Genomic DNA, 57,671 nt, shown 5'->3' with positions numbered 1-57,671 from the left:
GATTTCCCTCCTCCCGGTGGAAGCACCACAGTTAACGGTGATCATTCTCTCCGGGTTGGTAATGTTAATTTTCTTTATTTGGGCAATACCTATTTTAATTGCTGGTCTTAAAGTACAACTACAAAACCCTGAAACTAGTTTCATCACTCAGGTGTTTGCTGGGGTGATATTAGGAGCGATCGCTTTATTTTTCTGCTTTACTTACTTCCTGGGTATAGATATCACACGGGGCGCTCGTTATAGTTTTGTTTACTTTCCCGCTGTGATGATCCTCCTGGGTGCGACTCTAGCAAGTTGTTATCAAAATCCCAACATTGGTCAATGGGGTATCACCGGTAAACAAGCTGTCATCCTGATTTGGGTGATGGGATTACTTAGCGCCATTACAGTTACCTTTAATCTGGGTTATCGCAAATATTACCGCCCTGATTTATTGGTTCCCGTGATTGAAGAAAATTCTTCACAACCAGTGTTGATAGCCACAACCCATAAAACTTTAGTACAAACCGGAGAGATGATCAGTATAGCCAGGGAATTAAAATTCTCAGGTTCACAGACTAATACCCAATTTATCCTAGCCCATCAAGACCAGGACCCTAATACCTCTACTATAGCCTTAGGCACAACTGTTAAACAATTACCCCGCCCCTTTGATTTATGGTTAGTTAATTTTCATGCTCCTATAGGGGAGACAGTACAACAACAATGTTCACTTGATTTTCAGAACTTACCGGGAGTGACCGGATATGAATATCAGGTCTATCACTGTGATAAATTACCGATCGCCCGTAAATTTTGACAACGAATTAACTCATTAAAATCTAAACTACCATTTTTTTGCATACCAGCGATCGCCTCAATGGCAGATAATAAATGCTCCGCTGCTTGAGTTTCTGAGTAACCCCGACGTTGAGCGATCGCTATAGCTGCTAAATCGGCGTTTAAGTCTAATTCCGAAGATTTGTTACCCCGCCAAATCCGCAGCAGCGCCATGGCGCTTAATCCCGTAGCAACTCCCACACCCAGAACATCCCCCTGTGCTGACTCCATCACTCCCGCTACCAAACCAGCGATCGCCACACCTTGATAAATCTGGGGTTGAAACCACTTCACCTGTGTTAACCAGCTTACCTTCTGCAATATTAATAAATCCCGTTGGGGTTCCGGTAAAGAAGACCAGAAATTAAAATTGATAGATATGACTCGCTCCCGTTTCCAAGGTAGAGGAAAAGTAGCATCAATTACCTTGGGCTGCTTGGGCTTGCTGACAATTTTTACTGTCATCCGACTAGAAGCAGGTATGACATTTAGTAACCGGCGAATCTCAGCCTTTGACTCCATAACAATAATTGTTGATGACATAATTACAGTTGTTCACAGTCTCTGCTCTGGTTACCAAAATACTCTATTAGGTGACTGAGGTGATATTACTGTATTCTATGATTATGACTGTTGTACTTACAGAATACTTAACCAGCTTAACCTTCTGAATTACCAACTACCAATTAAATGGATGCTTTTGCTCCCATCGCCCCTGAATGGACAAATCAAGCGGTTCATGCTCACGAGTTCTGCTGTCCTAGTTGTCACGCTAGTAGCCTCGAAGCGGTAAAAGTTTGGATTAATAGGCGATCGCCTGTCATCACACCAGACAATCGTCGCAAATGGCAAGAATTTTACCATTGTCAGTGTAGTTCTGTGTGGTGGGGTTGGAGTAGCGATCGACCTCCTGCGGATATACAGCACTATTCAAGTAAATAAAGTACACATCTTAATATCATAAATCTTGTGGGGTGGGCATCGGTGCCCTCCCTTGTCTACCTCACCCAGATAAAATGCGCCCTATAAGCGAAAACCAAAAAACCCGCACCAAGGCGGGCTTTTTAATTAACTGTTCACGACAGCTTTAGAATCTGAAGGTGGTACGCAGTGTACCTACATAGATAGTTTCGTTATTATCGTTGTTTTCAGGGTTGAGAATAACCAATACGCCGGGAGTGACGGTAATGTTGTCGCTGAAGCGCATTTTGTAGAGACCTTCTAAATGATAGGAGGTGTCGGACTCCTCTAGAGAAGTACCTGTTGCTGAAGAACCACCTGTAATCTTGGGGGGTTGACCAAAGATCAGACCCAATACGTTACCTTCTCTACCAAAGTCTTTAACAGCTAAACTGCTAGTCCAGTAGAACATATCCGCGTCAGCATTGCTAACTTCAGATTTAGCATTGCTGAAACCAGCCCAACCGCCTAGGGTCAGTGACGAGCTAGGTTTTAAACTAGCTTGGAAACCATAGTGGTCAGCAGAAGTTGCAACATCACCAAATGGGTTGTTAGCTATCCTACTTCCTGTACTACCAAAAAGGTTTACACCAGACTCACTATTTTGATAAGCACGTGCGTAGCTAAAACCAACATTTAAAGCATTGCTGGGTCTGAAAGCCACTTGACCGAAGATTGTACTACCACCATCGAAAATACCATTTTTCTCGTTAGGGTTGTTAGCATTGGATGCTACATAAGCGGCGCTTAAAGTTAAAGGACCACTGGGATTCAAGTTGACAGTTAAAGCACTACCACCACCTGTGCGGTAAATGGGGCTGAAACGACCGTAACGAGAAATAGCACCGCCACCAGAACTAGCAAAGTCAGGATGGAAGTTAGGGACGTTATCATCTAAGTCAGCACCCACCGCATCGATTTTGACTCGTACGGAGTCACTCAGGTTGAAGGTGTAGTTAACTTTATCGATGTTAAGATCATCACTAGCCTCAAAACCAAGACGGGTCATGTTAGTCCCTGTGGTGGGTCTTACAAAGTTCCCGTAATTCAACCGAGTTTGCAACCTATCCTTACCAGTAAAGCTAGTATTGAGAGTTAAGCGTACTCTGTTAGCAAAAGCGGTATTGCTTTGTAGATCGGGATTGTTATCAGGGTTTGTGTCCCTATCCGCTTGCTTCTCACCAAAAGCCTGATACAAGCCAAAAATAGCTTCCCCAGATAACTTGGTGGTGGTAGAAAACTGATTAGCTTCTAACTCAGCAGTGCGAGCTTCCAGAGCATCTACACGACCGCGCAGGGTTGCCAATTCAGCAGAAAATTCTTCTTGTAACCGCTGTAATGAAGCTAAATCTTGTCTTGTAATGACATCAGCGGTTGCAGTGGCGATTAGTTCGTTAACTCTGTCTAAACAAGCGTTTAAAGCCGCTGCAAATTCAAAACGAGTTAAGGTGCGGTTACCGCGGAAAGTATTGTCGGGAAAACCGGAGATACAACCGTAGCGCTCTACTAAAGATTGTAATGCGCGGTATGCCCAGTCTGTGGGGCGGACATCAGAAAATTGAGAAACAGATGTTACCTGACCGATGCTGTTAGCCTCTTGGGACAATTGAGCAACGGTTGTTTTTTGATTTAGTTCACCAGCCAGGGCTGTATTAGCAAAGAATAGAGCCGCAATTGCTGGGCTAACTTTGAGGGCGTTCCAAAGTAGTTTTGTCATGTTCTTAAGTTTCACTCACACCAAATAAGTTGAGATAACAGCAAAGCTTTAGGCTTTTTCTGCTGATCTTTTCATAGCTTCAGTTTTGAATATACCAAAATTTTTATAATTAACACAAGCCCATGATCATTTTTTTTGATACTCTATTTTTTATCTGATTATTTTGTGATAGAAGAATAATTCGCCGCTTGTAGCGTAGGAGTAGTTCTTGTTCCTCAAATTCCTGTAGAGTCCGGGTTATAGTCACACGAGTAGTATTTAAGACTTCTGATATTTCCTGGTGGGTAATATTTAGGTCAATTAATCTCCCCTGTTCTACATCGCGCCCAAATTTTTGACTTAACCACAGTAGGAACCTTCCCAAACGTAAGGACATCGGTTTGAGATGTACAATACTTAATATTTCCTCTGAATCTTGAATGTGTGATAGGAAAGCACCAGTATACTGGTGCCAAAGCTCCGGGGGTACAATACTAACTTCTACGCTTGTCAAACATTCAATTTGGTAGGGTTGGATTTTAGTTAAAGAATGTCCCACCAGATCACCAGTTCCCCAATAACCCAGAGCAATAAATATGCCATCTTCGTTCCAGGTTAAGGTACGAACTGCGCCGCGATCAATACGCCACAGAACATCCTTGTCAGGGGGAATTAATTCGCGGCGAGTAAATAATCTTTGTGGTAATTTTCCACCGGGGATAGAGTCATGAGATACATCAGATAACTTTGGGGTCAGACTGGTGGGATACATGATGTAAGTACTTAATATTGGGGCAACTAGAGTTAGCCTAATTAAGTAAGTTTAAGAAAAGGTAATATTTTGGTAAATTGTATGTTACTTAACAAAAGTTAAGGGTATTGTGGGTATCGTGGTTTCGACTTCGCTCAACCACCCAAATCAATATGTTTCCGTAAGCGCAGTGGAAGGGAACAATCACCCCCTAACAACTTTGTCCCGTAACAATGTATGCTACCCGGCGACCAATGTTAGTAGCATGGTCTGCCATCCGTTCTAAACAACGAATTGCCAGCGCCAGGAGTACAATCGGCTCCACTACCCCCGGTACATCTCTTTGCTGGGCTAAAGTTTGATAAACTCGATCATAAGCATGATCTACAGTATCATCTAAGCGCTTTAAATCTCGTCCCCCAACTTCATCCAAATCAGCTAAGGCTTTTAAGCTACTTGCTAGCATGGCTTGTGCGTGGTGAGACATCTCCTCAATCTCTGGCAAAGAGCTATGTGGTGGGTAAGGAAAAATTTTTACGGCAATGTTAGCTAAATCCTCGGCATAATCCCCAATACGTTCTAAGTCTCGCACTAACTGCATAAAGGCACTTAAACAGCGTAAGTTTTGATCTGTAGGTGCTTGGAGTGTGATAATTGTCGTACAATCTGATTCTATTTGTCTATAAAAGCGATCAATTTTTTTATCTAATCGGGGGAGTTCCCGAGATGCTGTTAAATCTCGGGAAAATAGGGCTTGGTGGCTGAGGCGGAAGGATTGTTCTACCAAAGCTCCCATGCGTAATATATCCCGTTCCAAGCGCCTGATGGCACGTGCTAATTGGGGATTTTGCGGTTGAGAGTTGCGATCATACAAGGCAGCTTGCACACTGATTAATCTCAAAAGTGAAGATATTCTTAACTATAGTCTTGGCTTGGGTAGTTTGCCATAACTTCAGGAAGTTGAAGTTTTAACCAAGCTCCACCGGTTTCTGGATGATTCATCGCTTTAATAGAACCGCCATGGGCGACAATAATTTGTCGCACAATAGCTAAACCTAAACCATTACCCACAATTGCACCCAGAGAATTATTTTCTGGTAGTGAGGAATGAGTCCGAGCTTTATCTCCCCGGTAAAATCGCTCAAATATATGTGGTAAATCTGCTTCGGAAAAACCCAGTCCGGAATCAATGAGATTTATTTCCAAAATAGGAACTAGGCGACTGTCAGTGTCTGGTATTGATAGGATTTGGGCTTGAATTTGAATAGTGCTACCAGGAAGACTATATTTAATGCTGTTGTCCAGCAAGTTGAGAAAAACCTGATAAATACGCCCAGGGTCGGCTTTGATCCACAGATTTTCTGGGCCGCAGTAGGATATAGACAGGTGTTGCTTTTGGGTTAATGGTTCTAAGCTTTCCCACACAGATATGATCAGCGATCGCAATTCCACAACTTCCAAATGCAATTGCATAGCGGGGTTGGCTTCCATTTGAGTCAGTTCTAACCAGCTTTGCACTAAGTTAATCAGCCGATCTACCTCTTGCATTAGCCGATCAACCCAACGATTCAAGGGAGGGTCTAAGCGGTTTTGTAAAGTTTCCACCACCAAACGAATGGAAGTCAAGGGGGTTCTGAGTTCGTGAGCTAGGTCAGAAAAAGAGCGATCGCGTTCCTGATTCATATCTAGTACAGGTTGGCGATTTTCCAGAAATACCCCCACCTGTCCATTGGGTAGTGGTAAACTGGAAGCGCGCAACGCCAGGGGTTTTATCCTCGATACCCCTGATACCCCATTACTTTTAGTACCGCTAGTACCGCGAAAAGCGCAATCAGAAGAGGGGTGAAATATCCACTCTTTTACCTGTAATGCTTGGCGATCGCGAGTTTTTTCCACTAAATGGTCAAGTTCATAAGACCGCACCAACTCTAGTAACAGCCGCACCTGTCCAGGTTGCCATGTTTGTAGATATAATATTTGTCGCGCTTGCTGATTGCACCACAGCAATTGATTTTCTTCATCTACCTGCAAATATCCTATGGGAGCAAAATCCAGCAAGTCTTGGTAGGTTTTTAGGGACTGCTGCAAATTTTGCTGCTGCTGCTTGATGGTGGTTATTTTGCGATGCAAAGGAGGTATTAGTCCCAGCACCACCTGAGAATGAGCAGAGCTTGAGGGTTCTATTAGTCCCCTTAAGTAGCGTTTTAGTTGAACCTGTTGCCAAATCCACAACCCAGTACCTACCGCTAAACCCAGAAAAAATCCCAATAAGAGCATGAGACTATAAGTTGTTAGTTACTTGATCATTAATAAAAACTAACAACTATCTCCACAGATATCAGAAAAATGCTCAAAACCCTAAATTAACAAGTACTTGCATCTTCGGTAGGAGTTTTCAACCAAAACGGTAGCCAAAGCCTCTGACAGTCACAATGTATTCTGGATGACTAGGGTCATCTTCTAGTTTTTCCCGCAACCAGCGGATATGAACATCCACAGTTTTACTGTCACCCACAAATTCAGGACCCCAAATCTGATCTAGCAATTGCTCACGAGACCAGACACGGCGAGGATAATTCATAAACAGTTCCAGCAAGCGAAACTCTTTAGGAGATAAATTCACCTCTTGACCACGGACAAGCACACGACATTCTTGGGGATTTAAACTCACAGTCTTGTGTGTTAATACTTGTATTTGTGGCGAGGTAATTAAGCGTTGGCGACGGAGTAAAGCCCGACAGCGAGCCACTAATTCCCTCATACTAAAGGGTTTAGTCAGGTAATCATCCGCTCCTACTTCTAAGCCCAAAACCCGGTCAGTTTCGCTACCTTTAGCACTGAGAATCAAGATTGGTACTGGGTTTCCTTGATGACGCAGCAACCGACATATATCTAGACCATTAACATAAGGAAGCATGACATCAAGAATTATTAAGTCAAAAGCGGGTTCCCCTGACTTGGCTTCACAACTTTGGAAATACTCTACAGCTGATTGCCCATCCGCAGCACTTATGACGCTAAAACCTTCTTCTTCCAAGGCTAAAGCTAGCATCTCTTGGATTAACTCCTCATCTTCTACTACTAAAATACGGCTGGTTGAGCCAATTTTGCCTCTGGTAGAAGACTGGATGGATTCACTGGTATACATTGATAGCAGGAAAATCTATTTTTTTGTATGAATTAACATTTTGCAATTAACCACCGTGGTTTGATTTCTCTACAGCAGTAATTTTTTTTGCAAAAAGTAATACAAATCACAATACATCATCAATAACTGTAATTGCAAGCTACCATCAGTATTTTTAGCAATTGACTTGATGAAATTATTTTCTTAATTATGATGATTTATTGACAATCCACCAAACAAAACAATAAACCTTGAAAATATAATCATGCCTCTCTCACTGCCTCTAAGGTAGATACTTTTGTACTACAATCCAACCGGTCAAGGACACCCAAATAAAACCACCAAAGAGAATAATATTCACACCAATATGTAAAGGTCTAGCCCAAGAACGCCTAGTGTTAATTTGTGTGGCGCTCCAAGCAGACAGCAAAACTAATATTACTACTATTAACCCAGCCATCAAGTGTGATGAGTGTCCCAATGAGCCAAAGTGTCCTATAGTGCCAATAATGCCAATGGCTAGCAGTAGTAACACTAGACTAACCATAGTGATACCAATTGTATAATGCAGCGATCGCACTTCTCTACGTCCCCCCAGGAACCAGCGGAACCTGGGGAAATGCGCCAAAGTTCTTTCCCGAAACATCCAAATACCCGTAACTGCTAGGAGCAGATACCCTACCAGCGATAACCCCATCGACCAAGCGGCTATTTTCCACAACCAAATAAAAGAAGGTAAATTCATGACATTGATTGTAAATGGAAATGGAGCCAGATGGGGACCCGGAGAGTCAATCAAAAAGGTTGCTGAATTTGGCAACCCCGAAATTGGATAAAATTGTTTTTTTAATCCAGACTCAGCCAGCAATTGTTAAAGGTTTTGTTGTATTTTCAAGTTGGTTATTAATTGACTGCACCGTTGGTTGTGTCTTCATGGTGTCCATATCTATTGAGTCTGTATGAAACTCATTACTAGTAGGCTCACTCATAGCCAAGCGATCGCACGCAATTGTATCAGATAAAATTGCACTGGCCATCATTCCCGTATGAATTTCCATTTGAGCTTCTAATGGAGCTTCAAACACAAGGCGCTGTCCTGGAAAAACAACTCTTTCAAAGTACCAATTAGAAATATTGCAGATGCGAGCCACCTGGATTTTGTTTGTAGCATTAACGTAGCAACAAAGGATATGCTCAGATTGCTCAGGTGGTAGAGGATCTAATATTTGAGGCATAACTGCGGAGGAGCTTTACGCTACAATTTTACATTACACTATTTAAACTAACATTGCCTGATCCCAAGATGCTGTAACTCCGACTACCAACCGAAATTTTCTACGCTATTTCTATCTAAATATATGTTCAAGTTATGAAACCTTAATCAACTATCATAACTTTAGTAAAAAAAATATACTCCCCCAGAGTGATTTTAAATTTTACTGGACTCGGATCACTGATTCTGACTCCCACAGGGCGGTTTGCTCCCTGAATAGCCAAACTCAATGTTATGGTAAAGATATATAACAATCTTGCTCATCAAATATATTCATGTATTTATGTCCTTTGACTCCGAGCAAATCCAACTATTCCCACAATTGTCCGCACTGTTCATCGCAGTAGCAATTGTCAACTACAAAGCCAACTAAAATAAACAAACAGTTTTCAACTGCATATCTGTCTATCGTTTTCATAAACAACTGCAAGGTGAAAGCCCAAAAACCCATGATGGAAAATCGCATCCTCTACGTTCGCCTTCCCTGTAACCCCATATTTCCCATTGGGGTAGTATATCTTTCAGATCACATTCACAAACTATTCCCCAACATTGAACAACGGATCTTTGATTTGGGAACAGTACCACCTTTAGATTACGCATCCAGCCTAGATACCTGTATCGATGAATTTAAACCCACACTCCTAGTATTTTCTTGGCGTGATATTCAAATTTATGCTCCAGTGGGTGGACGTGGGGGTAACCCACTACAAAACGCCTTTGAGTTTTATTATGCTCAGAATCCCCTGATCAAATTACGTGGAGCTTTAGGCGGTTTGCGAATCTTTATCGCTTACTATGTGGAGTTGTGGCGCAACCAAGGATTAATCAAACGTGGTTTAACACGCGCCCAAAAATATCACCCTGATGCTCGTGCCATTGTCGGCGGTGGTGCAGTCAGTGTATTTTACGAACAATTGGGTAAAACCTTACCGCCAGGGACAATTATTTCCGTAGGTGAAGGTGAAACACTCATCGCAAAACTTTTAAGTGGTAGAGAAATTCAAGATGAACGTTGCTATGTAGTGGGAGAAACTCAACCACGACCACGCCTAATTCATGAACAACCCACCCCCTTAGAAAAAACCGCCTGTAACTACGACTATATAGAAAGTATCTGGCCAGAATTTAACTATTACCTGCAAGAACAAGACTTTTATATTGGCGTACAAACCAAGCGCGGTTGTCCCCACAATTGTTGTTACTGCGTTTACACCGTCGTAGAAGGTAAACAAGTCCGCATCAACCCAGCAGCAGAAGTAGTTACCGAGATTCGCCAATTATATAATCGCGGTATTCGCAACTTCTGGTTTACTGATGCTCAATTTATCCCGGCACGTAAATTTATTGATGATGCTGTAGAACTATTACAGAAAATTGTCGATTCTGGTATGACAGATATCCACTGGGCAGCATACATCAGAGCCGACAACTTAACACCCCAGTTGTGTGACTTAATGGTCAAAACCGGGATGAACTACTTTGAAATTGGGATTACCAGTGGTTCTCAGGAACTAGTTCGCAAAATGCGTATGGGTTACAATTTACGCACCGTCTTACAAAACTGTCGCGACTTAAAAGCAGCTGGCTTTAACGAATTAGTTTCCGTCAACTATTCCTTTAACGTCATTGACGAACGTCCCGAAACCATCCGCCAAACCATCGCCTACCACCGGGAACTAGAACGAATTTTTGGCGCTGATAAAGTTGAACCAGCTATCTTTTTTATTGGACTCCAACCCCATACCCATTTAGAAGAATATGCCTTAAAAGAAGGTATCCTTAAACCAGGATATAACCCCATGAGCTTGATGCCATGGACAGCTAAAAAACTCCTCTGGAATCCTGAACCCCTTGGTTCTTTCTTTGGGGAAGTCTGCTTACAAGCTTGGAAACAAAACCCTAATGACTTCGGGCGCGAAGTTATGAACATCCTAGAGGAAAAATTGGGTTGTGCCAATTTGGAAGAAGCACTTTCTGCACCTATAGACAAGAAAGAAAAACAGCCTCTAAGTGTATCATAGATATTTGACATCCTCTCGCCGCCGTAGTCACAATATCACAACGTCCCTAGGGGGGTTCTATAGAACCCTTCTAATATGGTAACTTGTATTTAGATGATTTCCTCAGCGGGCAGGATGTCTACCCTACAAGAGTTTTAAGATTTATTATATATTACCCATCAAGCTGCAATCTGCTGTAAATTCATAGTTTAATTCAGCAACGCCCAATTCAAAATTCAGATCAAAATTCAGAATTACTTACCAATTATGACAGCCTATGTTAGAAGGTTCAATACTACAAAAGCTGGAAAAAGCACACCGCAATACTACTAGACCCCTTGCACTTGGGGTCTACTACAAAAATACTTTAGTTTCTCTGTGCCATGCTTTAGAAGACCACATCTTAAGTGAAGATAGTTCACCTTTAGTTATTACAGCCTTTCAACAAGGTAAATGGTATCTCCAAGAAGCCGAAAGATACGCAGATATGGCTCAGTGTAGCCGGCAAATTGTGATTATGGCGACACCGGATACAGGCTTTGTAGAACATCCCACTAGCCAACTTAGTAATGTCGATCTAGTGCCATTAAATCCACTTGACCCAGTAGCCCAGGAGTGGCACTTAATTATCCTGTCCGCAGAATACACAGCCATGGTACTTTGTCAAGAGCTATCAGAGTCTGATTATGGGGCAGATGGTAGACCATGTTCTGATAGAGAGCGCAAATTCTATGGATTATGGACATTTGAACCAGAGTTAGTGCAAGAAACAGCCAACTTGGCGATCGCCCACATTCAAGAATACAATCCAGAACTAGCAGAAAAACTAATCAACCATCAAAAAAATATACATTGTAGTCCAGTTACGCCAAAACATTTAAGTGCAGTTGTCTCCCGCGTAGTAGATTATCTCGAGACAGGACAGAACCCACAACCACTGAGCACTGCTCCCAGTCAACAGGCCTTAGACCGTAACCTAGTTTCCAATGAAATCCAGGCATTTTTACGGATGGCGCAATTAATCGACATGGCAGATGTCCAAAATCCCATGGCCTGCGCCGAAGTGGTAGCACTTGCCGAGATCATGGGGCAGCTTTTAGAACTACCCGCATGGCAGATTAAACGATTGCGACTAGCAGGTTTTTTACACCGTATAGACCCACTACAAAAAGCGGAAAGCCTTCTCACTCCCGGTACATCTACCCGCTACCAAGAACAAGCGCCCCATTGTCCCTTAACTTGTCCCCTAGTACCAGGAGCCCAGGTATTGCGAACCATGCCCAGACTCCAGGCCATTGCCCAAATTATCACCCACCAAAGCGAATGGTGGAACGGTACAGGGGAACCAGCAAATTTAGCCGGAGATGAAATTCCCTTAGAATCGAGAATTTTAGCCCTAGTCTCCGATTTCCAGTGCCGCGTCAACAACATCAAATCATCCCCAAACACTCCCCAAGAAATATTTACCCAAGCCTTAGAGGCATGCAGACAACAACAATCAACCCGCTTTGACCCTAAACTTGTAGATGCTCTAGCTTTATTAGTTATGGGTTTACAGCAGGGTCTAGACTTACCCGTGATATCACTCAAAGTCAGCACCGGCCTATGGCTCCTTGACTCCCAATGGGATAAGTATCAACAAACCAGTACAGTACAACCTCACTGATCAAACCTCTGAGCTTCCTAATTACCAGTCATCCCCATGAATATTGAAGCCATTAAATCAGGAAAACTCAAACAAGTTCCAGGAGCTAACTTAGAAGATGAGGAACTCTCCCAACTTGACCTGAGCCGGATCAATCTCGCAGGCGCTAACTTAGTCGGTACTAATTTCATCGGTTCTAAACTTGAAGGCGGTCATTTCCAGGGAGCCAACTTGATGGGCGCAAACCTGCAAAAAACTGACCTGCGGGCGAACCTCATGGGAGCGAACTTAATGCAAGCCGACTTAACCAGTGCTGACTTGCGTGGTAGTAATTTACGCGGAGCCAACTTAATGGGGGCCACACTGGCTGATGTCTCCCTGGCTGGTGCTTTCTTGAGTGGTGCTAATTTAATGAATGTCAACCTACAGGGTGTTGACTTACGCAGTGCTGACTTACGGGGTACAAACCTCACCGGCGCTAATCTCAAAGGTGCTGACTTAAGTCGTGCTGATTTGCAAGGAAGTTTATTAAGTGGAGCTAACTTAGAAGAAGCTGACCTACGGGGCGCAAATTTAGCCGGGGCGAACCTCACCGGCGCCAATCTCCTCTGTGCAGAATTGGAAGGGGCAAATTTGACCGGGGTCAAGTTAGATCAGGCTTGCTTACTGGGGACAGTCATCGCCACAGGTTGTTAAAAAAGTATTAAGCTAGGACTCGCCAACGCATCCACACCGCCAGTATTCCCATGAACACCACCCCCATCACTCCTTGTAGAGGATTATTATTTACACCCGTCACCCAATCAGGAACTTGACCAGTATATTCAATTAAATTGCCCACATTAATTATGTAATAGCCCCAAACTAAACCACCATGTAAACCAATCCCTAAACCCAATCTTCCCCCACGCCAGCGTTTAGCCCATACCTGCGTTAACCCCAGCAATACCAAAGCTGGAAATTGGGGTAATGTTTGAATAATTGCCTCCCACGGTTTAATAAAGTGCAATGCAGCAAAGGTGACAGCATTGACCCAAAGTGCCACACCTAAGCTATAGTCCCGTTCTAGTTCATCCAGTAACCAACCTCGAAATAATAACTCTTCCGCAAACCCCACACCTAAAGAGACAATTAAACCCTCTAGAATTATTCTCGGCCAGAAAACCTGCGGTTGTTGCCATACCAGCCAACCTAAAAAACCTTGTAGCCCAAACACTACCAGAATGCCAACTATACCAGTAGCTAAACCATTCAGCAAATCCACTGCATTAGTCTGGGTGATTTCCCCGCCATATTGTCTGAATATGTGGGGTTGGTGATAGACATTTTTACCCCATAGCCGCAACAGCAAAATAAATTGAGCATATAACAGCACCATTGTCAATATACTTACTAAGTTAGGATCCCTAACTAAGAAGTAAATTGGGATGGCAAAGGGTAGCCATAGGAGTAATAAGGCTGCCACAAAATAACCCAGCCTGATGGTAACAGGACTGTGGGCTAAACGAATTAGGTTGATTTTCATGGAATTTTGAGGAATAAGTCCAATATATTGTCTTATTCGTCCGGTTCAATAGTGCTACTTAAACCACGACTTTTTAATGTTTCGCAATAAAATTCCGCGTGTTCCTGAGCGCAAGTAATGACTAAAGCCAAACCGTTAGTATGGGCTTCCATCATAATGCTTACTGCTTGGGGTTGGGTCAGGCTCGGTACTGTAGTTACTAGTGTCTGTACTACATACTCCATGGAGTTGTAGTCGTCATTATGGAGCAAAACCCGGTACCGAGGGGCAAGCTTGCGGGATGTGGAACGCTTCTCAATGGTTTCTACAGACACGGCTGTTTGCTTTTAATTTCGATGATTGACAACAAAGTAGATGTTAAGTCAGTCGATAGCATTGACTTAATACTTATTTACTTATGCTATAACATCCCGATACAAACCTCAAAGATTAACCTCCCACCCTTTTTTTGAAGCTGAACGCTTTCCACTCTGCCCAGAAATTTCTGATAATCTGAAATTAAGGTATGTTCAATATCTTGGTTTGAGATAGCCCATTCTCGCTTTTACAATCAAATAAGCCGCCACTTCGTCAACTTAACGAATATGAGCCTAGAGTTTCAACCAGGACAAATTGTATCTTTAGACCATAGTGAAAAGAATCTACTTGCAGAAGTTATCCAAGTCGTGGTTGCTCGTCAGCTGTGCTGGTTACGTCCCCTGCTGTTAGCTAACTGTGCACCAGAACCACCAATTATTACTGATCTGCGAGATGGTTCACATTTGCTTTGTCCTCTTAATTTGGTGCGACCAGCCCTAGATACGGAGGTCATTACCTTTTTGAGCCAGATTTTAGCTAAAGAACCCAAAAGCCAACTAGACTCAGGTGCTCAACAGCAATATTATCAATTTATTCAGCAGATATACCGAGGAATTGAGGACTAGGGGAAGGAATTTACCGTCCTCATGCCTATTCGCCGCCCGAAATTAAGCGTAACGAATACCAGCATCTCTCATGCGTTGAATGGCTTCATACATCCGTTCATCGGGAATGGTCAGGGCTATTCTGAAAAAGCCCTCGCCGATGACACCATAACCATTTCCTGGAGCTACCATAATGCCACATCTGTCAAGCAATAAAGATACAAATTCTTGGGAAGAATATCCTAGAGGTACAGGTACCCAGATATAAAGTGTAGCTTCAGGAGGTTCAATCGGCCAGCCTAAAGACTGTAATCCTTGTACAATAATGTCACGACGCTTTTGGTAACCTGACATTAAGGCCCAGAGTTCTGCATCACTAGTGCAGAAGGCAGCGATCGCGGCTCTTTGAATTGCCTTAAATACTCCAGAATCAACATTACTTTTTACCTGTCTCAGTCCTTGAATACCAGTGGCATTCCCAACCACAAAACCAATACGCCAGCCCATCATATTATAGGATTTAGACAGACTGTGAAATTCAATGGCGACATCTTTCGCACCCGGAACTTGCAGGACACTCGGCGGTTTATAGCCATCGTAAGCCATTTCTGAGTAAGCATGGTCATGACATAGCAAAATATTATACTGCCTGCAAAAATCAACCAATTCTCCCAAAAATTCCAGGCTGGCTATGGCTCCTGTGGGATTATTGGGATAATTAATCCACAATAATTTGGCCTTACGGGCAATTTCTTCAGGAATTATATTTAGGTCAGGTAAAAAATTGTTTTCTACCTTCAACGGCATACTATATGGTTCACCACCAGCAAAAATTGAGGCAGTCTTATACACAGGATAAGCAGGATCCGGTATCAGGGCATAGTCTCCCGCCTCTACAAAAGCTAAGAAGGTGTTATGTATTGCTTCTTTGGAACCAATCGAAGAGATAATTTCTGTATGTGGATTTAACCCTCTCACCCCAAACCTTCGTTCCATCCAATTAACCGCCGCCTCCCTAAATTCTTGTGTTCCCTGATAGGGGGGGTAGTTGTGGGTGGAGGGGTCATCAATTGCTTGATGCATGGTCTGAAGAATCTGAGTAGGAGTTGGTTTATCTGGGTCGCCCAGTGCCAGATTAATGATATCAACTCCCTGAAGCCCAAGTTGTTCCCGTTTGCTGTTAAGTTCGGCAAACAAATAAGGAGGAATTTTTTCTAAACGTTTAGCGGGCTGCATGGTGGTTTATGACTAATGCAAGTTATGGATGCTCATTAGCACAGTTTACGCCACACCGGTGAAATAAATACTAAATTTCCGCGAAAAACACTAGCCATGACCCGGGATTTCCCTGGTCAGCAAGCAGTACTTAACCCCAACTGGGTACTAACTTCACCCTACCCGCATCCATTTCTGCCATTAATAACTCTAGAGCTTCATAATCTACATCAGAAATGTAACCCATTTGAGTTAGTTCTGAATTGATTTCATTTTCGATTTCGGGGGTTAATTTTTGAATATCAAGGGCTTTTTCAACCAGTTGACGGATAATGTATTTAGTTCTCATCAGTAATATACCAAGACTATATGTGATAATTCCTGTCCAAGATACTGTTAGGTATACAATGTGATTGAATTTTTCATGCTGGTGTGAACTATATCATTAGAGGATGGAATAAATAATCTGTCTTTAACCTTGGTATGCAACCCTGTCCAGCATGACAATAAATCAAGTCTTTGCATCTAAACCTGAGAGTGAGTTAATTAGTTTGAGTTACTAACCCCGTAAGCTTTGTCAGAAAAGTTACGCTGATTTTATCTCCTCTATGGCGGTCTATGTAGATTGTTTTGCAGATGGATGGGAAAAAAAGTATACAGATACACATTTTATCCTGTATTTACGACAATTTTATCAAACATCTTAAGTTTGATAAAAATTCGGCAAAGTTACCGGAATAGGTGGGAAAACATCAGAAGCAAAAGTTGGCGCTGTACAGTTAAAGTATCAATTAGTCCCCCTACGCTTGCCCGACCCTCACCCACACCGGGATAGATAAGTTAGTAAACGGTGTTGAATATGTAACAGTATAAATGTACCAAATAAATCTACCAACAACTGCAATTTATAATTGTAGATTGTGATTCAGCAACGGAAAAAGGTGTATTTTTACAAAAATCTGGCCATGAGGATTGAATAACTGTACCGCACAGGCTACATTAATGCTAAATTATAGTAGATTAGCTGTAATTAAGGTAGCTAAGAAGATAGCATAGTGGTTGTTGCAGTTGAGAAATTAATCACAGCGGATATATTAAAGCCAGCGCGTTACTTGGGTAATGAGCGATTGGCAGTACATAAACCCTGGCATAAGGCCACAATACGCTGGGCTTTAACCTACCCAGAGGTGTATGAAGTCGGCTCGTCTAACTTAGGGCATATTATTCTATATAATATCCTCAATGCCCAGCCCCAACAATTATGCGATCGCTCTTATTTACCAGGATCTGACCTGGCAGCAAAACTGAGGGCAACCAATACACCCTTGTTTGCCGTAGAATCAAAGCGACGCTTAGAAGAATTTGACATTTTAGGTTTTAGTCTCAGTTATGAACTGGGAGCAACTAATATCCTGGAAATGTTAGACCTAGCGGGAATCCCCCTCACATGGCAAGAAAGAGCCGAGGGTAACTACCCGTTAATTTTTGCCGGGGGACAGACTGCCACATCAAACCCCGAACCATACGCCGACTTCTTCGAGTTTTTCGCCCTCGGCGATGGGGAAGAATTACTACCAGAAATTGGGTTAGTGTTGGCAGAAGGGAAACAAAGCAAACTAAGTCGGGAAAATCTACTCCTAGACTTGGCTCAGATACCAGGGGTCTATGTCCCTCAATTTTACGATATGGCAACGGATGGCTCAGTACATCCTCGCCGAAAGGATGTGCCAAAACGAATTATCCGCAGGGTAGCAACCCCAATCCCAGCATATTCCATTGGTTTAGTTCCTTACATGGAAACCGTCCATGACCGTCTCACACTGGAAATTCGGCGAGGATGTACACGTGGTTGTCGCTTTTGTCAACCAGGAATGCTGACTCGTCCAGCCAGGGATGTGGAACCAGAACAGGTAGTAGCAACCATTGAAAAAGGAATGCGGGCTACTGGATACAATGAGTTTTCCTTGCTATCCCTGAGTTGTTCCGATTATTTGTCCTTACCAGCAGTAGGGATGGAAATCAAAAACCGGTTAAAAACGGAGAATATTTCCCTGACACTGCCTAGTCAACGGGTAGATAGATTTGATGAAAATATTGCCAAGATTCTGGGTGGAACCAGGCAAGGTGGACTAACTTTTGCGCCAGAAGCCGGCACACAAAGAATGCGGGATATTGTAAATAAGGGTTTAACTAATGAAGAATTATTAAGAGGCGTAAAGACAGCTTGGGAACAAGGTTGGGATAAAATTAAGTTATATTTCATGATTGGGTTGCCGGGGGAAACAGATGCCGATGTGGTAGGCATTGCGGAAACAGTCAGTTGGCTACAACGAGAATGTCGCGGTAGAGGCAGAAAACCACTAAACTTTAACCTGACAATTTCTAACTTTACACCCAAGCCCCATACGCCTTTTCAATGGCACTCAGTTTCTACTACAGAGTTCAAACGGAAACAAAACTTGCTCAGACAAGAATTCCGTCGCATTAGGGGTGTTAAGGTGAATTTCACCGATGTCCGAATTTCGGCAATGGAAGACTTTGTGGGCAGAGGCGATCGCACACTAGGGAAAGTAGTCCGTCGCGCCTGGGAATTAGGAGCCGGTATGGATTCCTGGTATGAAAATTTAGATGCAGCCTTTGGTGCTTGGGAAACAGCCATAGCCGAAGCTGGTTTAGATTGGAAATATAGGCGGGTAGAAAAGGGCGAGTGGAATCTGTTTGATAGCCAGGAAGACAAAGTTGAGGGGAGAAGGGGAAGGGGGGTAAATTCGGTTTTCACTCCCCCACTACCTTCGCCAGACTCCCTAAATATGCCCTTACCTTGGGATAATATAGACACAGGCATCGATAAAAAATGGCTGCAGGAAGACTTAAAACGGGCTTTAGCAGCGGCAGTAGTCCCGGATTGTTCTTTTGCAGCTTGCTCACACTGCGGTGTCTGCGGCACAGACTTCGGACATAACATTGTGATTTCACCGCCACCAATACCAGAATTTCCCGGCAATTTTGTTCCCAATACAAATAAAACCCAAAGACTACGCGTCTGGTTTGGTAAGCAAGGGTCCATGGCTTTAGTGAGCCACCTGGATTTAATACGCCTGTTTGATCGGGTCATCCGCAGAGCAGGTATACCCATTGCCTTTACCGGTGGATTTCATCCGGGGCCCCGGATTGCGATCGCCAGCGCTTTAGCTCTTGGGGCCACCAGCAGTGGAGAAATTGTAGATTTTGAGTTAACCCAGCCAGTGGAAGTTGAGAATTTCCGACAGCAACTAGTTCAGGAACTGCCCGGGGACATCCCCATATATAAAGTTGCTAGTATAGACTTGAAAGCCACCGCAGCTAACCAAGTCATTGAGGCTGCGGCTTATGTAATTAAGCTAGCAACCTCCAGATCAGTAACAGCAACACAATGGCAAGAATGGATTGATGCCATCAAAGCCAAAAATGATCTATGGTGGGAGAAAACTAGCAAATCAGGGAAGAAGGAATTAGTAAATCTGCGCTCCCGCTTGTTTGAACTGGAATTAGTAGAAACTGAAACCAGTACAGCAGAGTCTACAGCTGTTATGCATTATCTAGGAAGTTGTCGCCATGATGGTGTGGTCTTGCGTCCCGAACAAATACTGTCTATGCTGGAAATAGTATCGCTCGAAGAATTTCAATTGCTGCACATCCACCGCAACCAGCTAGTTTTAGGTGTATAATCCCTAATAAGCAATGGTTTATTTAGAGCCTCCCTCAAGGACTTAAAACCTAGGGCATAGCTGCGCTGATGGCGGAGCGTGACCCTAGCCAAGTCTGACATAGGACATAATGGCAATTAATTCCCTCGGTTGCGTTAGAATCAGAGCAAGAGAATTTTCACTGCGTGGCCATTCAATGGACTAGTTCACTCCCCTAGTAAGCAGGGAGGAAAAGCTATCTATAGCTATGCCAGGCAAAGCTATGGGAGCGTGTACTTAGCTAAAACTTGCGTTCAGGCTTCTGTGTAAGCATATAAGATTGTGACTTCTAGAATTGTATCCAAAGACTTGGTAATGAAGACAGCTTGCCGCTCTTCCTAGGACATAAGCGAATGGCTACGCCACACAAGCTATCAGCCGAATGCTGCTGGAGCTGCTGTAGAAGTAGTTGTGAGACTTGTCTTGTAGAAGCCACTATCCCTAGAGCTAACTTGTGAACTAGTAACTTAAAAAATGGGCTGCCGTGGCCAACTCTTCCTCTATATTTTCTAAACAAGTGCTAAATGCCTAATCTCTAGCTACCAGTGGTATAGCATCAAAAATCACCCATAGAGGGTTGCCCTGATTTTTCAATGTTAACTTTGGTTAAATAATATGCAGCCGTTGGAAAATAATCACCGCGTGTAAACGCAACTCTTTAGTCCGATGCTCCCTTTAATTTTGAGCAAAGAAGTCACAATTTTGATGATCAGCAGCGCCTTTTGGAGCTGGCAGGGGCGAAAGGCACGCGTGTTCCTCTAAGCTTCTCGTTGGCGCTGCCAATTTTTGAGGAAATTGAATGCCAAAGCAAATTATCATAGCAGAACAGCATCAAATTGCTGCTGTCTTTTCTGAAGATCAAATACAAGAACTCGTAGTCGCCACTGGTCATCACCAAATTGGTGATATCTACTTAGGTGTAGTAGAAAATGTTTTACCAGGAATAGATGCGGCTTTTGTCAATATCGGAGATCCAGAGCGTAACGGATTTATTCATGTGACCGACTTGGGTCCATTGAAGCTAAAGCGTACGGCAGCAGCAATTACAGAACTATTAGCACCACAACAAAAAGTTTTGGTACAAGTGATGAAGGAGCCAACAGGGACGAAAGGTCCCAGGCTCACAGGTAACATCACATCACCGGGACGCTATGTAGTTCTCATGCCCTACGGTCGGGGGGTAAACTTATCTCGACGCATTAAAAGTGAAAGTGAGCGCAACCGCTTGCGTGCGCTAGCAATTTTGATTAAACCGGCGGGAATGGGTTTACTGGTGCGTACAGAAGCAGAAGGCAAACCAGAAGAGGCTATTATTGAGGATTTGGAACTGTTGCAAAAGCAATGGGAAGCCATTCAGCAAGAAGCACATTCTACCCGCGCCCCGGCGCTACTGAATCGGGATGATGACTTTATCCAGCGGGTACTCAGAGATATGTACGGTGCCGATGTGAATCGGATTGTGGTGGATTCCAGCACCGGATTGAAAAGAGTAAAACAGTATTTGCAGAATTGGAGTGGAGGTCAAACACCCCAGGGCGTATTGTTCGACCATCACCGCGATCGCTCGCCAATTTTAGAATATTTCCGCATTAGTGCCGCAATTAGAGAAGCCCTCAAACCGAGAGTAGACTTACCCTCTGGCGGCTATATTATCATTGAACCAACAGAAGCATTAACAGTAGTAGATGTTAACTCTGGTTCCTTCACGAGATCCGCAACGGCGAGGGAAACAGTGTTGTGGACCAACTGTGAAGCTGCTACGGAAATCGCTCGTCAGTTACGGCTGCGAAATATTGCCGGGGTAATTGTGGTTGACTTCATTGATATGGAATCGCGGCGCGACCAATTACAAGTTTTAGAACACTTTAATAAAGCACTCAAGGCAGACAAAGCTCGTCCTCAGATTGCCCAACTCACGGAGTTAGGACTAGTAGAACTGACCCGTAAACGCCAAGGTCAAAATATTTATGAATTATTTGGTCATACTTGCCCCACTTGTGGCGGGTTGGGGCATACTGTGCGTTTGCCAGGAGATACAGAAACCCGACTGCCAACCACTGCTGAAATACCAGAGCGTTCGGATTTCGGATCCACTCAGTCTAAGGTCTCTTTTCCTAATAACGATAGCGTGGGGAGAGTTCAAACACCAAGGATACAGGCAGTAAAGGCGCGAGGTTATGAGTCTTTTGACGAGGGGTTTGGGGATATTATTGATACCCCCATTAATCATCCTAGCTATCAAGAACCACGGGACGTAAAGCGTCGTGTTCGTAAGAGCAGCCATGGTAGATTTGGTCTTAATGGAGTTAATACTAAGGATGATATACGTAGCCTAGACTCTCTGTCGAGTCGAGGTGGAGACATCAGTGGGGTGATTCCTGGTGAGGTAGGTTTTGACAATGATTTAGATATAGACTTAGACATTGATACCCAAAGGTCTACTCCAGAAATTCCCTCTCCCTCCTTAACTAAATCCGGTTGGCAAGAGAGAACTGGGCGGGCTACCAGGGAGAAGCTCGATCCAATTAAACCAGTGGTAGAACCACCGGAATTTAAAACTGTGGAAATGAGTCCCCAAGAACAAGATGTGTTCGCTTTGATGGGGGTTTCTCCTTTATTGAAGTTGGATGAGGAATCTCAGGGTAAAAGTCCCAAGTCAGTAATTATTAATATTATTGCACCAGGACAATTAGACACTAATGTCACAAAAAATCACAATTTGATTTTTGAGTCACAGGATGAACCCAATAATCAGTTGTCGCTACCAGAAGATAAAACCCCTAATGTCCTGGATAGGGAGTATGGTTTTGAACCCCAAGAAGAAACCATAATCATAGAGAGCGTAGTTGAAACTCCAGAAGCTACTACTCATAGCTTGCCTATGGATTTGGAAGTGACACCTGCCGTTACGCCGGTCGACAAAATCTCTACTGGTAACCGTCGCCGCCGCCGTCGTTCTTCTGCCCTAGAGTCTAACTCTTCTACGGGTGAGGACAATTAATTCTGTTATGGAGACAGAAGAAACAATTTCACATCCCGGATTCTTGAATTCGGGTGAGGCGGGTCTCCCTTTTTCACCTTCCCCTTTACCTTTCTCTTGTGACTTGGTGGCGGGTATAGATGAGGTGGGGCGAGGTGCTTTGTTTGGTCCTGTGGTGGCAGCAGCTGTGATTTTGCCTGGTTGTGCCTTGCCAAAACTCATGGCTGCTGGTATTAAGGATAGTAAAAAACTTTCCAGTTCTCGGAGAATTACACTAGCAGGGCAAATTTGTGAATTGGCGACGGACTGGACTATTGGGGTGGCTTCCAGTACTGAGATTGATGAACTAAATATTTTGCAGGCAACTCTGTTAGCTATGAAGCGGGCTGTGCTGAAACTGAATGTACAGCCTCAACTATGTTTAGTTGATGGTAACCAGCTGATTAAAGATTTGTTGGTGCCTCAACAAACTATCGTTAAGGGTGACGAAACTCATGTGAGTATTGCAGCTGCTAGTATTGTCGCTAAGGTTTGGCGTGACTCGCTGCTCATCCGTTTGGCATCAAAGTATCCTTTATATAATTTGGAGAAGAATAAGGGCTATGGTAGCCAAAAGCATTTGCTGGCTCTCCAACAGTATGGTCCATCACGACTGCATCGCAAATCTTTTCGTGGTTGTCAAGTGAGCGATCACTTAACTGAAGCTCAAGGCGTTGGACTTTAACCATACAAGCTACGGCTAGCTTGCTAGTTCTTAAATAATCCCCTTGGTCTAGGTTGAGATAGGTTTTATATAAGGGAGTGAGTTAATCTGGGTTGAGAATAGGGATTTCGCCAGGACTGCAATTGCCTTTGGCACTGCGCTGATTGCAATCAGCGCTAGTGTTGTCAATTAGGAGAGGTTCCATACCCTGTGATGTTGCCCAGTGGTGGTAATCGGCTAGGAGTTGATGCTGTAGGCGTTGTTTTATGGTCATCAGTATACTTTTGAGTAAACCATTACCTGTGGCTTCTAGGATGGGCTGAGGTGTGAAGCAAAATGGGGCAGGGATATCTACTTCTACTTTTAGGTCGGCTTTTCCTTGGAGGCTGGTGATGTTGTTGTTTTCTTGGGGTGATAAATACCCTTGTAAATTTAATGACCAACGCTGGTTGATGTACTCAAAGCCCAGAATTTGACTATTTACCGATCGCACCTGAATGGTTCCATGTGATTCTGCCCAAACTTTCAGGTCTACAGTGGGTTGAATACTCAGTGACATGAAGGTTAATGGACGCATTTTTAAGCGAAATATTTCTTCTGAAAGTTGCTGTATGCGACTATTATCTGTGAGTGCGTTGACTAGACGTTGGGGCTGACGCAGGTAATGTTGGATAGGGATGGGTTGTGGTGGTACATTAATTCTTACTGTTTGGCAGGCGGTAAACTGGGTAGCCATGAATTAAAAGCAATAATTGTTGAATACTTCTGTTTTTAATTAAATTATAATTTTATTTTTTTCTATTCGTTGAAACATTATAGGAGCCGATTCCAATTGACTGGGAGAAAACTTGAGAAAATTGGATTGAACTCTATTTAAAAGCTGTTCACAAAAGACTATTTTTACCTATCATACAGTCATAACCTCGGCTCAACCATGCTCCATGATGGAGTCCTATTACAATAGGCCTCTAGTTTAGATAAATAATTTAGGACTAAAGTCTGTGACTATATCTATTGCTCATTTAGGACCTCCTGGCACTTACGCAGAACAAGTAACTGCTTTTTATGCTAACTGGCTGGCAAAAAAAACAGGTAATCAAGCTATGTTGTGTCCATATTCGAGCATTTCCCAATCACTCAACGCTGTTGCGTCTGGAGAAACTCTGTTAGCTGTTGTACCGGTAGAAAATTCTATTGAAGGCAGTGTAACTATGACAATGGATACACTATGGCAGTTGGATAGTTTACGAGTTCAGTTGGCTTTGGTGATGCCGATTGCTCATGCTTTAATTTCTTGTGCCGGTAGTTTAGATACTATTCAAACTGTTTATTCTCACCCACAAGCTTTAGCACAATGTCAAGGATGGTTAGGGCAGTTTCTCCCAACTGTGCAGTTAATAGCGAGTAATTCGACTACCGAATCCCTACAGCGACTGGATGGAGATTTAACCGCGGCTGCGATCGCATCCAGTAGAGCCGCCGAACTCTATAAATTGCCTATATTGGCTAGTAATATTAATGACTACCCCGACAACTGCACTCGCTTTTGGGTGGTGAGTCAATGGGTGGAAGATTTAGTGGCTATATCAGGAAGTGCTCATTACACTTCCTTGGCTTTCACTGTCCCAGCGAATTTGCCGGGAACGCTACTTAAACCACTACAGGTATTTGCTGGGTTAGGGATTAATCTTAGTCGTATTGAATCGCGACCAACGAAGCGATCGCTAGGAGAATATTTGTTTTTTATTGATTTAGAAGCAGATGTGCACGAAGAGCAAATGCGATGCGCTTTAGCGCAGTTAACTGAGCATACAGAAATCTTGAAGATTTTTGGCAGCTATAATATTCTACCTATAAAAACTGGGTTGTAATTCGTAATTCAAAAAATACGAATTACGAATTACCTATGGCTACGCCACGCAAGTTATCACATAGCCTTCCCCTGGGAAAAAGGAAATATAGCCTTTTTCAGGCTCATGAAGTACACACCAATTCCCTATTCCCTATTCCCTATTCGCTGTTCCCTGTTCCCTGTTCCCTCAAACTAAAAAAATTTGTACCTCACGAGCATGGGAAATGCTATATTACGAATTATTGAAAGTATCTTTGAGGACGGCGCGGGCTGCTAAATGATTCCGAGTAGAAGTCAAAATTTCTGCTTCTCTTTCCAAGCGAAGTAAGGTATCTTGTGTTTCTAACAATGCTTGTTGCTCTGATGGCACACCATAGAGATTACTTGCTACCCAGTAAGAAAGTTCTGTAGGTAGGTCGGGTAATTCCTCTGGTAGTTCCATATTTTGCTCAGTTAATTTGGCTGAGAGACGAACTACATCTCGTAAGAGTTGTTCGACATCTGCGGCTAAGGGGCGTAAATCTTGAGTTGGCGGCTGATCTTCTAACCATTCTACTAACCCAACACGGTAAGGCTTTTCGCGGACGTATTCTAAAACACGGAACCTTTGCTGTCCCAAAGTTAACATTTTCATGCGGTCATCTGGCAGCCGTTGGTAATGAATGATTTCTGCACAGCAACCAATATTAGCGATTGTACCGTCAACTGGATCGACCATTAACACACCGAATCGGCGATCGCTCTCCAAAATCGTATTCATCATGATTCGGTAGCGGAATTCAAAGATGTGTAGGGGTAATGGTCTACTAGGGAATAGAACTACTTCGGGTAACGGGAACAGAGGTAGTTCGCGAACTGCAATTTTAGAAGAGGATGTCATTGTTACCTTTGTATAAAATTAATTGTGAAATTTATTCTTCTCTGCTTTCCCCGTACTTTTCTGATATTCTATCATTTGTTTCCCAGCTGATAAAAAGCCCTGAGATAAATTTCTTCAGGGCTGGGTAAATATTACAGCATTAACCTTATAGTTTTACTTCAATGTCCACACCAGAAGGTAAATCTAGCTTCATCAGGGCATCAATAGTTTTGGAAGAAGGTTGATAAATGTCAATAATCCGGCGATGGGTGCGGGTTTCAAAGTGTTCCCGGGCATCTTTATCTACGTGAGGCGATCGCAGCACACAGTAGATTTTACGTTTTGTTGGTAAAGGAATTGGGCCTATAGCTGTAGCGTTAGTTCTGTTAGCCGTGTCTACAATCTTCTCGCAAGATGTGTCCAATAAGCGACGGTCAAAAGCCTGTAAACGAATTCTAATTTTCTGCTGCTGTAGAGTTGCCATCTTTAATTTTCTAGGTTCTGATGAATGATGATGATTTTTCTGAGAATTATCGGGGATAGTGACTTTTTATGCCCACCGTGGCCAAGGCTTTGGGGTGAGACTGTCACAATTCCCCTTCTGCTGAGATTAGCCGCAGCATAGCTGATTACTTGAACAAGCAATCAAAGAAGGAAGATAAAGGAGCACCGATAGATTATCTACCAGCGCTCCTTGCTTATAGAACAAAAAGGTGTTACTTCAGAATTTTGGAGACGACACCGGCACCAATAGTGCGTCCACCTTCACGAATTGCGAAGCGCATTCCTTGCTCAATAGCAATGGGGTTGATCAATTCCACTGTCATTTTAATGCGATCGCCGGGCATCACCATTTCTGCCTCGCTACCATCATCAGAAGTAAAGGATTTGATGGTGCCGGTTACATCAGTTGTCCGTACGTAAAACTGAGGACGATAGCCCGAGAAAAATGGGGTTTTCCGTCCGCCTTCTTTCTCTGTCAAGACGTATACTTCACCTTCAAATTGAGTGTGAGGAGTAATAGAACCTGGTTTGGCAATTACCATACCGCGCTCGATGTCAGTTTTTTGGATACCGCGCAGGAGCACACCGGCGTTATCACCAGCCATACCTTCTTCGAGACTCTTCTTAAACATCTCGATCCCAGTCACCGTGGTGTTGCGAGTGTCTCTAATGCCCACTAGTTCAACCACATCACCGACCTTAACCTTACCACGCTCAATCCGACCAGTGGCCACAGTACCACGGCCTGTGATCGAGAATACGTCTTCCACTGCCATCAGGAAGGGTTTATCTACAGCACGGTCGGGAGTAGGAATGTAGGAATCTACTGCTTCCATGAGGGCGTAGATTTTGTCTACCCACTCATCTTCACCCCGTTGAGTTTTGGGGTTGGCAGTCATTTTTTCCAATGCTTTGAGACCGGATCCCGATATAATGGGGATGTCGTCACCGGGGAAATCGTAGCTAGATAATAGCTCACGGACTTCTAATTCTACCAGCTCTAATAGTTCTGGGTCATCTACCATGTCTTCCTTGTTCAGGAACACAACCAGACTGGGCACACCTACCTGCTTTGCGAGTAGGATGTGTTCACGGGTTTGGGGCATGGGGCCATCTGCGGCGGAAACTACGAGAATACCACCATCCATTTGAGCCGCACCAGTGATCATGTTTTTCACATAATCAGCGTGTCCTGGGCAATCTACGTGAGCATAGTGCCGATCGCCGGTTTCATACTCAACGTGAGCGGTATTGATGGTAATCCCCCGTGCCTTTTCTTCTGGGGCATTATCAATTTGATCGTAGCCTTTACCTGTAGCTTGACCCAGCGCAGCCAGAGTCATAGTAATGGCTGCTGTTAAAGTAGTTTTACCATGATCAACGTGACCAACTGTACCGATATTAACGTGGGGTTTAGTCCTTTCAAACTTTGCGCGTGCCATGAATGCTCGTTTCCTTTTTTAATTAAGCGTTCCCTTTGCTTTTCGCTATGATTGCTTCAGCCACGTTGCGAGGTACTTCTTCGTAGTGGCTAAATTCCATCGAGAAGATACCCCGACCTTGGGTCTTCGAGCGGATATCAGTAGCGTAGCCAAACATTTCTGCCAATGGGACTTTAGCAGTTACCTTGGCTAAACCATCATCAGATCCCATACCTTCAATTTGTCCACGACGAGAGTTAAGGTCGCCCATCACATCCCCAAGGAAGTTTTCGGGTACTTCAACCTCAACTTTCATCATAGGTTCTAATAGTACAGGAGAAGCCTTCAATACTGCCTCTTTCATTGCCATTGAGCCAGCAATTTTGAAAGCCATTTCTGAAGAGTCTACATCGTGGTATGACCCATCCACCAGAGTTGCTTTCACATCAATTAGTGGATATCCTGCTAATACACCGGATTCGCAGCTTTCTTTCATTCCTTGTTCTGCTGGTCCGACGTATTCTTTTGGTACGACACCACCCACAATTTTAGAAACAAATTCAAAGCCCGTACCCGGTTCGCCTGGTTCCAAATCGATCACAACGTGACCATATTGACCTTTACCACCACTTTGGCGAATGAATTTCCCTTCAATTTTGGAGACTGATTTCCGAATCGTTTCGCGGTAAGCTACCTGCGGCGCGCCGACATTCGCTTCTACTTTGAATTCACGTAACATCCTGTCCACCAGAATTTCCAGGTGTAGTTCTCCCATTCCCGCGATTACGGTTTGGTTGGTTTCTGGATCTACACTGACACGGAAAGTGGGGTCCTCTTCAGACAGAGATTGCAGAGCTTTAGAGAGCTTGTCCATGTCGTTCTTGGTTTTGGGTTCAACCGCTACCGAGATTACCGGCTCAGGAATGAATAGAGATTCCAGAATTACTGGTGATCCCTCATCAGTTATGGTATCACCCGTCAAGGTCTCTTTTAATCCCAATGCGGCTCCCAAATCCCCAGCCCGCATTTCATCCACATCTAGGCGTTCATCTGCTTTGAGAATCACCAGACGGGAAATCCGCTCTTTCTTGTTCTTGGTAGCGTTGAGAACATAACTACCTTTCTTCAGAACACCAGAATAAACCCGAACAAAGGTGAGACGACCGTAGGGATCAGCCATAATCTTAAAGGCCAGAGCTGATAGAGGTTCTTGGTCATCAGCTCTACGCTCAACCACCTCACCTGTAGGTAATGTACCTTGGATAGCTGGTACTTCCGTTGGTGCTGGTAGATAATCTACCACTGCATCCAGCATCAACTGCACACCTTTGTTTTTAAATGCCGAGCCGCACAGTACTGGCACAATCGTACCCGCAATTGTCCCTTGACGCAGCGCACCACGAATTTCATCTTCTGTAAGTTCTTCTCCCTCGAAGTACTTACTCATCAGAGTGTCATTGGTTTCTGCTACAGCTTCTACCAGCTTGGTGCGGTACTCTTCTACCTGCTCTTGCATTTCGGCGGGGATATCTGTTTCTTCGATATCTGTTCCCTCGTCGTTGTTGTAAATATAGGCACGCTGGCGTACCAGATCAACGATTCCTCTCAAGTCATTTTCACTACCAATTGGTAGTTGAATGGCAATGGCATTAGTCCGCAGGCGATCGCGCATTTGTTCGTGAACTCTGTAAAAGTTCGCCCCTGTGCGATCCATTTTGTTTATGAAAGCTATGCGGGGGACTTTGTAGCGGTCTGCTTGTCGCCAAACTGTTTCCGACTGCGGTTGCACGCCGCCCACAGAACAAAACACCGCGATTACACCATCCAACACCCGCATAGAACGTTCTACTTCGATTGTGAAGTCAACGTGTCCGGGAGTATCGATAATGTTAATTTGATGATCTTTCCAACTGGTACTGATAGCAGCAGCAGTGATGGTAATTCCCCGTTCACGCTCCTGCGCCATCCAGTCTGTCACGGCTGTTCCTTCATGAACCTCGCCAATTTTATGAATTATGCCAGAGTAAAACAATATTCTTTCGGTTGTCGTTGTCTTGCCCGCATCTATATGCGCCGCAATACCGATATTGCGTACTCTCTCTAGCGGGATCGTACGTGCCACAGTAGCCTCCTATTATAGTTTTTGTCTCATGATATCTTGTATATTACTCTTTGTTAAGGTTCTATACTTCTACGGAAAACCGTATTTTTTTTGTGCGTAGGCGATATACCGCTGTTATATCCACGATATACCCCTACTTTTCTTAGTAACGATAGTGTGCAAAAGCCTTGTTAGCTTCTGCCATCCGGTGTGTTTCTTCCCGTTTGCGAATTGCATTCCCGGTCTCGTTGGCAGCATCCATTAACTCATTAGCTAATTTACTTGCCATTGTGCGTCCGGGTCTAGACCTGGAAAATTTAACTAGCCAGCGCAAAGCTAGGGTTGTACCCCTGTCTGAACGTACTTCCATCGGTACTTGATAGGTGGCTCCGCCTACTCGACGCGCTTTTACTTCTACCAAAGGCGTGGCGTTGCGGACTGCTCTTTCAAAAGTTTCCAGTGGCGGAGCGCCGGTGCGATCTTCAATAGTTTTCATGGCATCATAAACCAGCCTAGCAGCCAGTGATTTCTTTCCATGACGCATCACCCGCCGGATTATCATGCTGACCAGGCGACTGTTATATACGGAATCAGGCGGAACTGGACGCCTTTGAATAACACCACGACGAGACATACTTCACCTTTACTTCGGATTTGGCAACGAAATTATATGCTATCAGACACTAGGTATATGGGCGGGTAAAGCCGCCGTTTTAACTTTGTCTTTTTTTTCTCCACGCCAGATTAGGCGACGACATCATAAACTTTAATATTTTAGATGCAACCGCTGCAATTGCCTACGGCACTGGCGATAGGGTAGCGCGGCTTAGGGTATAGCCAATCGCTTGGCAGGATAATGGTTTAAATTACCTAATTTTCACTGCTTAATACAGGGTTTAGCAAGACTTTGTGGCAACATAAATCACCACTATTTAGCTATCGCACCCTTTCAACCTATAGGATGATGATTCATCCTCGACGATTAATTGCCTATTTCCTATTTCTTCGTTCCTTTCGGGAGCTTGGTTCCGTACTTGGAACGCCCTTGCTTACGGTCTTTAACTCCAGCTGTATCTAATGTTCCACGGATAATGTGATATCTCACACCTGGTAAGTCTTTCACACGACCGCCACGGATCATTACTACTGAATGTTCTTGCAAGTTATGACCGATACCTGGAATATAGGCTGTGACCTCAAATCCTGATGTCAATCTTACCCTTGCTACTTTACGTAGAGCAGAGTTGGGCTTTTTCGGTGTAGTTGTATATACCCTTGTACAAACACCCCGACGTTGTGGGCATTGCTTTAGAGCTGGAGACTTAGTTTTCTGACGCGCTTTTTCGCGTTCGGTACGTATGAGTTGCTGTATTGTTGGCATGAGTTACAGCGCGTAAAGCTGCTTAGAGGTCTAACTTTTAACAAATCCTGATTATATCTTTTTTTGGGGTTCTATGTCAAACTGATATTTTTTTATTTAAACAGATATGGGCGTAATCATGGAGAAGGACATACCACAGCCACAGGTGGCTATGGACTGAGGATTGTGGAAGCGAAAACCACCACCCATTAAATCTTCTGAATAATCTAATGCCAACCCATTTAAATAATTCAGGCTTTCATGATCTATGAGAACCTGAATACCGCTCACGTCAAAAACGCGATCGTTCATCGTGACATTTTGGTCAAAAGACATATCATAAAACCAACCTGAACAGCCCCCTACCTTAATTGCCAATCTGAATAAAGAATTTGGCTGCTGTTTTAACTGTAATCGCCCAATTTCACTGATTGCGGCTGGACTCAGATGAATCATGGAATTAGTTATGGCTTCCGCCAGGCTAAGTTATCGACAATAAAAAACCCCATTTTAAAATATTACAGACAGTTGAAGTCTAAAAATCACGATTATAAAAAATTTGGTTTTGATTTTTTACTGGGCTAAAATCAGCATATAGGTGACTGGGCAGTGCTACTGGTGTATGTTTTCTTAATTCGTGAATTAATATTAACATCCTGTGTATATCACTGAAAAGATTAGTCCCCGCCAAACGGGGACTAATCTCAGTCTAATCGAGACTGAGGTATGAGCAAAATACTGGGTATACTATACTTACAGCTTTTGCAGTTGTGGCAGTTTTAACCATCATTACGAGCATAGTCGTCTTGATAGCGAATAATATCATCCTCGCCTAAATATTCACCATTTTGGACTTCAATTAACACCAAAGGAATCACTCCCGGATTTTCCAGACGGTGGGATGTACATTGGGGTACATAGGTTGACTCATTGTTCCTCAGTAGCACCTCCTTATCTCCACAAAGAACCCTAGCAGTACCAGAAACAACAATCCAGTGCTCACTGCGGTGATGGTGCATTTGCAGACTGAGACGGTGTCCCGGTTTGACCTCTATGCGTTTAATTTTATATCCCCGCCCTTCCTCCAACACTGTAAAAGAACCCCAAGGGCGCAGCTCGGTTGCAGCAATCCCTTTATTAGAGATGGACACGGGTAGAGATAGATTATTAGTTTGTGTGGTTTCTGGAAATTGCGCCATAGTTACCTCAGTTGGTCTACAAACAAACCGTTATTAATCGTTGGATGAAGGGTAAAACTGATCCTTGAGATTTGCACCTTGCTAAACATAACAAAATTAAAACAGGAGCGTGCAAAAATAAGTCCTTCAACCAAAACTTCTATACCAACTCTTCACACCACAAGAGTGACGATGACCTGAGCTTAAAAAACATGAGCCCGACTGCGTTAATCATTGCAAACCTAGAATCCTCCCCCCTTAGCTTCCTACTCCCTACTCTTGTTCTAAGAAAACCCCAATACCGTTGTGGACACGTGCAGCAGTATTACTCGAACGGTCGAGTAGTTGTCCTCCCAGATAAAGACCAGTAGAACTCCCACCGTCTAAATTCAGAGCGTTCACACAACCAATATTCTTCATTAATTGGGCGTGTTCGGCTAGGGTGGGGCCTAGTCCACCAGCACGATTGTGTACAGCAGCAATGATTACTGATCCGCTTGCTGTTGTGCAAATACCACTACGAGCAGCTTTTTGTCTAATAAAGGCTGGACTGAACTTTTCCCTAGCAGCATCCAGGACAATTTGATTATTTTGTACTAATAGGGGACCTGCCCCCATAATGTGGGGATAGCGGTTAAAGTTGGGGGAATTTGTTGTGCTGGTAATGCTAACTGGTGTACCAATAGTTAATTGTGATGCCCCTAAATACGATGATTTACCACTATTAGCATTGGCACGTAAGGTTAGTAGGTAGCCGTCTTGAGGAATGGTAAATGTTGTTTCACCAGCCTTACCACCTGGTAGCTGATTTGTGACTCGGTTTTGTTGGACAATAACAATGATTTCGTTATCCGTTAGGGGGGTGTAGCTAGTTCCCCATATGTTGGTGTAACGAGCAATACCACTCTGTACATAACCACTATTTAAAAATAGAATCGGCAACTTTTGATTATTGTCAATGATTAACGTTTCTTCTAAAGTGAGACGACCGAAGTAAAACTCCCCGGAGTCATTCCAGGCGATCGCCCCCCGATTAAGAATTGGGCCTGATAGCCACTGACCACCCCGACGAATTGCCCCCAAAGGTAATCGATTATTGCGGTTAAAATAACCAGCATTAATTGCGGCCACAGCTGAAGACTGCTCTGCCATTTGGATGAGTGGTGCTGTACCGGTTTGACTGCTGGTGTTAGTCCCAATGGGTTGTAAACGTAAGCCAGTTTGACGGGGATTAATATCTAACCAAACCACGGGAAAGCGTTCTGTACCTAAACTGACAAATTGCTGTCGCCAGCGCAATCCTGTAGCCCAGTTAATATCTCGTTGTACCAAGGCATCGGGACGAAGATCAATGACCAGGCGGTTGGGGTTTGCTAAGGTCATGATCTGGGGAGCCATACCAAAGGGTACACTCAGACTAATAATTGTGCGATTGTTAACTACCTCTAATTTTCTCACTATTGATCTGTCCACCTTACCCCCATGAGGATTTGCCGGGGTTGGTGATGTTGATGGAGCATAGCGTTGGCTTAAAGCAGCATCGGCGATCGCATCTAGAGCCACTACCCACTCTCTATTGGGTGGTGCTGTGGATTCTGCTTCTGTTTCAGTGGATATAGTTCCCCCTGGGGAGACTTGCCAAGGTGATGGACGATCTAAATCTAAGACAATGCGAGCTGAATGAAAGGGAGGAAGACTAACCCCTGAGAGCTTGCGTGGCGTAGCGATAGATTGTTGACTTTGACGAATATTTTTTATTTGAGCTTTTGGCGTGGCGATCGCCATAACATTACCATTAGCTTGTAATACCCAACCTACTGTTTGAGTAAAATCAGTAATATCCATATAGCGATAGCCTTGCAGCAGCCTGGTAGCTAAAACCGATGGTTCCTGGTTTGATGAGAACCATTCTATTGGTTGACTAGCAACACTGTTGCTGCTCAAAAAATCAACTCCAACGATCTGCCTTAGAGCACCGTCACTCAAAAAAGTTTTCACTCGCCCATCTGTTCCTCTCTCCTGTAACCAAGCCCCTGGTAAGGTACGACCATTGAGGATAATTTGGTTACCAGACGCTAACACCCCACCGGTGGATGTGCAGCAAGGTGTGTTTTGCGTCACCAGGCTGGTATCAATCCAGGATTCCTCAGCTCTACTAGACCATTTAGTACATAAGCAGAATATAATAATTACTACTGCTGTTGGTGCTATAGACCGCAACATCCTCGAAGGCAACCGATAGCTGGCGTGGACTAGCCATAGCCACCTTTGATTACTGCTCTTGGTGAGAGCACAATAATGTTTTTTAGTATGATGTGACATTTTTACCTCAATATTATTGATAGCTTAGGTGGCTTAGGCATAGACTACTTGCAGCACAGTAAGTTTCACAGGAATCTTAAGAAATAGTGATTGAATTTTTGCATAAATGTGATAATATATAAATTGGCTATCTATCTCTTGTAAACTTAAAAAGTCATCACACCATTAAAAACACTATTACTGAGTGTTTTAACCATCACTGTATTCAGTCAAGCTGTATAAAAAACTAGTTTGGCTGCTGCAAAGCCAGTGAAAATATCTAATATTCACGGATGGTTGCTATTTGAGTGAGGTCTGTCTTCTAGCAAGATGGATAAAATCATCATCAAACAATGAAATATATACAACAACAGATATTTGGAGTAATTGTCAAATGTGTATGTTGTATAATACGCTGATTTTGGGGATGAATCAGGATTATTCCGCACTTGAAAACTAAGTTCTGTTACGGGTAAGCCAAAAAAGTTTTACTTGAACTCTATTTTTTTTCATCTGGGAATAGAAACTTGAACCAAAAAATAGCTTGAGAATATCAACCAAAAGTATAAAAAAAACCGCAGGTATTTGCAAAAGGTTAAACAAGAAAAAACCGAAGTGAAAAATTTTCTCTAAATTTCGGTGATTTATATATTTTCCAGGTAAAACGATTTTTCCCACAGTCTAAGCTTGATTCCGCTAGGTCGGGACTACGTCAAAGACTAGGGTAATTGCTTACGCTACGCTAGCGTAGCGTAAGGCATATTCTTCTCACAAATATTGGCAACATTTGTGACTAACCATCTCAAGAGCAGTCTATGAAAGATAAAGCGATGCATCAATCACAAACACAGAAAATTTCAGATATTCAAATCAAACCATTAGATGGACCAAGGTGGTTAGTAGAAGAACGAGATGCTTGTGGTGTAGGTTTTATTGCTCATCGCCGCAATTATGCCAGTCACGAAATTGTGACAAAAGCTTTAGATGCTTTAACCTGTTTAGAACACCGCGGTGGTTGTAGCGCTGACCAAGATTCTGGTGATGGTGCAGGAATATTGACAGCAATCCCCTGGGAGTTATTTGAAAAAGACTATTCCCGGGAAAATGTGGGGGTAGGAATGTTATTTCTACCACAAAGTAGCGAAATAGCGGCAAAAATTAGAGGTATAGTCGAGGAAATAGCGACAGCAGAAAAATTAACCGTACTGGGTTGGCGAGTAGTACCAGTGCAACCTAATTTACTGGGGATACAAGCAAGAGAAAATCAACCCCAGATAGAACAGGTTTTTCTAGGATCAGCAGATAAAAGTGGGGATGAACTAGAAAGAGAACTATATATTACCCGCCGGCGAATTTTCAAAGCTACTCAGCATATTTCCGCAGAATTCTATATTTGCTCGTTGTCCAATCGGACAATAGTCTATAAAGGCATGGTGCGCTCTGCTATCTTGGGAGAATTTTATCTCGATTTAAAGAATCCAGCCTACAAAAGCGCCTTTGCCGTTTACCATCGCCGCTTTAGCACTAATACCATGCCCAAGTGGCCTCTGGCTCAACCCATGCGGTTATTGGGTCACAACGGGGAAATTAACACCTTATTGGGTAATATTAACTGGATGATGGCACGGGAATCTAGCCTGAATCATCCAGTATGGGGCGATCGCTCCGACGAATTTAAGCCCCTAGTTCATATCGACAACAGCGACTCAGCCACCCTAGATAACGTTCTGGAATTAATGGTACGTTCAGGACGTAGCCCCTTGGAAGCCTTAATGATTATGGTGCCAGAGGCATACCAAAATCAACCTTCTTTGCGTCAATATCCCGAAATTATCGATTTTTACGAATATTACAGCGGACTGCAAGAAGCATGGGACGGACCAGCACTGTTAGTATTTAGTGATGGTGAAAAAGTTGGCGCTACACTAGACCGTAACGGATTAAGACCCGCTCGTTATCTAATTACCAAAGATGATTACATCCTTGTCGCTTCCGAAGCTGGAGTAGTAGAAATTCCCGAAGCGAATATTCTGGAAAAAGGTAGACTCGGACCAGGACAAATGATTGCTGTGGATCTGGTCAACCATGAAATCCTCAAAAATTGGGAAATTAAACAATACATCGCCCAGCAGCATCCCTATGGAGAATGGTTAAAACAATATCGCCAAGAACTCAAACACCTAGTAAATCAAACTCCCAGCAATGGGAATAGTCATTCCAGCACGCACCAAAATATCAGTGGGGTAGCCATAGGAAGCGATGAACAAACCCTACTGCGTCATCAATTGGCCTTTGGCTATACCACAGAAGATGTAGAAATGGTAATTCAACCCATGGCCGCTGAGGGTAAAGAACCGACCTTCTGCATGGGGGATGATATTCCTTTAGCGGTGCTGTCAGAAAAACCCCACCTACTGTATGACTACTTCAAGCAGCGTTTTGCTCAAGTGACAAATCCAGCCATTGACCCCCTGCGGGAGAGGTTGGTCATGTCCTTAAATGTGGAACTCGGAGAACGGGGAAACTTATTAGAAGTTAAGCCAGAACACGCCCGCAAACTGAAATTAGAATCCCCTGTGTTGATGGAGACAGAACTAGAGGCGATTCGGTTATCAGGGTTTGCAACGGCGGAATTATCCACCTTATTTGCGATCGCCCAAGGACCAGAAGGATTAAAAGATGCTGTACAGTCTTTAAAAGCACAAGCTGCGGCATCTGTCAAGGCTGGAGCAAAGATTTTGATCCTCAGCGATTGCCCAGAAGGGGATAATGGCATTAGTGCTGAATATACTTACATTCCTCCCTTACTAGCAGTAGGAGCAGTACATCATCACCTAATACAGCAAGGTCTACGAACTAAAACATCCTTGATTGTGAAAACAGCCCAGTGCTGGAGTACACATCACTTCGCCTGTTTGATTGGCTATGGTGTTGATGCGGTTTGTCCTTACACAGCTTTGGATACTGTCCGCGACTGGTGGTGGAAACCCAAAACCCAAAACTTTATGGAACGGGGTAAAATAACCAAGCTTACCCTAGAAGAAGCTTTAGGGAATTATCGCCAAGCGGTAAACTCCGGTTTACTAAAAATTCTCTCAAAAATGGGAATATCCTTACTGTCCAGTTATCAAGCGGCGCAAATTTTTGAAGCCATTGGTATCGGTGGGGATTTATTAGCTTTGGGATTCTGTGGTACAACTTCCCGCATCGGTGGGTTAAGCGTCAAGGAATTAGCAGAAGAAGTGCTTTGTTTCCATCGCAAAGCGTTCCCGGAACTGACCGCTAAGAAGTTAGAAAATTTGGGTTTTGTTCAGTATTTCCCCAAGGGAGAATACCATATGAATAACCCAGAAATGGCTAAGGCGCTCCATAAAGCCGTGGATGGTAAACAATATGACCACTACGAAGTTTACAAGCAGTACCTACAAGGACGACCAGTAACAGCTTTGCGTGATTTGTTGGACTTCCAAAGCGATCGCGCACCCATCCCTTTAGAAGAAGTAGAATCAGTCAGTGAGATTGTCAAACGCTTCTGTACTGGTGGGATGTCTTTAGGTGCCTTATCAAGAGAAGCCCATGAGACTTTGGCTATAGCCATGAACCGCATTGGTGGCAAATCTAACTCTGGGGAGGGTGGGGAAGATCCAGTACGGTATAAAGTGCTAAATGACGTAGACCCATCCGGTAAATCATCGACTTTACCTCATTTGCATGGCTTGCGCAATGGTGACACAGCTTCTAGTGCTATTAAGCAAGTAGCATCCGGACGCTTTGGGGTCACACCAGGATATTTAAGCAGCGCCCAACAAATTGAAATCAAAATCGCCCAAGGAGCAAAACCCGGGGAAGGTGGACAACTACCAGGAGCAAAAGTTAGTCCTTACATTGCTATGTTAAGGCGCTCTAAGCCCGGTGTAACCTTGATTTCACCCCCTCCCCACCATGATATTTATTCCATTGAAGATTTAGCACAGCTGATTTTTGACCTGCACCAAATTAACCCCACAGCACAGGTATCTGTAAAGCTGGTGGCGGAAATTGGTATTGGGACTATTGCGGCGGGTGTAGCTAAAGCTAACGCCGATATTATTCAGATATCTGGTCATGACGGTGGTACCGGAGCCTCACCACTGAGTTCTATTAAACACGCAGGGTCACCCTGGGAACTAGGGTTAACTGAGGTACATCGTGTATTGATGCAAAATGGCCTGCGCGATCGCGTGATTTTGCGTGTAGACGGTGGGCTAAAATCTGGTTGGGATGTGGTCATGGGCGCTTTGATGGGCGGTGAAGAATTTGGTTTTGGTTCCATCGCCATGATTGCCGAAGGTTGTATTATGGCGCGCATCTGCCACACTAATAACTGTCCTGTGGGTGTTGCTTCTCAAAAAGAAGAACTTCGCAAGCGGTTTACAGGAATGCCAGAACATGTAGTCAATTTCTTCTATTTTATCGCTGAAGAAGTTCGCCATTTATTAGCAAGACTCGGTTACCGCTCTTTACTAGAAATTGTCGGACGGGCTGATTTGTTAACCACACGAGAGAGGGCAAAAGTTAGCAAAACCCAAGCACTCAACCTCGATTGTTTACTACAGCTCCCAGATGCTAAAAATAACCGTACCTGGTTACTACATGAAGAAGTCCACAGTAACGGTGTGGTGCTAGATGACCAATTGCTGGCTGACCCGGATATTCAAAGGGCGATCGCCCAAAATACCACTGCTACAAAAACACTGGCGGTAGTTAACACAGATAGAACAGTGGGAGCACGGTTAGCCGGTGCGATCGCTTCTCGCTATGGTGACAGTGGTTTTGAAGGACAAATTAACCTCAACTTCCAAGGTAGTGTGGGGCAAAGCTTTGGTGCTTTTAACCTCCCTGGGATGATTTTGACCTTGACAGGAGAAGCTAACGACTATGTGGGTAAGGGGATGCACGGTGGTGAAATCATCATCAAACCCCCAGCGGATGCTACCTACGCAGCATCACAAAATGTCATAGTTGGTAACACCTGCCTTTATGGTGCCACGGGTGGGGTATTATTCGCCAACGGTTTAGCCGGTGAACGCTTCGCTGTACGCAACTCCAAAGGTATGGCAGTTATTGAAGGTGCAGGAGACCACTGCTGTGAGTACATGACCGGTGGTGTGATTGTTGTCTTGGGGAAAGTAGGACGTAACGTGGGCGCAGGGATGACTGGCGGACTAGCATACTTCCTAGATGAAGACAATTCTTTCCCGGAGTTAGTCAATCCAGAAATTGTCAAAGTCCAGCGAGTGCTGACAGAAGCGGGCGCAAAACAATTGCAAGAATTAATCAGAAATCATGGCGATCGCACTGGTTCACCAAAAGCAAAAATGATTCTGCAAAATTGGTCAGAATACTTGCCTAAATTCTGGCAACTAGTACCACCTTCTGAAGCCCAGAGTCCAGAAGCAAATCCCCAAGCTATTGTGGAAAAACAGTTGAGTTCAGTTTAGGTTCTCACCACAAGGTACCCAACTTTTCTCAACAGTTAAAAAACTGTAGAGACGTTAATAACTAACGTCTCTACAACTCATACAGCACCTTGCAATAGCCATAAGCATTATTTTTTGTTTGCGAGCAAAGTTTGATTTTTGTCTTCCATCACTAAAAGTTCTGGAATAGTCACAAAACTATAACCTTGCTGTCGAAACTTACTAATAATTTCCGGTAAAGCTTGCACAGTTTGGGAACGATTTCCACCCCCATCATGCAACAACACAATACCGCCAGGTTGTGCGTTCCGAAAAACATTATTGACCAAGTTCGGAACACTGGGTAGGGAATAGTCTAATGAATCCGACGACCACAGAACAATGGCATACTGATTATTTCTAGCATAAGCAGCTAGTCCATTGTGCATAATTCCCCCCGGCGGTCTAAACAAATTTGTTTTGACACCAGTAACTTGATAAATTATCTCCGTTGTGTGCTTAACTTCATAGGCTGCTGCATTGGGATTCATATAATGATACCAATGATGCCAAGTATGATTACCAATGGCGTGACCTTCAGCAATCACCCTCTGCACTAGAGTAGGATAATTCTTAACATTCTGTCCAACAACAAAAAATGTAGCTTTAATATTATTTTGTTTAAGAATATCCAGCACTTGTGAAGTGGTTTCCCTCCAAGGGCCATCATCAAAAGTCAGAGCAATGACTTTTTGATCTTGATTCACTTTCCCCGCCTTAATAGTTGCTCCTTGAAAGCGTGCTGGTGCACCAGAGGTAACACCCTTAATGTTTGCTTCTTGCGCCCAACTATTGAGCATCGCCGCTTTTAACTGCTCAATGCGCTGCTGAGTACCGACCTTGGCGGCAGGTAAATTATTTATATTTATACTTCGTCTGCCCTGAGCAATGGCTACGCGACGCGAGCTATCAGATGCATTGGGCTTGATGAATAACATTAAGCTAATGCTCAAACTAGCACTCAAGAAAAGCAATGCAATTAGTATTCCTTGCGGCCACAGAAAAGTCTTACTTTTTGCCACTTCATAGCTCCTTCAAGGGTAGAACTATCAGTTATAGTTGTGACGGTGTTTTCATAACAGAATTGGTTATAAATACTAAATACCCATATTTCTATTGGTATCCATAATTTTTAGCTAGAGATACATAGGAATTACAAAAATATCAGACCATAGCTTTTAAAGCTGCAAACATAACCTAAAAAATCTGGTTTTAGATAAAAACAGCCCCATGACATTGGTCAATCCCTCACAATAACACCTAAGTTGTGCAATCAATTATTTTTCCAGTGTTGTTATAGCAATTTACACAATTTTCTGTGACATTTAAGTAAATCTTATCCCCTCTTCAATCACCTGATATTTTGCTCCTGATAGCCTAGCCTAGCGTCAGCGATTTGTCATTAGTATCTCTGGAATAAAAAGTTAAATTTTCAAGTCAATAACTATGGATTCCTTTCTAAGAGGATGTTTGTCAAGTCATGATTACTGTATCAACTATTGTTTGACCCCTCCCTAACCCTCCCCTTGCAAGGAGAGGGGACTTTATGTTATCTTTGCAGATTACCCATTACCCATTACCCATTGCCCATTACCTATTAACCATTAACCATTACCAATTACCTATTACCCATTACCCATTACCTATTACCTATTACCCATTACCCATTACCCATTACCCATTCCCTGTTCCCTGTTCCCTGTTCCCTGTTCCCTAAGATAAAAATTACCTGTTGAAAACTTATAAAACATCCTCTAAGACAATTTGTAACCTTGAACAATTAACATTCCTTGTCAAGTTGCACATTAATTGCACCCTTCCCTGTCAATAAATTTAGTTACACTCAGCACAGCAACCAAGAGCAGGATAAACTAAAAAAATATTGTCTTGTAATTTTCAAATATGCGCCGATCTGCAGAGAAAAAATGGCTAATAACCTTACTTCTGGGATCTCTGATTCTTTGGCTAATATTTTTGGGAAACTCACCCTTACGAGATTGGGATGAAGGTACTGTAGCACAAGTTGCTCGTGAAATTTGCCGCGCCCCATTTGCTTCCATGACTTGGCTTTACCCAGTTTTGGCAGATCAACCATATCATAATAAACCGCCTCTCATCCATATACTGATTGCTTGGACTTATTCCCTGGGAGGGGTGAATGAGTTCACAACACGTTTACCTAGTGCAGTATTAACTGCCTTGGGAGTACCCATACTCTATGTAGTAGGAGGTTTGGTTTTTCAGCAAAATTTACCAGCTTTGTTTTCAGCCTTAGTTTACCTGACAATGTTGCCTGTAGTACGTCATGGGCGACTCGCAATGCTAGATGGCGCCAGTATTACTTTTTTCTTATTATTGTTATTTTTTCTACTAAAATCGCGTCAAAATCAGCAATATGCACTAGGTGCTGGTTTATGTCTGGGGTTAATTACTCTGACAAAAGGGATGCTTGTTTTATTATTGGGGTTAATCGCTTGTTTATTTTTGATTACTGAGAAACAATTAACTTTGTCGAAAAATCCCTACTTCTGGGCGGGAATTTTTTTCGGAACAGCAGCACCTTTAACTTGGTATTTTGCCCAATGGCAATATTATGGGGATAATTTCTTGCAAATAAATTTACACCTACAAACCTTTAACCGTGTTGTTAAATCTGTAGAAGGTAATAGCGGTCCGCCTTGGTACTATTTAATCGAGTTAATTAAATATGGTTTTCCCTGGCTCATATTTTTACCTGGTGGTTTATATCTAGCTATCAAAAAACATCATACCTCTTGGGCCCGTTTAGTTCTCATTGGGATAATTGTTTACTTTTTTAGTATTTCTGTGATGAGAACCAAACTACCTTGGTATATTATGCCGGTTTATCCTTTCCTAGCTTTGGCAATTGGGGCAAAACTCAGCCAAGTTTGGCAGTTTAAGCATTTAATTAACAAATCTTGGTCAATATATTTGACTATTATTGCTTTAGCAGGTGTGGGAGGATGTATTTACTTTATTGTTGCTGAACCTCAGCCTGTATTAATAGCCATGAGTCTAGTTTTGGCAATCAGCATAAGTTTAGCAGCATGGTTGATTCAACAACGCGATCGCCGTTTTATTCCTGTCCTATTTTCCGGGATGTATCTAGTTTTAGTACTATTAATGACTTCCAAATCCTGGATTTGGGAGTTAAACGAAGCTTTTCCCGTTAAACCAGTAGCTGCATTAATTCGCTCCCATGTTGCACCAGGAACTAAAATTTACACTTCTTTTGCTTATGGTCGTCCTAGTTTAGATTTTTACTGTGATTGTCAAGTCATTCCCGCAGATGTTAAATTTTTACAACAAATGTGGTCAAAAAAATCTTATTTACTATTAGATAATGCTAGTTTATATCATCTTAATGTACCTATGACTCAAGTTATAGGCAAGGTTGAAGAATTGACATTAATCGCACCACTAATTAATTAAGTTTTTACTAAATAAGTAAACATCTTGATCCTGAAACTCTAATTTAAATACGGGATTAGAAGTGATTTCCTTCACCAGAGAATTGGCAAACTCTTCATTACTTCCCCAACCAGGATGACGAACATTTAATAAAATATAGTCAAAAATCTTGAAGTCCTGGGGAAAATTACCATCTGTAAACTTCATTATTTGTCGATGGCTTAAATGTGGGGAAATTTGTGAGGTTGTGTAAACGCCTCCTTTGGTCTTTATTTGGGATACTGCTTCATGGGTAGCTTGCAAATTGTCTACAGAACTTAAATATCTACCACCAAAGTAAGTAAATTTTGCCAAGCAAAGAAATCCTATCAATGACCAGATAATCATCCCACGTCTATTTTGGATCCATCCCTTACCCCAAGACAAACTAGTAATTACAGCCAATATTAGAAAAGGTAAAGCTGGTAATGAATATTGGTGAACCAAGTCTTTTTGTAAGGGAAAGTCTGCTAGTAGATTGATAAAAATACAAGGAATAGCTGGTATTAATGATTTGAAACTAGCAGCAGACAGACCCCAAATAATTGGCGAAAATAATAAAACTAAATACACTAAATTGTCTAGGGAGAAAAGTGTTACTAAGATTAGCCATGGTTGGAAAAATAAGTTTTGAGCAATTTCTAGAACCGAATTACCTAAATAACTGTAACGTCCAACTGCTCCTGCTTCTGCTCCGCTAAAGGAGGGAATCACTAACTGTGTCGCTATTAAAAACCAAGCTGTTCCTAAAAAAAGAGCGATCGCACCAGCAAAACGCCGATTCTCAAAAAACAGTAACCATAGTCCCATTGCAGCAACAGTCAAAGATAACACTGCTTTACAGCTTAAAATTAAGACCGCACAAACACAAAACCAAGTTATTTTTCCCAGACGCGCCGCCAACACTGCACTCAACAGTAAAGGTACAGCAATAACTTCCGGGTGGAAATCAAATAAGTTAGCATTAAATATCAGTGGATATAACAAATACACACCAGCCATACCAATTGCTTGGCTCTCTTTTAGTCCTGCTATCATACCTAAATGATATGTAGGTAAAGCACCTAAAGATAAAGCTAGCGCTTGGACAACAAATAACCAATAAACGCTGGGGTAGACCTTATATAACAAAGCTAAAGGATAAAAAATTACAGCAGCATGATCCCCAATAATATGAAACCCTAAAAAGGAAGATATAGGGTTTTCACCTTGACTAATTAAGTAAATAGCCTGGTCGAAAATACCTAAATCAAAAGCAGTGGATTGAAATAAAAAGTGTCTTAAACTACTAGCTGCAAATAAAACTAAAGTACCCACCCCAATCATCCAACCAATAGCACCAGGTGAAATTAGGCTTTGTTTCCCTAGTCCCAACCAACTATTTTTATTCATAATTAACTACCTGTTTTTCCGCTAATTAATACTTAAGACTACTTAAGCTATAGTCCCAAGTATTATCTCAAAATTTCGGTTTAAATCTCTCAGGTATAAACGATAAAAACTAAAATTCCCGACAATCTGGTACGAGAGAGTGTCAAACTAGAAGTTGTCTGTAAATTCTTAAGCAATTATGAAGGCTATTACCCTTCTGGGTTCTACCGGCTCCATCGGTACTCAAACTTTAGATATCGTCACTCAGTATCCAGACCAATTTCGGATCGTGGGATTGGCTGCTGGAAATAATGTAGAGATGTTAGCGGCTCAAATTCGCCAGTTTCGACCCAGTATAGCGGCGATTTCTGCCCAGGAGAAATTACCAGAACTGCAAGCAGCCATTAAAGACCTTGATCCCCAACCTATTTTACTCGCTGGTACTTCTGGAGTCATTGAAGTTGCCCGTTATGGTGATGCGGAAACCGTAGTGACGGGTATTGTGGGTTGTGCTGGTTTATTACCGACTATCGCTGCTATTGAAGCTGGTAAAGATATTGCTTTAGCAAATAAAGAAACTTTAATCGCAGGCGGTCCGGTGGTTTTACCTCTGGTAGAAAAACACGGTGTCAAACTCTTACCCGCTGATTCTGAGCATTCCGCAATCTTTCAGTGTCTCCAGGGTGTCCCCAAGAATGGCTTGCGGCGAATTTTACTCACTGCTTCTGGTGGGGCTTTCCGTGATTGGGATGTAGCCAAGTTAGCAGATGTGACGGTTGCTGATGCTCTGAAGCATCCTAACTGGTCTATGGGGCGGAAAATTACCGTAGACTCGGCTACTTTAATGAATAAGGGATTAGAGGTAATTGAGGCTCATTTCCTTTTTGGCTTACATTATCAAGATATTGATATTGTCATTCATCCCCAAAGTATTATTCACTCACTTATTGAGTTACAAGATACATCGGTTTTGGCTCAACTGGGTTGGCCGGATATGCGGTTACCGTTACTTTATGCTTTGTCTTGGCCTGAGCGCATCTACACGGACTGGGAAAGGCTAGATTTGGTTAAGGCTGGTAATTTGACTTTCCGTGAACCAGACCATCAGAAGTATCCTTGTATGCAGTTGGCTTATGCTGCTGGTAAGGCCGGCGGTTCCATGCCAGCTGTATTAAATGCTGCCAATGAGCAGGTTGTGGCTTTATTTTTAGATGAGAAAATTCAATTTTTAGATATTCCCCGATGTATCGAATTAGTCTGCGATCGCCATCAAAATCATAACTGTAGCAGTCCATCTTTAAATGACATTTTGGCAGCAGATAAATGGGCTAGGCAAGAAGTTGTAACATTAGCTCACCAGTTAAAATCTCCTACCAAGGTAATTCCCCTGTCCCCTACAAGTCGATAGTATCAAAATACTTAGTGAGGTCGGTTATTTAGGCTAACCCTCCTCACTGGCTTTATAAATCATTGTGGCTGAGTCATAAAATTTAGATATACTTAAGCGTCAATTCTTAAAAATTACTAATATTGATTCAAATATCACGGATTGATCACAAGCATATGGAAGATATAGGGTAGAGTCCCCAGATAAGAATTAGTGCGAAAATATACGATCAAGAATATTATTAAGCTGCGTGCAACTGCTACAAGACTATTTTCTATCGGCTTTCAGTGAGTTACCAATCCTGCAAGCAAAATATAGCCAGTATTTTCAGTCTTACTGTTTTGTGCATCTTTCAAGGAAAATAATATTAAACACATACATCAATATTCACTCTCACCATTAAAAATAGGACATATTCAGGAATTAACATTTATGATTCCCATCCTCATTCTTGCTTGGATAGTCTTTGTTATCTTGTTAAAAGTTCTCAAAACTACTTTTAAGAACGCATTAACAATTGCAGCTATAGTAATTTTATTAAATGTCGGCTTTGGAATCACACCTGAAGATATTTGGCAACAGATTATGCAAATTGCTCAAACAATTGCGCCACCGCAGTAGATTATATCACCTATTAGCAACCTATCTGTATTGCGGATCATTTTTCTAACCTAGGAAGCTTCTCTAACGCATCCTTAATACTTGCAGGTAGCTGACGCATGATCTTACCTCTTTCGCGATCCAATCCTACTAATGTTACCTTAGCTGTGGTGTATAACTGCTGTCCATCTGTGGAAACAATTCCATAATCCCAGTTCATGCGGACACCGCTTACTTCAGCAATACGCGTTTTGACAATTACAGCCATTCCTAACTGAATTGCACGGTGATAACGTACTGAAAGTTCTACCACCGGTAAATCACAGCCTAATAACACTAAATCAGCAAAATCAATACCGATGGAGCGCAAACATTCCACCCTTGCTTCTTCCATCCAAGTTAAATAAGTACCATGCCAAACCATACCTCCATAATCAGTATGATGAGGTTGTACTCTTACCGGATATTCAAACCAACTCTCAAATTTGCCGTTTGATGGTACATCAATGGCACTATTTGCTGGTAATTCCCCTGGAATCGCTTCTTTTTCAGACATTTTTCAGTTTGTTAACAGTTATCAATGTTTCACATCTCACAGAATTGTCTACCGGGACTCACTGCTATGTAAACACCAATGTTTCCAGGTGCGTTAGGATCATAGTCCATAACGCACCCTAGCAAATGAAAATAAATGTGTATCAGGTTTTTTCACTTGTGTTTACACTGTCAACCCGCAATCAGAACAAACATTTTAGTTAGTGCACATGGTCAAGCCTATCACTTTTTAGCCAGAGTTTTGTTGCCGGAACCATTTGGCGTAGATTGTTTGACAAGATTAGCCAGTTCTTGTAACTGATTAATGGCTTCTGCACCCTCTAACTTCATTAATTCACGATCATCTCGCATTTCGGTCCAAGTAATCCCATAATCGGATACTAAGAATCGAATCAAGTGATTGTCGCCTAAGCTTACCATAAATGAAGCACTATTCATCTGGTCGCCACAGGTATAACATGACGCAGGGTAACCGCGTCGTTCTAGTACAATTGCCAAGGCTTGTAGATTCATTACCAAGTCTTGAACGAATTGTTGGTGTTGATGCGCTAGTCTCAGAAACACTTTTTTCCTCCAGACACCACAGTGATTTCAGTCGTCTTTATATTTTCTTTAGCTTTTTGCATCCACTGGTATTGTAGACTAAACATTACCTTTACCAAAGTCCTGTAAGATTATTAATTAATTACCTTGTTTAGGGTAGTAAATAAATTTACAGCTTGCGGTATCAAACTATTCAATTTCAGGGATTGACTGCTCGGACGTATTTCATAAACTTCACCTCGTTAGTTATGTATGTCCGACTAAATGCCTAACTGAAACAATTCCGTTTTCAGGGTAACCCAAATTTGGTATGAGTCAACAGTATAAAATTTCCAGTGGTCATTTTGCCGGACATACAGCAATTTCTACTTGGTTGAGGTACAGTTAGATGGTCAGGATGACAAAATATTTTTAACCTTCATATAGTACCTATCTATCACCTAATCTGCTGTATACTGCCAAAATTGTCTGAGAACAACAATTGAAACTACTGGCGTATTTTTCGTAGACAATCCTCTAGGGCATTCCACTTGAATCTAATACTCATCTAAACTATTTTCCCATGGGACGAAGCAGCAATCGGTATATGTGGGAGTAGTGCTGAATCTGTGTTTTATTATTGTCAACACTTCTGACCAAATACCTAACCTACGTATCCATGGCTCATGACTGAGAATAACTGAATACAGGATAGTTATGGTGCCATTTTGTCAGTATTTTCTAATTCTTGAGGTATTACCGCCCACACTAAGTAAAATTAGAATTTAGGAATCACCCTAATATCCCAACTGCCGCTATACCTGATATGTTAAGTATAGCGGTGGATATTTTAATCGACTACTTGCCACCAACCGAAAGCCGGACCGATAAAACGGATAGTTATCCAAGCTACTACCATAACACCAATACAGAACCAGGTTCCGCGAGTAGTCCAGTTCATAAACTGTTCAGACTGAGTTTTGGTGATGGGAACCCAAGGTAAGATCCGAGATTCTTGACCGTACTTCTCTGCGAGTGTAGTTTTACGACGCTTTGCTTCACCCATAATCAACAATTCTTGAATGAGGTTTTAATATGCTTGCACCAAAGTTGATAATAGCGCTTGCTATGAGGCGATCGCATGGTAATTGATAAAAGTCAATACTCACCTAGCCAGAACTCTCTCCATCAGGATGAGAAAACAGACTGGGATCAAGATAGTTTATACGTGCTAGAGGACTGAGGACAGCCAGTACTTGTGCGCCATAACTGCGGTTAACTACACGACTGTCGAGTAAAGCTACAATACCTTGACTTTCTCGGACTGGTGCGATGGCTCGTTGTAATTCATTCAAAGCCGCTGGTAATAAGAATAGACGAAACCAATCCTGATGCGATCGCTTATAGTAAGCAACCCTACCAGCTACAAGGGGGCTTTCTAAAGATGGTAACGGTAAAGTAGCAATAATTAACAGATGGGGGGCTGGTAAAACCGACTGATGCGATCGCCAAAATTCCCACCCACTAATTAAAATCCCATTATCATCCAAGCAAGTCCTTTCCACCTGAACCCGTGAACCAAATTCCGAGGCCAGAATAGCACCCACTCGACCCTTTAGTGGCACATCTCCCACCAATACAACCGTCAAACCAGGGGCCGTAGCGCTCAGACAAACCAGTGTCCGCACTTTGTGAATAAATGCTCCTTGAAACTCTGGGGTATTGGGTAGAGGCAATTTATGGGGTATATACAATTGAATTGCTGCGCCTTGAGTCTCATTAGAGAACTTCAAGCAAGTTATCTCATTTAAACCCAAACGCTCACGGAACAAAGGCGCTTCAGTTTCCGGTTCCAAAGCGCTACCTACTAAGACCACTGGCTGTCTGAGCCAAATAGGCGCGATACTTTTTCCTAATTCCATGGGAGCAGAGTGTAAATAAAACACCCCTTGGCGACGCTCAAGTGTTGCCCATAATAGAGAACATCCGCCCATATTTTCTTTACTATTAACCAATTGCACACCAAAATTTTCCCATGGCTTTGTTAGTGTTTTTACATACCTTATTTGCTCATATAAATCACATAATATTTTTTGTTCTAAGGGAGAAATAAGATAGCACTCATAGGGATTAACTGGGTGCTGGAACAGAACGCGAGTTAGTTGCGCCCGTGCCGAGCGAATCACGTCCGCCTTGTCAGGACAAGCTAACATCAGTTGATCCCAATCATGGGGTGTAATATCTTGGGTCAGGTGATCCCGTACCCAATCTTCTAAATCATCCACCCCATCAATAATTGTAGGAATCCCGGCAGGAAAAACATCAGCAGATGCAAACTGCCCCTTTAACCAAGCCTGGGGAGATATCAGCAGTACTCCAGGAAAATCAGATCCCGGCCAAACTTCACCTGTCCTAATCGGTTTATTGGCTGGTAGCCACTGCTGTAGACGGGGAATTTCCACCTGTAGTAACCGCTGCTGTACTGCTTCGGGGGCGACAATAATTACCGGACCATACCACATCAAAGCCGATGCCACAAAACTAGTGCGATACCGACCTTGATAGCCAGAAACGGCCCCAACTTGAATTAAGGCGCTACGTCCTAGGCGCAAGGCACGCGCTACCAACCTTGCCATCGTTAAATGATGGGGCCAGGAAGGAAACCCCGACTGCGATCGCAGGAAGTTATGTAGTGACAAATGAACTTCAGCCTCAATCACAAGCTTTTAATCCCATACAAAGTGATTTCTAATTTCCGTCGCCCCATTTCCATTATCTTGTAATTAGTCCTTAGCGACTACTCAAGACCCATCACCCATCATCCATTACCCTCAATTATGCCAACTTACACAGGAATATCCAGCGAAGCCTTCAGACATCCACTTGATCGCCAAGCCGAGAAAGCTTTACGAAATTTGCCAGGATTTGATTTAATCGCTCGTAAATTTGTAGAATTGTTCTACGAACGCCCCCAATTAGTCTATCTGATGGGTAACACCATCCAAGTAAGCACGCGTCAATACCCCACTATTTACCATATGTTCCGGGAATGTGTCCGCGATTTGGACGTTTACCCAGAACCTGCGTTGTTTGTCGTACAGAATCCCCAAGCTAATAGCTATGCCCTGGGGCAGGAAAATCCCTACGTAGTCATCAACACAGGAACCTTAGACTTACTTGATCCCTCCGAGATTAGGGCAGTCTTAGCCCATGAACTAGGTCATATTAAATGTGGTCATACTATTCTAATTCAAATGGCCATGTGGGCTATGAGTGCCGCTTCTGCCCTAGGGGAATTAACCTTCGGTCTTGGCAATTTCGTCTCTCAAGCTTTGATTTATGCCTTTTTTGAATGGCGACGTAAAGCCGAGTTAACCGCAGACCGGGCTGCTTTGTTAGTTATAGATGACTTAAACACTGTTATGTCATCCATGATGAAAGTTTCCGGCGGTAGTATTAAATATGCTCATGAATGTAGCTTAGAAGAATTTGTTAAACAGTCAGAAAATTATCATTTACTAGATGAAAATAGACTGAATCAGGTTTATAAGTTCTTGCTGTATAATGGCTTTCAAGGCACGATGTTGAGCCATCCTTTCCCAGTCGAACGATTACGGTATTTGCAAGAGTGGTCTGTATCTGAACAATATCAACAAATTCGCGCAGGAAATTATCAGCGCTCGCCTGCATCAGGGGAAGTAGATGTTACCTCCGAAACTTCCTCACAGGAAGCCGAAATTTTGCGACAACAAATTGAAGAATTGCAACAACAAATTAACAAAATGAAAAAATATTACTAGCCAAATCATGACTAATTTTTAGCAAAATTCAACCACTCAGACTTGAAAATTCCTTAAATCTTCAGAATGAAGATGATACCTACCCCATAACTTAGTCTCATAGCCATTAGATATTGATTTGTTTAACTTTGGCAATGCATCTAAATAAGAATTTTTTTAATATGGCAGTTCAGCTGATCAAACGACTATCAATACTCGCCACTATTTGCGCCTTTGTAATCTTAATTCCGGGAATTGCCTTGGCCCAAACCCTCCCAAACAAGTCTATCCCTAGTATCATTATTGCCCAAATCAGTAAAAATACTGATTCTAGCTTATTTTTGTATACTAACATCTCTCCCACACACTCCATGAACACACCACAGCAGCAACAACAAGTCCAGGCTGTACGTCAGAGAAGAAATAAAGACATAGTGGCAATATTAAATACCTCCCAGCGAGCAAAACTGGCTGAAAATATGCGATCTGGTGACGACATCAATCAGGGTTTAAAAAAACTGAATTTACCACCAGAACAAAAAGACCTGATAAATACGATCCTAGAGTTGGCTGACCTGAAGATGCAGGCCATTTCCTCTCGGTATTCACTATAAATATAGCATTTCCCATGCTCGTGAGGTACAAAGTTGTTTAGTTTCAGGTAACAGGGAACAGGGAATAGGCAATTTATGTGTACTTCATTAGCCTGAAAAAGGCTTTATCTATGACTGTCAACTTTTCCAGCATCTATAATATATGTTGCCCTATTTAGTCCCTTACCATGTCCGAAGAAGATATCCGTGCCGCCAGGCTGGAAAAAGTCAACCAACTCAAGCAGCTAGGAGCTAACCCCTACGCCTATCGTTGGGAGTCCACCCATCACACAGCAGAATTACAAGAAAAATTTGCCGACTTACCCAATGGTGAAGAAGTTCATTTAGATGTTGCCGTTGCTGGCCGTATTATGGCGCGTCGGGTTTTCGGTAAACTGGCTTTCTTCACCCTACAAGATGAAACTGGCGCTATTCAACTTTATCTCGAAAAAAATCGTATCCAAGAATGGATGGCAGATGTTGATGGCGAAGCTTTCACCCATCTCAAACAACTCATAGATGCAGGTGACATTCTGGGAGCCAGAGGTACTATTAAACGGACTGAAAAGGGCGAATTATCTGTCTACGTCAAAGAATATAGCATCCTGACCAAATCCCTGTTACCGCTCCCCGACAAGTGGCATGGTTTAACCGATGTTGCTAAACGCTACCGTCAGCGCTATGTAGATTTAATTGTCAACCCCGAAGTGCGGCAAACTTTCCGCCGTCGCGCCCAAATTACTGCCGGAATTCGCCGCTACCTAGAAGAACGGGATTTTCTGGAAATTGAAACTCCGGTTTTACAAAGTGAGGCTGGCGGTGCTGATGCGCGTCCCTTTATCACTTACCACAACACCTTAGAAATGGAGTTGTATCTGCGAATTGCTACCGAACTTCATTTAAAGCGCTTGATTGTCGGTGGTTTTGAAAAGGTATTTGAATTAGGGCGCATTTTCCGGAATGAGGGAGTATCGACTCGCCATAATCCCGAATTTACCTCTGTTGAAGTTTACCAAGCCTACGCGGATTACCATGATATGATGGCCCTCACAGAGGGAATTATTACCACCGTAGCCCAAGAAGTTCTCGGAACATTACACATTAGTTACCAAGGGACACAGATAGATTTATCACCACCTTGGCGACGGGTGACAATGCATGATTTAGTTAGAGAACATACAGGCTTAGATTTCAATTCTTTTTCTACATTGGAAGAAGCGAAAGCTGCAAGTAAAAATGCTGCGCTTCAAGGTATAGAAGATGCACCAACAATCGGCAAACTTTTAAACGAAGCCTTTGAACAAAAAATAGAAGAAAAATTAATTCAGCCTACCTTTGTCATAGATTATCCAGTGGAAATTTCACCCCTAGCTAAACCCCATCGTTCTCAGCCGGGTTTGGTAGAACGGTTTGAATTATTTATCGTCGGGCGTGAAACTGCTAACAGCTTCTCAGAACTCACAGACCCAATAGACCAAAGAGAACGTTTAGAAGCTCAAGCAGCGTTAAAAGCTGCTGGTAACTTAGAAGCTCAAGGTATAGATGAAGACTTTATCACTGCTTTAGAATATGGAATGCCTCCGACTGGTGGTTTAGGTATTGGTATTGATAGGTTAGTGATGTTGCTGACTGACTGTGCCAGTATACGCGATGCGATCGCCTTTCCCCTACTTAAGCCAGAATCAGCTAAATCAGGAACGGACTAGAAGAACTGGTAATATCTCCACCTATGTAGGCATCTTTTTGATCTGTGTTCATCTGTGGATAATTAATTTAGTTCAACTGGCTTACGCCAGGCTACGCTATCGGTGATCAACGACAGAGCCACAGAGAACACAGAGAAAATGATGTTTTGCCTAATTCCTGATTAATTTGCTACTTCCGCTATTTCAATAACCCGCCCCTCATAGTCCTTTACCAAAAAATTCAGGGGCTTTTGGTTGCGAATCTTCAACTTTAAACCGCGCATTTCCACCCGCAATAGAATCATATCCAAGCAATCCCGGTCAAAACAAACATGACGCTGCTGATTCTTACTACCCAAACTAGCCCCCCTAATGACATGTAACTGAGTATTTTTCTTCATCTGATACCACAGCCCCTCATTAGCATTGTTCATAGCCTTGTTAGACCAGCTGGGAGTAGTAGACATATACAATGGGTCAATACCAGTTGTACCGAGAGTTTGTTCGTAGTTGTAGTAATAGTGTAAAGGTACTTCCGCAGCGGGCAAATCTAGCAGACCTTCATAAAACTGTCGAGCAATTTCCAAGTCAGACACCATAATTGTGTGTACTTTTGGCGCACTAGTGAGAAACATCCACATAGCGCCCGCATAAGCAGCCAGTAACATCACCATAATGCCTTGGGTGGAAAATAAGCTATCCAAAGGCAGAGAAGACAAAAAAGAGCCTAAAGTCAGAGGGGTGAACAAGAAAGGCATCACGTTAGCTACTATAACCATGAATAAACCAAAGATTATATAAGGGAGCGGCTTGTATTATTCTCGCTGAGAACTAAATTTAAGTCTTAGTTTCTAGTTTATCAGCTGCTATCATAGACGCAAAAGTCCATATTGTTAACTGGCGGGCAGAGCTTTAATATGGTGAGATTTGCCACATTTGACCAAAAAAGCCTAGCATCCCTGAATCAGTGGTTTAGTTCAACATTTTAGTTCAACATTACAGTACCGTCGTCTTGAATCCGCACTGTATTCTTATCTTCTCCTAGATCAGTGGTTTCATTAAATGTCAGCTGCATTACGCCTTCTTTCCTAGATGGTTCAGGTGTTACTTCCAGCAGTCCCCCATCCTCGCGGAAAAATGTCACAGTCACTGGCGCTGCCAAATCTTGTAATGTTACCTCTGATTGACCTTCAAGCGATCGCGGTGGAGTATCACCAATTACTTCATAAGTGATATTAGCCCCCGTATCATTCACCAATGTGATCTCAACCATACCATTAGCCAGACTAATCTCGGCGCTCGGTGGTTGTTGTTCTTCTGATGGAGGTGGTTCAATAGCGATCATTGGTGGACGCGCTAGTACAGCTGACTCTGGCGGAATACCCTGTACTAAAAGTTGTTGCGTGATAGCATTTGGCGGACATCCCGGAGGTACAACATTTCTAGTATTATATGGTTCTTCATAATAAATACCGGGGCAAGGATTCAGTGCTAAAGTATCCGAATCCGGTGCTTCTCCCCCAACACCTAGAGGCATTTCACTGGGTGGAAGAGTTGGAGGGACCACGGGAAGCCGCCCTTCGGCTTGTAGTTTCCGCGTGAAGGCATTGGGAGGACATCCCTGTGGTACTACAACCCGGTTGTTGTGTGGTTCTTCGTAGTAAATACTGGGACAAGGGTTAACCTGAGAGGTCGGTTGCTGTGCTACTACCCTGGTAGAAATCAGCGGCGCACCAATGAGTAATCCGCTGCAAATAACCCCGAAAAGTCCAGTATACTTGCGAGTTGGTTGCTGATTTTTATTCATGATTAACTCCTAAAAAATCCGCACTTTTTGCTATAAGATATTATTGGGTAATTTAGGTAAACTTTGCCTGATGGCTTGCGTGGGGTAGCTATACCCAAAATAATATTTTTAAAATCACCAAAAAAATATATCAATGGCAATTCATCAATGATTCCAATTTAACAATTAACTTTAGTTGCTTAATCTAACTAGAGGATAGAAATAAAAATCAGATCACACCATCATTTAAACCTTAAGGATGATGTAATTAAATAATTAATAATTGAGGTTCTAAGGTTTACGTTTCTCAGACAAAATACATTGACTATTCATAAGTCATGAGTCATAAGACTGATTGGTAAAGTGACAGTAAAAATTGTACCTTTACCAATATTGCTTTCCACCTGTAGATGACCTTGATGATGTTCCACAATCGCTGCTGCGATCGCTAATCCCAATCCTGAACCGGTAGAAGTTTGTGTATTTGTCTTTGCTGTCTTATGGGTACGTGCTGGATCTACCCGATAAAAACGGTCAAATAAACGGGGTAGGGCTTCGGACGGAATACCAATTCCCGTATCAGTAACTTTGATTTGTAATACCGCTGTTCCATGACGAAGTTTAGAACCGCGATTGCTTCCCTCTAGACGCGACAACTGTACAGATACCTGTCCATTAGATGGGGTGTATTGCAAAGCATTACTAATCAAATTTGTAAATAACCGTACGAGTTGATCCCATTGGCCTGGAAATGTAAACCAATTTTCCAGTAATTCCAGGGAGATTTCCGCACTGGGTGGATCAACCAAATCCAACGTTAAAGTAATTTTTTTTTCCCTAGCTAATAATTGTTGTTCTTCCACTACCTCCATTAGCAAAGCATCCAAAGGACAAGAGGAAAAAACATTTTTGCTGATCCCACTGTCTTGTCTGGCTAGGAACAATAAGTCATTGACTAGCTTACCCAAGCGCTGGGTAAGTCGTTCCACTACTTTTAAGTGGTGGCGATAGTTGACAATAGTCGTATTTTGTGAGTCTGCCAGTTCTAAATCAGCTAGGGCAACTTGGACATTAGTTTGAATCAAAGTAATGGGACTTCTGAGTTCGTGAGAAGCATCAGCAGTGAATTGTTTGAGGCGTTGGTAGGATTCCCCCACCGGTTCCATCGCTTTACCTGAAAGAAACCAGCCACTTGCTGCTACAGACAAAACCATCAACCAAGTACCTAAAGCCAAATCAATAATTAACTGGCGACTAGGTTTAGTGACTTCAAACCAGGGGTGACTAACACGCAGATATCCTAATACTTGCCTTCCTCTTTCTACACGCTGGGTAACTTGTCGCAGTAAGACGACAGAGTTATGAGTTTCCCCATCTCCCCAGATATCCTTAGGACTTACGCAACTGGCACAGGCGATCGCTACGCAGAGCTTGCATCTGTGTGTAGCAATCGCTAAATGAAAGCACATTGGTATTATATAAGTGATGTCAATGGCACGGGGGGATGCCTAGTGCAGTTGATAG

The 57,671-nt window shown here is 42.9% G+C and carries 49 protein-coding genes (1 of these 49 running past the window's edge); 18 read left to right on the top strand and 31 right to left on the bottom strand.

The genetic code is table 11. The annotated features are described in order from the left end of the window. On the top strand, window positions 1–799 hold the end of the coding sequence (locus NWP22_RS03435) for a glycosyltransferase family 39 protein (RefSeq protein ID WP_271734036.1). 938 nt of this gene lie to the left of the window's left edge; 799 of the gene's 1,737 nt are visible here — the last part of the coding sequence; its start codon lies off the left edge, out of view; its stop codon occupies window positions 797–799. Here the strand turns inward: NWP22_RS03435 and NWP22_RS03430 are convergent. Continuing rightward, window positions 763–1,341: a DUF3318 domain-containing protein gene (locus NWP22_RS03430; protein ID WP_280801514.1), complete on the bottom strand. Its 579-nt coding sequence runs from the start codon at window positions 1,339–1,341 to the stop codon at window positions 763–765. The genes NWP22_RS03435 and NWP22_RS03430 overlap by 37 nt on opposite strands. Window positions 1,342–1,509: 168 nt before the next feature. On the opposite strand from NWP22_RS03430, the gene NWP22_RS03425 reads away from it, so the two are divergent. Beyond that, a complete protein-coding gene (locus NWP22_RS03425; RefSeq protein WP_280801512.1) occupies window positions 1,510–1,761 on the top strand; it encodes a hypothetical protein in 252 nt (83 codons plus the stop codon). A 145-nt stretch (window positions 1,762–1,906) separates the two neighbouring features. On the opposite strand, the gene NWP22_RS03420 is transcribed toward NWP22_RS03425, so the two are convergent. The 7 genes from NWP22_RS03420 to NWP22_RS03390 all read right to left on the bottom strand — a co-directional run bounded on the left by NWP22_RS03420 (window position 1,907) and on the right by NWP22_RS03390 (window position 8,588). After that, a complete protein-coding gene (locus NWP22_RS03420; RefSeq protein ID WP_271734034.1) occupies window positions 1,907–3,496 on the bottom strand; it encodes an iron uptake porin in 1,590 nt (529 codons plus the stop codon). Between the two features lie 109 nt (window positions 3,497–3,605). Then, a complete protein-coding gene (locus NWP22_RS03415; protein WP_271734033.1) occupies window positions 3,606–4,247 on the bottom strand; it encodes a Crp/Fnr family transcriptional regulator in 642 nt (213 codons plus the stop codon). A 190-nt stretch (window positions 4,248–4,437) separates the two neighbouring features. Beyond that, window positions 4,438–5,112, bottom strand: a complete 675-nt coding sequence (phoU, locus tag NWP22_RS03410; protein WP_271734032.1) for a phosphate signaling complex protein PhoU — start codon at window positions 5,110–5,112, stop codon at window positions 4,438–4,440. Window positions 5,113–5,141: 29 nt separating this feature from the next. Next, window positions 5,142–6,503: a PAS domain-containing sensor histidine kinase gene (locus NWP22_RS03405; RefSeq protein WP_271734031.1), complete on the bottom strand. Its 1,362-nt coding sequence runs from the start codon at window positions 6,501–6,503 to the stop codon at window positions 5,142–5,144. A 118-nt stretch (window positions 6,504–6,621) separates the two neighbouring features. Beyond that, window positions 6,622–7,374 carry a response regulator transcription factor gene (locus tag NWP22_RS03400; RefSeq protein ID WP_271734030.1) on the bottom strand — a complete coding sequence of 251 codons (753 nt, stop codon included), beginning with the start codon at window positions 7,372–7,374 and terminating at the stop codon, window positions 6,622–6,624. Between the two features lie 262 nt (window positions 7,375–7,636). Further along, the gene (locus tag NWP22_RS03395) at window positions 7,637–8,098 is read right to left on the bottom strand and encodes a DUF4079 domain-containing protein (RefSeq protein ID WP_271734029.1); all 462 of its coding nucleotides are present in this window, start codon (window positions 8,096–8,098) and stop codon (window positions 7,637–7,639) included. Between the two features lie 112 nt (window positions 8,099–8,210). Next, complete coding sequence (locus NWP22_RS03390) at window positions 8,211–8,588, bottom strand: DUF1830 domain-containing protein (protein WP_271734028.1); 378 nt, start codon at window positions 8,586–8,588, stop codon at window positions 8,211–8,213. A gap of 487 nt (window positions 8,589–9,075) precedes the next feature. On the opposite strand from NWP22_RS03390, the gene NWP22_RS03385 reads away from it, so the two are divergent. The 3 genes from NWP22_RS03385 to NWP22_RS03375 all read left to right on the top strand — a co-directional run bounded on the left by NWP22_RS03385 (window position 9,076) and on the right by NWP22_RS03375 (window position 12,970). Continuing rightward, the gene (locus NWP22_RS03385; protein WP_271734038.1) at window positions 9,076–10,650 is read left to right on the top strand and encodes a photosystem II high light acclimation radical SAM protein; all 1,575 of its coding nucleotides are present in this window, start codon (window positions 9,076–9,078) and stop codon (window positions 10,648–10,650) included. 256 nt (window positions 10,651–10,906) lie between these two features. Then, entirely contained in the window at window positions 10,907–12,295 is a 1,389-nt protein-coding gene (locus tag NWP22_RS03380; protein ID WP_280801511.1) for a DICT sensory domain-containing protein, read from the top strand. A 36-nt stretch (window positions 12,296–12,331) separates the two neighbouring features. Further along, window positions 12,332–12,970 carry a pentapeptide repeat-containing protein gene (locus NWP22_RS03375; protein ID WP_280801510.1) on the top strand — a complete coding sequence of 213 codons (639 nt, stop codon included), beginning with the start codon at window positions 12,332–12,334 and terminating at the stop codon, window positions 12,968–12,970. A gap of 7 nt (window positions 12,971–12,977) precedes the next feature. On the opposite strand, the gene NWP22_RS03370 is transcribed toward NWP22_RS03375, so the two are convergent. After that, the gene (locus tag NWP22_RS03370; RefSeq protein ID WP_280801509.1) at window positions 12,978–13,799 is read right to left on the bottom strand and encodes a CPBP family intramembrane glutamic endopeptidase; all 822 of its coding nucleotides are present in this window, start codon (window positions 13,797–13,799) and stop codon (window positions 12,978–12,980) included. A 32-nt stretch (window positions 13,800–13,831) separates the two neighbouring features. Beyond that, entirely contained in the window at window positions 13,832–14,113 is a 282-nt protein-coding gene (clpS, locus tag NWP22_RS03365; RefSeq protein ID WP_280792669.1) for an ATP-dependent Clp protease adapter ClpS, read from the bottom strand. A 270-nt stretch (window positions 14,114–14,383) separates the two neighbouring features. On the opposite strand from clpS, the gene NWP22_RS03360 reads away from it, so the two are divergent. Further along, window positions 14,384–14,722: a hypothetical protein gene (locus tag NWP22_RS03360; protein WP_271734024.1), complete on the top strand. Its 339-nt coding sequence runs from the start codon at window positions 14,384–14,386 to the stop codon at window positions 14,720–14,722. A 42-nt stretch (window positions 14,723–14,764) separates the two neighbouring features. Here the strand turns inward: NWP22_RS03360 and NWP22_RS03355 are convergent, their stop codons facing one another. Together NWP22_RS03355 and NWP22_RS03350 are read right to left on the bottom strand one after the other, a co-directional pair. Continuing rightward, the gene (locus NWP22_RS03355) at window positions 14,765–15,937 is read right to left on the bottom strand and encodes an LL-diaminopimelate aminotransferase (protein WP_280801508.1); all 1,173 of its coding nucleotides are present in this window, start codon (window positions 15,935–15,937) and stop codon (window positions 14,765–14,767) included. A gap of 130 nt (window positions 15,938–16,067) precedes the next feature. Beyond that, the gene (locus NWP22_RS03350; protein WP_271733716.1) at window positions 16,068–16,265 is read right to left on the bottom strand and encodes a hypothetical protein; all 198 of its coding nucleotides are present in this window, start codon (window positions 16,263–16,265) and stop codon (window positions 16,068–16,070) included. Between the two features lie 706 nt (window positions 16,266–16,971). On the opposite strand from NWP22_RS03350, the gene NWP22_RS03345 reads away from it, so the two are divergent. The 3 genes from NWP22_RS03345 (at window position 16,972) to NWP22_RS03335 (ending at window position 23,345) form a co-directional block, all read left to right on the top strand. Then, window positions 16,972–19,623, top strand: coding sequence for a TIGR03960 family B12-binding radical SAM protein (locus NWP22_RS03345; protein WP_271733715.1), 2,652 nt, complete (start codon window positions 16,972–16,974; stop codon window positions 19,621–19,623). 817 nt (window positions 19,624–20,440) lie between these two features. Next, on the top strand, window positions 20,441–22,642 hold the full coding sequence (rne, locus tag NWP22_RS03340) for a ribonuclease E (protein ID WP_271733714.1): 2,202 nt from the start codon (window positions 20,441–20,443) through the stop codon (window positions 22,640–22,642). A 7-nt stretch (window positions 22,643–22,649) separates the two neighbouring features. After that, complete coding sequence (locus tag NWP22_RS03335; RefSeq protein WP_271733713.1) at window positions 22,650–23,345, top strand: ribonuclease HII; 696 nt, start codon at window positions 22,650–22,652, stop codon at window positions 23,343–23,345. A gap of 82 nt (window positions 23,346–23,427) precedes the next feature. On the opposite strand, the gene NWP22_RS03330 is transcribed toward NWP22_RS03335, so the two are convergent. Next, window positions 23,428–24,060 carry a DUF1997 domain-containing protein gene (locus NWP22_RS03330; RefSeq protein WP_271733712.1) on the bottom strand — a complete coding sequence of 211 codons (633 nt, stop codon included), beginning with the start codon at window positions 24,058–24,060 and terminating at the stop codon, window positions 23,428–23,430. A 265-nt stretch (window positions 24,061–24,325) separates the two neighbouring features. Between NWP22_RS03330 and pheA the strand changes: the two genes are divergently transcribed. Beyond that, window positions 24,326–25,195: a prephenate dehydratase gene (gene pheA / locus NWP22_RS03325; protein ID WP_271733711.1), complete on the top strand. Its 870-nt coding sequence runs from the start codon at window positions 24,326–24,328 to the stop codon at window positions 25,193–25,195. 213 nt (window positions 25,196–25,408) lie between these two features. Here pheA and NWP22_RS03320 read toward each other — a convergent pair whose 3' ends face one another. The 9 genes from NWP22_RS03320 to NWP22_RS03280 form a co-directional block, all read right to left on the bottom strand. Further along, window positions 25,409–26,056, bottom strand: a complete 648-nt coding sequence (locus NWP22_RS03320) for an LON peptidase substrate-binding domain-containing protein (protein ID WP_271733710.1) — start codon at window positions 26,054–26,056, stop codon at window positions 25,409–25,411. Between the two features lie 145 nt (window positions 26,057–26,201). Then, window positions 26,202–26,519 carry a 30S ribosomal protein S10 gene (gene rpsJ / locus NWP22_RS03315; protein ID WP_006196404.1) on the bottom strand — a complete coding sequence of 106 codons (318 nt, stop codon included), beginning with the start codon at window positions 26,517–26,519 and terminating at the stop codon, window positions 26,202–26,204. A gap of 232 nt (window positions 26,520–26,751) precedes the next feature. After that, entirely contained in the window at window positions 26,752–27,981 is a 1,230-nt protein-coding gene (gene tuf / locus NWP22_RS03310; RefSeq protein ID WP_271733708.1) for an elongation factor Tu, read from the bottom strand. A 22-nt stretch (window positions 27,982–28,003) separates the two neighbouring features. Next, complete coding sequence (gene fusA, locus NWP22_RS03305; protein ID WP_271733707.1) at window positions 28,004–30,082, bottom strand: elongation factor G; 2,079 nt, start codon at window positions 30,080–30,082, stop codon at window positions 28,004–28,006. A gap of 142 nt (window positions 30,083–30,224) precedes the next feature. Further along, entirely contained in the window at window positions 30,225–30,695 is a 471-nt protein-coding gene (rpsG, locus tag NWP22_RS03300; RefSeq protein ID WP_271733706.1) for a 30S ribosomal protein S7, read from the bottom strand. 363 nt (window positions 30,696–31,058) lie between these two features. Next, the gene (rpsL, locus tag NWP22_RS03295; protein WP_271733705.1) at window positions 31,059–31,442 is read right to left on the bottom strand and encodes a 30S ribosomal protein S12; all 384 of its coding nucleotides are present in this window, start codon (window positions 31,440–31,442) and stop codon (window positions 31,059–31,061) included. Window positions 31,443–31,538: 96 nt separating this feature from the next. After that, the gene (locus NWP22_RS03290) at window positions 31,539–31,877 is read right to left on the bottom strand and encodes a HesB/IscA family protein (RefSeq protein ID WP_271733704.1); all 339 of its coding nucleotides are present in this window, start codon (window positions 31,875–31,877) and stop codon (window positions 31,539–31,541) included. 323 nt (window positions 31,878–32,200) lie between these two features. Beyond that, on the bottom strand, window positions 32,201–32,620 hold the full coding sequence (locus NWP22_RS03285) for a phosphomannose isomerase type II C-terminal cupin domain (protein ID WP_271733703.1): 420 nt from the start codon (window positions 32,618–32,620) through the stop codon (window positions 32,201–32,203). Between the two features lie 252 nt (window positions 32,621–32,872). Further along, a complete protein-coding gene (locus NWP22_RS03280; protein WP_271733702.1) occupies window positions 32,873–34,921 on the bottom strand; it encodes a phosphodiester glycosidase family protein in 2,049 nt (682 codons plus the stop codon). 794 nt (window positions 34,922–35,715) lie between these two features. Between NWP22_RS03280 and gltB the strand changes: the two genes are divergently transcribed. Further along, the gene (gltB, locus tag NWP22_RS03275; RefSeq protein ID WP_271733701.1) at window positions 35,716–40,380 is read left to right on the top strand and encodes a glutamate synthase large subunit; all 4,665 of its coding nucleotides are present in this window, start codon (window positions 35,716–35,718) and stop codon (window positions 40,378–40,380) included. A gap of 107 nt (window positions 40,381–40,487) precedes the next feature. Here the strand turns inward: gltB and NWP22_RS03270 are convergent, their stop codons facing one another. After that, on the bottom strand, window positions 40,488–41,420 hold the full coding sequence (locus tag NWP22_RS03270) for a polysaccharide deacetylase family protein (protein ID WP_271733700.1): 933 nt from the start codon (window positions 41,418–41,420) through the stop codon (window positions 40,488–40,490). A gap of 524 nt (window positions 41,421–41,944) precedes the next feature. Between NWP22_RS03270 and NWP22_RS03265 the strand changes: the two genes are divergently transcribed. Together NWP22_RS03265 and NWP22_RS03260 are read left to right on the top strand one after the other, a co-directional pair. Further along, window positions 41,945–42,115, top strand: a complete 171-nt coding sequence (locus NWP22_RS03265; protein WP_271733698.1) for an alpha/beta hydrolase — start codon at window positions 41,945–41,947, stop codon at window positions 42,113–42,115. A gap of 185 nt (window positions 42,116–42,300) precedes the next feature. Beyond that, window positions 42,301–43,851: an ArnT family glycosyltransferase gene (locus NWP22_RS03260; protein ID WP_271733697.1), complete on the top strand. Its 1,551-nt coding sequence runs from the start codon at window positions 42,301–42,303 to the stop codon at window positions 43,849–43,851. Here the strand turns inward: NWP22_RS03260 and NWP22_RS03255 are convergent. Continuing rightward, entirely contained in the window at window positions 43,840–45,261 is a 1,422-nt protein-coding gene (locus NWP22_RS03255; protein ID WP_271733696.1) for a DUF2079 domain-containing protein, read from the bottom strand. The two genes, NWP22_RS03260 and NWP22_RS03255, sit on opposite strands and share 12 nt — an antisense overlap. A 178-nt stretch (window positions 45,262–45,439) precedes the next feature. On the opposite strand from NWP22_RS03255, the gene dxr reads away from it, so the two are divergent. Further along, a complete protein-coding gene (gene dxr, locus NWP22_RS03250; RefSeq protein ID WP_271733695.1) occupies window positions 45,440–46,648 on the top strand; it encodes a 1-deoxy-D-xylulose-5-phosphate reductoisomerase in 1,209 nt (402 codons plus the stop codon). 411 nt (window positions 46,649–47,059) lie between these two features. Further along, the gene (locus NWP22_RS03245) at window positions 47,060–47,248 is read left to right on the top strand and encodes a hypothetical protein (RefSeq protein WP_271733694.1); all 189 of its coding nucleotides are present in this window, start codon (window positions 47,060–47,062) and stop codon (window positions 47,246–47,248) included. 37 nt (window positions 47,249–47,285) lie between these two features. On the opposite strand, the gene NWP22_RS03240 is transcribed toward NWP22_RS03245, so the two are convergent. The 4 genes from NWP22_RS03240 to NWP22_RS03225 form a co-directional block, all read right to left on the bottom strand. After that, the gene (locus NWP22_RS03240) at window positions 47,286–47,783 is read right to left on the bottom strand and encodes an acyl-CoA thioesterase (protein ID WP_271733693.1); all 498 of its coding nucleotides are present in this window, start codon (window positions 47,781–47,783) and stop codon (window positions 47,286–47,288) included. Window positions 47,784–48,004: 221 nt separating this feature from the next. Then, the gene (locus tag NWP22_RS03235; RefSeq protein ID WP_271733692.1) at window positions 48,005–48,346 is read right to left on the bottom strand and encodes a DUF1815 family protein; all 342 of its coding nucleotides are present in this window, start codon (window positions 48,344–48,346) and stop codon (window positions 48,005–48,007) included. 808 nt (window positions 48,347–49,154) lie between these two features. After that, on the bottom strand, window positions 49,155–49,370 hold the full coding sequence (locus NWP22_RS03230; protein WP_271733691.1) for a DUF2839 domain-containing protein: 216 nt from the start codon (window positions 49,368–49,370) through the stop codon (window positions 49,155–49,157). Window positions 49,371–49,473: 103 nt separating this feature from the next. After that, window positions 49,474–51,024: a helicase C-terminal domain-containing protein gene (locus tag NWP22_RS03225; protein WP_271733690.1), complete on the bottom strand. Its 1,551-nt coding sequence runs from the start codon at window positions 51,022–51,024 to the stop codon at window positions 49,474–49,476. A 117-nt stretch (window positions 51,025–51,141) separates the two neighbouring features. Here NWP22_RS03225 and NWP22_RS03220 point away from each other — a divergent pair, with 117 nt between their 5' ends. The 3 genes from NWP22_RS03220 to lysS all read left to right on the top strand — a co-directional run bounded on the left by NWP22_RS03220 (window position 51,142) and on the right by lysS (window position 54,382). After that, window positions 51,142–52,104: a M48 family metallopeptidase gene (locus NWP22_RS03220; protein WP_271733689.1), complete on the top strand. Its 963-nt coding sequence runs from the start codon at window positions 51,142–51,144 to the stop codon at window positions 52,102–52,104. Window positions 52,105–52,265: 161 nt separating this feature from the next. After that, window positions 52,266–52,697 carry a hypothetical protein gene (locus NWP22_RS03215; RefSeq protein WP_271733688.1) on the top strand — a complete coding sequence of 144 codons (432 nt, stop codon included), beginning with the start codon at window positions 52,266–52,268 and terminating at the stop codon, window positions 52,695–52,697. A 167-nt stretch (window positions 52,698–52,864) separates the two neighbouring features. Then, window positions 52,865–54,382 carry a lysine--tRNA ligase gene (lysS, locus tag NWP22_RS03210; RefSeq protein WP_271733687.1) on the top strand — a complete coding sequence of 506 codons (1,518 nt, stop codon included), beginning with the start codon at window positions 52,865–52,867 and terminating at the stop codon, window positions 54,380–54,382. A gap of 161 nt (window positions 54,383–54,543) precedes the next feature. Here the strand turns inward: lysS and NWP22_RS03205 are convergent, their stop codons facing one another. The 3 genes from NWP22_RS03205 to NWP22_RS03195 form a co-directional block, all read right to left on the bottom strand. Beyond that, window positions 54,544–55,140 carry a glyoxalase-like domain protein gene (locus NWP22_RS03205; protein WP_271733686.1) on the bottom strand — a complete coding sequence of 199 codons (597 nt, stop codon included), beginning with the start codon at window positions 55,138–55,140 and terminating at the stop codon, window positions 54,544–54,546. A gap of 206 nt (window positions 55,141–55,346) precedes the next feature. Then, the gene (locus tag NWP22_RS03200; protein WP_271733685.1) at window positions 55,347–56,168 is read right to left on the bottom strand and encodes a hypothetical protein; all 822 of its coding nucleotides are present in this window, start codon (window positions 56,166–56,168) and stop codon (window positions 55,347–55,349) included. 308 nt (window positions 56,169–56,476) lie between these two features. Further along, window positions 56,477–57,616: a sensor histidine kinase gene (locus NWP22_RS03195; protein ID WP_280801507.1), complete on the bottom strand. Its 1,140-nt coding sequence runs from the start codon at window positions 57,614–57,616 to the stop codon at window positions 56,477–56,479. Between the last annotated feature and the right edge of the window lie 55 nt (window positions 57,617–57,671).

The organism is Anabaenopsis tanganyikae CS-531 (assembly GCF_029891675.1).
Lineage (GTDB): Bacteria > Cyanobacteriota > Cyanobacteriia > Cyanobacteriales > Nostocaceae > Anabaenopsis > Anabaenopsis arnoldii.
This window is presented reverse-complemented; position numbering and strand designations above follow the sequence as displayed.

Excerpts from the sequence above, each read along its gene's own strand:
- NWP22_RS03430 (WP_280801514.1), bottom strand. The coding sequence starts at position 1,341 with ATGGAGTCAAAGGCTGAGATTCGCCGGTTACTAAATGTCATACCTGCT.
- NWP22_RS03425 (WP_280801512.1), top strand. The coding sequence starts at position 1,510 with ATGGATGCTTTTGCTCCCATCGCCCCTGAATGGACAAATCAAGCGGTT.
- NWP22_RS03420 (WP_271734034.1), bottom strand. The coding sequence starts at position 3,496 with ATGACAAAACTACTTTGGAACGCCCTCAAAGTTAGCCCAGCAATTGCG.
- NWP22_RS03415 (WP_271734033.1), bottom strand. The coding sequence starts at position 4,247 with ATGTATCCCACCAGTCTGACCCCAAAGTTATCTGATGTATCTCATGAC.
- NWP22_RS03405 (WP_271734031.1), bottom strand. The coding sequence starts at position 6,503 with ATGCTCTTATTGGGATTTTTTCTGGGTTTAGCGGTAGGTACTGGGTTG.
- NWP22_RS03400 (WP_271734030.1), bottom strand. The coding sequence starts at position 7,374 with ATGTATACCAGTGAATCCATCCAGTCTTCTACCAGAGGCAAAATTGGC.
- NWP22_RS03395 (WP_271734029.1), bottom strand. The coding sequence starts at position 8,098 with ATGAATTTACCTTCTTTTATTTGGTTGTGGAAAATAGCCGCTTGGTCG.
- NWP22_RS03390 (WP_271734028.1), bottom strand. The coding sequence starts at position 8,588 with ATGCCTCAAATATTAGATCCTCTACCACCTGAGCAATCTGAGCATATC.
- NWP22_RS03385 (WP_271734038.1), top strand. The coding sequence starts at position 9,076 with ATGATGGAAAATCGCATCCTCTACGTTCGCCTTCCCTGTAACCCCATA.
- NWP22_RS03380 (WP_280801511.1), top strand. The coding sequence starts at position 10,907 with ATGTTAGAAGGTTCAATACTACAAAAGCTGGAAAAAGCACACCGCAAT.
- NWP22_RS03375 (WP_280801510.1), top strand. The coding sequence starts at position 12,332 with ATGAATATTGAAGCCATTAAATCAGGAAAACTCAAACAAGTTCCAGGA.
- NWP22_RS03370 (WP_280801509.1), bottom strand. The coding sequence starts at position 13,799 with ATGAAAATCAACCTAATTCGTTTAGCCCACAGTCCTGTTACCATCAGG.
- NWP22_RS03360 (WP_271734024.1), top strand. The coding sequence starts at position 14,384 with ATGAGCCTAGAGTTTCAACCAGGACAAATTGTATCTTTAGACCATAGT.
- NWP22_RS03355 (WP_280801508.1), bottom strand. The coding sequence starts at position 15,937 with ATGCAGCCCGCTAAACGTTTAGAAAAAATTCCTCCTTATTTGTTTGCC.
- NWP22_RS03350 (WP_271733716.1), bottom strand. The coding sequence starts at position 16,265 with ATGAGAACTAAATACATTATCCGTCAACTGGTTGAAAAAGCCCTTGAT.
- rne (WP_271733714.1), top strand. The coding sequence starts at position 20,441 with ATGCCAAAGCAAATTATCATAGCAGAACAGCATCAAATTGCTGCTGTC.
- NWP22_RS03335 (WP_271733713.1), top strand. The coding sequence starts at position 22,650 with ATGGAGACAGAAGAAACAATTTCACATCCCGGATTCTTGAATTCGGGT.
- NWP22_RS03330 (WP_271733712.1), bottom strand. The coding sequence starts at position 24,060 with ATGGCTACCCAGTTTACCGCCTGCCAAACAGTAAGAATTAATGTACCA.
- NWP22_RS03320 (WP_271733710.1), bottom strand. The coding sequence starts at position 26,056 with ATGACATCCTCTTCTAAAATTGCAGTTCGCGAACTACCTCTGTTCCCG.
- rpsJ (WP_006196404.1), bottom strand. The coding sequence starts at position 26,519 with ATGGCAACTCTACAGCAGCAGAAAATTAGAATTCGTTTACAGGCTTTT.
- tuf (WP_271733708.1), bottom strand. The coding sequence starts at position 27,981 with ATGGCACGCGCAAAGTTTGAAAGGACTAAACCCCACGTTAATATCGGT.
- rpsG (WP_271733706.1), bottom strand. The coding sequence starts at position 30,695 with ATGTCTCGTCGTGGTGTTATTCAAAGGCGTCCAGTTCCGCCTGATTCC.
- rpsL (WP_271733705.1), bottom strand. The coding sequence starts at position 31,442 with ATGCCAACAATACAGCAACTCATACGTACCGAACGCGAAAAAGCGCGT.
- NWP22_RS03290 (WP_271733704.1), bottom strand. The coding sequence starts at position 31,877 with ATGATTCATCTGAGTCCAGCCGCAATCAGTGAAATTGGGCGATTACAG.
- NWP22_RS03285 (WP_271733703.1), bottom strand. The coding sequence starts at position 32,620 with ATGGCGCAATTTCCAGAAACCACACAAACTAATAATCTATCTCTACCC.
- NWP22_RS03280 (WP_271733702.1), bottom strand. The coding sequence starts at position 34,921 with ATGTCACATCATACTAAAAAACATTATTGTGCTCTCACCAAGAGCAGT.
- gltB (WP_271733701.1), top strand. The coding sequence starts at position 35,716 with ATGAAAGATAAAGCGATGCATCAATCACAAACACAGAAAATTTCAGAT.
- NWP22_RS03265 (WP_271733698.1), top strand. The coding sequence starts at position 41,945 with ATGTTATCTTTGCAGATTACCCATTACCCATTACCCATTGCCCATTAC.
- NWP22_RS03260 (WP_271733697.1), top strand. The coding sequence starts at position 42,301 with ATGCGCCGATCTGCAGAGAAAAAATGGCTAATAACCTTACTTCTGGGA.
- NWP22_RS03255 (WP_271733696.1), bottom strand. The coding sequence starts at position 45,261 with ATGAATAAAAATAGTTGGTTGGGACTAGGGAAACAAAGCCTAATTTCA.
- dxr (WP_271733695.1), top strand. The coding sequence starts at position 45,440 with ATGAAGGCTATTACCCTTCTGGGTTCTACCGGCTCCATCGGTACTCAA.
- NWP22_RS03245 (WP_271733694.1), top strand. The coding sequence starts at position 47,060 with ATGATTCCCATCCTCATTCTTGCTTGGATAGTCTTTGTTATCTTGTTA.
- NWP22_RS03240 (WP_271733693.1), bottom strand. The coding sequence starts at position 47,783 with ATGTCTGAAAAAGAAGCGATTCCAGGGGAATTACCAGCAAATAGTGCC.
- NWP22_RS03230 (WP_271733691.1), bottom strand. The coding sequence starts at position 49,370 with ATGGGTGAAGCAAAGCGTCGTAAAACTACACTCGCAGAGAAGTACGGT.
- NWP22_RS03220 (WP_271733689.1), top strand. The coding sequence starts at position 51,142 with ATGCCAACTTACACAGGAATATCCAGCGAAGCCTTCAGACATCCACTT.
- NWP22_RS03215 (WP_271733688.1), top strand. The coding sequence starts at position 52,266 with ATGGCAGTTCAGCTGATCAAACGACTATCAATACTCGCCACTATTTGC.
- lysS (WP_271733687.1), top strand. The coding sequence starts at position 52,865 with ATGTCCGAAGAAGATATCCGTGCCGCCAGGCTGGAAAAAGTCAACCAA.
- NWP22_RS03205 (WP_271733686.1), bottom strand. The coding sequence starts at position 55,140 with ATGGTTATAGTAGCTAACGTGATGCCTTTCTTGTTCACCCCTCTGACT.
- NWP22_RS03200 (WP_271733685.1), bottom strand. The coding sequence starts at position 56,168 with ATGAATAAAAATCAGCAACCAACTCGCAAGTATACTGGACTTTTCGGG.
- NWP22_RS03195 (WP_280801507.1), bottom strand. The coding sequence starts at position 57,616 with ATGTGCTTTCATTTAGCGATTGCTACACACAGATGCAAGCTCTGCGTA.